Annotated in this window: 50 protein-coding genes and 6 tRNA genes (1 of these 56 running past the window's edge); 25 read left to right on the plus strand and 31 right to left on the minus strand. The window is 55.5% G+C overall.

What is annotated here, in order from left to right:
- From APT89_RS20670 to tssB, 8 genes are all read right to left on the minus strand, one after another.
- Positions 1-1,882: type VI secretion system Vgr family protein (locus APT89_RS20670; protein ID WP_060573452.1), on the minus strand; the 1,882-nt coding region annotated here is incomplete at its 3' end.
- Complete coding sequence (tssH, locus tag APT89_RS20675) at positions 1,879-4,533, minus strand: type VI secretion system ATPase TssH (RefSeq protein ID WP_060573453.1); 2,655 nt, start codon at positions 4,531-4,533, stop codon at positions 1,879-1,881. The genes tssH and APT89_RS20670, both read right to left, overlap by 4 nt.
- A gap of 159 nt (positions 4,534-4,692) precedes the next feature.
- Positions 4,693-5,184 carry a type VI secretion system effector Hcp gene (gene hcp, locus APT89_RS20680; protein WP_028019678.1) on the minus strand — a complete coding sequence of 164 codons (492 nt, stop codon included), beginning with the start codon at positions 5,182-5,184 and terminating at the stop codon, positions 4,693-4,695.
- Between the two features lie 5 nt (positions 5,185-5,189).
- Positions 5,190-6,896, minus strand: a complete 1,707-nt coding sequence (locus tag APT89_RS20685) for an OmpA family protein (protein ID WP_060573455.1) — start codon at positions 6,894-6,896, stop codon at positions 5,190-5,192.
- Positions 6,893-7,582: a type VI secretion system protein TssL, short form gene (gene tssL / locus APT89_RS20690; RefSeq protein WP_041908837.1), complete on the minus strand. Its 690-nt coding sequence runs from the start codon at positions 7,580-7,582 to the stop codon at positions 6,893-6,895. The genes APT89_RS20685 and tssL overlap by 4 nt, the downstream gene beginning before the upstream one ends.
- On the minus strand, positions 7,579-8,919 hold the full coding sequence (tssK, locus tag APT89_RS20695; RefSeq protein WP_060573457.1) for a type VI secretion system baseplate subunit TssK: 1,341 nt from the start codon (positions 8,917-8,919) through the stop codon (positions 7,579-7,581). The genes tssL and tssK overlap by 4 nt, the downstream gene beginning before the upstream one ends.
- A 17-nt stretch (positions 8,920-8,936) precedes the next feature.
- On the minus strand, positions 8,937-10,481 hold the full coding sequence (gene tssC, locus APT89_RS20700) for a type VI secretion system contractile sheath large subunit (protein WP_045631036.1): 1,545 nt from the start codon (positions 10,479-10,481) through the stop codon (positions 8,937-8,939).
- Positions 10,482-10,513: 32 nt separating this feature from the next.
- Complete coding sequence (gene tssB / locus APT89_RS20705) at positions 10,514-11,011, minus strand: type VI secretion system contractile sheath small subunit (RefSeq protein WP_041908834.1); 498 nt, start codon at positions 11,009-11,011, stop codon at positions 10,514-10,516.
- 792 nt (positions 11,012-11,803) lie between these two features.
- On the opposite strand from tssB, the gene lpxP reads away from it, so the two are divergent.
- Together lpxP and ypdK are read left to right on the plus strand one after the other, a co-directional pair.
- Positions 11,804-12,724, plus strand: coding sequence for a kdo(2)-lipid IV(A) palmitoleoyltransferase (gene lpxP, locus APT89_RS20710; RefSeq protein ID WP_028013977.1), 921 nt, complete (start codon positions 11,804-11,806; stop codon positions 12,722-12,724).
- A gap of 358 nt (positions 12,725-13,082) precedes the next feature.
- A complete protein-coding gene (gene ypdK / locus APT89_RS24250) occupies positions 13,083-13,154 on the plus strand; it encodes a membrane protein YpdK (protein ID WP_099458937.1) in 72 nt (23 codons plus the stop codon).
- Between the two features lie 50 nt (positions 13,155-13,204).
- Here ypdK and alaC read toward each other — a convergent pair whose 3' ends face one another.
- On the minus strand, positions 13,205-14,443 hold the full coding sequence (gene alaC / locus APT89_RS20720; protein ID WP_060573459.1) for an alanine transaminase: 1,239 nt from the start codon (positions 14,441-14,443) through the stop codon (positions 13,205-13,207).
- A gap of 386 nt (positions 14,444-14,829) precedes the next feature.
- On the opposite strand from alaC, the gene APT89_RS20725 reads away from it, so the two are divergent.
- Together APT89_RS20725 and APT89_RS20730 are read left to right on the plus strand one after the other, a co-directional pair.
- The gene (locus tag APT89_RS20725; RefSeq protein ID WP_041908832.1) at positions 14,830-16,536 is read left to right on the plus strand and encodes a sensor histidine kinase; all 1,707 of its coding nucleotides are present in this window, start codon (positions 14,830-14,832) and stop codon (positions 16,534-16,536) included.
- A gap of 1 nt (position 16,537) precedes the next feature.
- Positions 16,538-17,269, plus strand: coding sequence for a LytR/AlgR family response regulator transcription factor (locus APT89_RS20730; protein ID WP_028013980.1), 732 nt, complete (start codon positions 16,538-16,540; stop codon positions 17,267-17,269).
- A gap of 38 nt (positions 17,270-17,307) precedes the next feature.
- Here the strand turns inward: APT89_RS20730 and glk are convergent, their stop codons facing one another.
- Positions 17,308-18,273: a glucokinase gene (gene glk / locus APT89_RS20735; RefSeq protein WP_028013981.1), complete on the minus strand. Its 966-nt coding sequence runs from the start codon at positions 18,271-18,273 to the stop codon at positions 17,308-17,310.
- 205 nt (positions 18,274-18,478) lie between these two features.
- Between glk and APT89_RS20740 the strand changes: the two genes are divergently transcribed.
- Positions 18,479-19,714 carry an ion channel protein gene (locus APT89_RS20740; protein ID WP_041908826.1) on the plus strand — a complete coding sequence of 412 codons (1,236 nt, stop codon included), beginning with the start codon at positions 18,479-18,481 and terminating at the stop codon, positions 19,712-19,714.
- Here the strand turns inward: APT89_RS20740 and ipdC are convergent, their stop codons facing one another.
- Positions 19,715-21,373: an indolepyruvate decarboxylase gene (gene ipdC, locus APT89_RS20745; protein WP_041908824.1), complete on the minus strand. Its 1,659-nt coding sequence runs from the start codon at positions 21,371-21,373 to the stop codon at positions 19,715-19,717.
- 185 nt (positions 21,374-21,558) lie between these two features.
- Here ipdC and mgrA point away from each other — a divergent pair, with 185 nt between their 5' ends.
- Both mgrA and APT89_RS20755 read left to right on the plus strand, forming a co-directional pair.
- Positions 21,559-22,557, plus strand: a complete 999-nt coding sequence (gene mgrA, locus APT89_RS20750) for an L-glyceraldehyde 3-phosphate reductase (protein ID WP_041908822.1) — start codon at positions 21,559-21,561, stop codon at positions 22,555-22,557.
- A 127-nt stretch (positions 22,558-22,684) separates the two neighbouring features.
- Positions 22,685-23,023, plus strand: a complete 339-nt coding sequence (locus APT89_RS20755; protein ID WP_041908820.1) for a DUF2502 domain-containing protein — start codon at positions 22,685-22,687, stop codon at positions 23,021-23,023.
- Positions 23,024-23,054: 31 nt separating this feature from the next.
- Here the strand turns inward: APT89_RS20755 and APT89_RS20760 are convergent, their stop codons facing one another.
- On the minus strand, positions 23,055-24,293 hold the full coding sequence (locus APT89_RS20760; protein ID WP_045631032.1) for an Nramp family divalent metal transporter: 1,239 nt from the start codon (positions 24,291-24,293) through the stop codon (positions 23,055-23,057).
- Between the two features lie 346 nt (positions 24,294-24,639).
- Here APT89_RS20760 and APT89_RS20765 point away from each other — a divergent pair, with 346 nt between their 5' ends.
- Positions 24,640-25,827: a NupC/NupG family nucleoside CNT transporter gene (locus APT89_RS20765; protein ID WP_008501591.1), complete on the plus strand. Its 1,188-nt coding sequence runs from the start codon at positions 24,640-24,642 to the stop codon at positions 25,825-25,827.
- A 42-nt stretch (positions 25,828-25,869) separates the two neighbouring features.
- Here the strand turns inward: APT89_RS20765 and APT89_RS20770 are convergent, their stop codons facing one another.
- The 3 genes from APT89_RS20770 to APT89_RS20780 form a co-directional block, all read right to left on the minus strand.
- The gene (locus APT89_RS20770; protein ID WP_060573461.1) at positions 25,870-28,059 is read right to left on the minus strand and encodes a sensor domain-containing phosphodiesterase; all 2,190 of its coding nucleotides are present in this window, start codon (positions 28,057-28,059) and stop codon (positions 25,870-25,872) included.
- 215 nt (positions 28,060-28,274) lie between these two features.
- Positions 28,275-28,350, minus strand: a tRNA-Ala gene (locus APT89_RS20775).
- A gap of 41 nt (positions 28,351-28,391) precedes the next feature.
- Positions 28,392-28,467, minus strand: a tRNA-Ala gene (locus APT89_RS20780).
- A gap of 217 nt (positions 28,468-28,684) precedes the next feature.
- Between APT89_RS20780 and APT89_RS20785 the strand changes: the two genes are divergently transcribed.
- Entirely contained in the window at positions 28,685-29,047 is a 363-nt protein-coding gene (locus tag APT89_RS20785) for a YfeC-like transcriptional regulator (RefSeq protein ID WP_047364140.1), read from the plus strand.
- A 1-nt stretch (position 29,048) separates the two neighbouring features.
- Complete coding sequence (locus APT89_RS20790; RefSeq protein ID WP_032644902.1) at positions 29,049-29,432, plus strand: YfeC-like transcriptional regulator; 384 nt, start codon at positions 29,049-29,051, stop codon at positions 29,430-29,432.
- Between the two features lie 52 nt (positions 29,433-29,484).
- On the opposite strand, the gene gltX is transcribed toward APT89_RS20790, so the two are convergent.
- Positions 29,485-30,900 carry a glutamate--tRNA ligase gene (gene gltX / locus APT89_RS20795; RefSeq protein ID WP_045631029.1) on the minus strand — a complete coding sequence of 472 codons (1,416 nt, stop codon included), beginning with the start codon at positions 30,898-30,900 and terminating at the stop codon, positions 29,485-29,487.
- A 258-nt stretch (positions 30,901-31,158) separates the two neighbouring features.
- Here gltX and APT89_RS20800 point away from each other — a divergent pair.
- The 5 genes from APT89_RS20800 to APT89_RS20820 all read left to right on the plus strand — a co-directional run bounded on the left by APT89_RS20800 (position 31,159) and on the right by APT89_RS20820 (position 32,000).
- A tRNA-Val gene (locus tag APT89_RS20800) sits at positions 31,159-31,234 on the plus strand.
- A gap of 41 nt (positions 31,235-31,275) precedes the next feature.
- A tRNA-Val gene (locus tag APT89_RS20805) sits at positions 31,276-31,351 on the plus strand.
- Between the two features lie 29 nt (positions 31,352-31,380).
- A tRNA-Val gene (locus tag APT89_RS20810) sits at positions 31,381-31,456 on the plus strand.
- Between the two features lie 4 nt (positions 31,457-31,460).
- Positions 31,461-31,536, plus strand: a tRNA-Lys gene (locus tag APT89_RS20815).
- A gap of 125 nt (positions 31,537-31,661) precedes the next feature.
- Entirely contained in the window at positions 31,662-32,000 is a 339-nt protein-coding gene (locus APT89_RS20820; protein WP_041908812.1) for a FlxA-like family protein, read from the plus strand.
- Here the strand turns inward: APT89_RS20820 and APT89_RS20825 are convergent.
- Positions 31,997-32,932: a LysR family transcriptional regulator gene (locus APT89_RS20825; protein WP_041908810.1), complete on the minus strand. Its 936-nt coding sequence runs from the start codon at positions 32,930-32,932 to the stop codon at positions 31,997-31,999. The genes APT89_RS20820 and APT89_RS20825 overlap by 4 nt on opposite strands.
- 89 nt (positions 32,933-33,021) lie before the next feature.
- On the opposite strand from APT89_RS20825, the gene APT89_RS20830 reads away from it, so the two are divergent.
- Positions 33,022-34,017 carry a bile acid:sodium symporter family protein gene (locus APT89_RS20830; protein ID WP_060573463.1) on the plus strand — a complete coding sequence of 332 codons (996 nt, stop codon included), beginning with the start codon at positions 33,022-33,024 and terminating at the stop codon, positions 34,015-34,017.
- On the opposite strand, the gene APT89_RS20835 is transcribed toward APT89_RS20830, so the two are convergent.
- The 3 genes from APT89_RS20835 to zipA all read right to left on the minus strand — a co-directional run bounded on the left by APT89_RS20835 (position 34,014) and on the right by zipA (position 37,289).
- A complete protein-coding gene (locus tag APT89_RS20835) occupies positions 34,014-34,229 on the minus strand; it encodes a DUF3820 family protein (RefSeq protein ID WP_003861328.1) in 216 nt (71 codons plus the stop codon). The two genes, APT89_RS20830 and APT89_RS20835, sit on opposite strands and share 4 nt — an antisense overlap.
- 1 nt (position 34,230) lies before the next feature.
- The gene (ligA, locus tag APT89_RS20840; protein ID WP_060573464.1) at positions 34,231-36,246 is read right to left on the minus strand and encodes an NAD-dependent DNA ligase LigA; all 2,016 of its coding nucleotides are present in this window, start codon (positions 36,244-36,246) and stop codon (positions 34,231-34,233) included.
- A gap of 68 nt (positions 36,247-36,314) precedes the next feature.
- Positions 36,315-37,289 carry a cell division protein ZipA gene (gene zipA / locus APT89_RS20845; RefSeq protein WP_060573465.1) on the minus strand — a complete coding sequence of 325 codons (975 nt, stop codon included), beginning with the start codon at positions 37,287-37,289 and terminating at the stop codon, positions 36,315-36,317.
- A gap of 230 nt (positions 37,290-37,519) precedes the next feature.
- Between zipA and cysZ the strand changes: the two genes are divergently transcribed.
- The 5 genes from cysZ to crr all read left to right on the plus strand — a co-directional run bounded on the left by cysZ (position 37,520) and on the right by crr (position 42,313).
- Positions 37,520-38,281, plus strand: a complete 762-nt coding sequence (gene cysZ / locus APT89_RS20850) for a sulfate transporter CysZ (protein ID WP_028013995.1) — start codon at positions 37,520-37,522, stop codon at positions 38,279-38,281.
- A gap of 163 nt (positions 38,282-38,444) precedes the next feature.
- Positions 38,445-39,416 carry a cysteine synthase A gene (cysK, locus tag APT89_RS20855; RefSeq protein ID WP_028013996.1) on the plus strand — a complete coding sequence of 324 codons (972 nt, stop codon included), beginning with the start codon at positions 38,445-38,447 and terminating at the stop codon, positions 39,414-39,416.
- A gap of 317 nt (positions 39,417-39,733) precedes the next feature.
- Positions 39,734-39,991, plus strand: coding sequence for a phosphocarrier protein Hpr (gene ptsH / locus APT89_RS20860; RefSeq protein WP_000487600.1), 258 nt, complete (start codon positions 39,734-39,736; stop codon positions 39,989-39,991).
- Positions 39,992-40,035: 44 nt separating this feature from the next.
- Positions 40,036-41,763, plus strand: a complete 1,728-nt coding sequence (gene ptsI, locus APT89_RS20865; protein ID WP_008501604.1) for a phosphoenolpyruvate-protein phosphotransferase PtsI — start codon at positions 40,036-40,038, stop codon at positions 41,761-41,763.
- A 40-nt stretch (positions 41,764-41,803) separates the two neighbouring features.
- Positions 41,804-42,313, plus strand: a complete 510-nt coding sequence (gene crr, locus APT89_RS20870; protein WP_003861316.1) for a PTS glucose transporter subunit IIA — start codon at positions 41,804-41,806, stop codon at positions 42,311-42,313.
- A gap of 44 nt (positions 42,314-42,357) precedes the next feature.
- Here crr and pdxK read toward each other — a convergent pair whose 3' ends face one another.
- From pdxK to APT89_RS20920, 10 genes are all read right to left on the minus strand, one after another.
- Positions 42,358-43,194 carry a pyridoxine/pyridoxal/pyridoxamine kinase gene (gene pdxK, locus APT89_RS20875; protein WP_060573466.1) on the minus strand — a complete coding sequence of 279 codons (837 nt, stop codon included), beginning with the start codon at positions 43,192-43,194 and terminating at the stop codon, positions 42,358-42,360.
- Positions 43,195-43,199: 5 nt separating this feature from the next.
- On the minus strand, positions 43,200-44,111 hold the full coding sequence (cysM, locus tag APT89_RS20880; RefSeq protein WP_028013998.1) for a cysteine synthase CysM: 912 nt from the start codon (positions 44,109-44,111) through the stop codon (positions 43,200-43,202).
- Positions 44,112-44,178: 67 nt separating this feature from the next.
- Positions 44,179-45,273 (minus strand): sulfate/thiosulfate ABC transporter ATP-binding protein CysA, encoded by a 1,095-nt coding sequence (cysA, locus tag APT89_RS20885; RefSeq protein WP_008501607.1) that lies wholly within the window; start codon positions 45,271-45,273, stop codon positions 44,179-44,181.
- Positions 45,263-46,138 (minus strand): sulfate/thiosulfate ABC transporter permease CysW, encoded by an 876-nt coding sequence (gene cysW / locus APT89_RS20890; protein ID WP_045261151.1) that lies wholly within the window; start codon positions 46,136-46,138, stop codon positions 45,263-45,265. The genes cysA and cysW overlap by 11 nt, the downstream gene beginning before the upstream one ends.
- Positions 46,138-46,971 (minus strand): sulfate/thiosulfate ABC transporter permease CysT, encoded by an 834-nt coding sequence (cysT, locus tag APT89_RS20895; RefSeq protein WP_004123378.1) that lies wholly within the window; start codon positions 46,969-46,971, stop codon positions 46,138-46,140. The genes cysW and cysT overlap by 1 nt, the downstream gene beginning before the upstream one ends.
- A complete protein-coding gene (locus APT89_RS20900) occupies positions 46,971-47,984 on the minus strand; it encodes a sulfate ABC transporter substrate-binding protein (protein WP_041908798.1) in 1,014 nt (337 codons plus the stop codon). Before APT89_RS20900 ends, cysT begins: the two co-directional genes overlap by 1 nt.
- A gap of 175 nt (positions 47,985-48,159) precedes the next feature.
- A complete protein-coding gene (locus APT89_RS20905; protein ID WP_047368060.1) occupies positions 48,160-49,059 on the minus strand; it encodes a Dyp-type peroxidase in 900 nt (299 codons plus the stop codon).
- A 92-nt stretch (positions 49,060-49,151) separates the two neighbouring features.
- The gene (locus tag APT89_RS20910) at positions 49,152-49,727 is read right to left on the minus strand and encodes an RpoE-regulated lipoprotein (RefSeq protein ID WP_060573467.1); all 576 of its coding nucleotides are present in this window, start codon (positions 49,725-49,727) and stop codon (positions 49,152-49,154) included.
- 63 nt (positions 49,728-49,790) lie between these two features.
- Positions 49,791-50,240, minus strand: a complete 450-nt coding sequence (locus tag APT89_RS20915) for a DUF2919 domain-containing protein (RefSeq protein WP_060573469.1) — start codon at positions 50,238-50,240, stop codon at positions 49,791-49,793.
- Positions 50,227-50,652 (minus strand): GNAT family acetyltransferase, encoded by a 426-nt coding sequence (locus tag APT89_RS20920; RefSeq protein WP_003861292.1) that lies wholly within the window; start codon positions 50,650-50,652, stop codon positions 50,227-50,229. Before APT89_RS20920 ends, APT89_RS20915 begins: the two co-directional genes overlap by 14 nt.
- Before the next feature lie 212 nt (positions 50,653-50,864).
- Here APT89_RS20920 and amiA point away from each other — a divergent pair, with 212 nt between their 5' ends.
- Positions 50,865-51,740, plus strand: coding sequence for an N-acetylmuramoyl-L-alanine amidase AmiA (gene amiA / locus APT89_RS20925; protein WP_060573471.1), 876 nt, complete (start codon positions 50,865-50,867; stop codon positions 51,738-51,740).
- Positions 51,740-52,639, plus strand: coding sequence for an oxygen-dependent coproporphyrinogen oxidase (hemF, locus tag APT89_RS20930; RefSeq protein WP_060573473.1), 900 nt, complete (start codon positions 51,740-51,742; stop codon positions 52,637-52,639). Before amiA ends, hemF begins: the two co-directional genes overlap by 1 nt.
- A 64-nt stretch (positions 52,640-52,703) precedes the next feature.
- On the opposite strand, the gene maeB is transcribed toward hemF, so the two are convergent.
- A complete protein-coding gene (gene maeB / locus APT89_RS20935; protein WP_028014008.1) occupies positions 52,704-54,983 on the minus strand; it encodes an NADP-dependent oxaloacetate-decarboxylating malate dehydrogenase in 2,280 nt (759 codons plus the stop codon).
- Between the two features lie 246 nt (positions 54,984-55,229).
- Here maeB and tal point away from each other — a divergent pair, with 246 nt between their 5' ends.
- A complete protein-coding gene (tal, locus tag APT89_RS20940) occupies positions 55,230-56,180 on the plus strand; it encodes a transaldolase (RefSeq protein ID WP_028014009.1) in 951 nt (316 codons plus the stop codon).
- Positions 56,181-56,199: 19 nt separating this feature from the next.
- Positions 56,200-57,671, plus strand: partial view of a transketolase gene (tkt, locus tag APT89_RS20945; RefSeq protein WP_060573475.1) — the 5' portion only. It continues 517 nt past the right edge of the window; 1,472 of the gene's 1,989 nt are visible here — the first part of the coding sequence; the start codon lies at positions 56,200-56,202; its stop codon lies off the right edge, out of view.

Below are 57,671 nucleotides of genomic sequence, written 5' to 3' on the forward strand. Positions count from 1 at the left end.
GTGCCGAGACCAGCAGCGCCGCTTTCTTTAAATCCGTCAGCGCCTCTGACAGCAGCGCCTTCTGCGTCTGCACATCTGCCAGTTCAGCCCTCGCCGCTTCTGCCGCGCTGCGTAACGCTTCAGCCAGCGACCGCGCCTGCTCCAGCTGGCTCATCGCTGCCTGCATCTCCAGCACCTGACCCTGCGCTTTCATCTGGCCATCAGCGCTGATAAATATCCCTTTCTGCGCCCGTATCGCACCCCAGCTGTCCGTCCTGAGCTCAAACCCCTCACCGCGCTGCTGTTTTTCGCTGTCGACCAGGTGACCCAGATTCAGCTGGCTCTTGCCACCGTACTCCGTGCTGACCTTGATATGCTCTTTTCCGCGCTCGTCATCAAGGCGGATTTTGTTGTTCGCCGGGGTGCGCAGGACGTTGCGTTTGTAATTCTGGATAGTGACGTGGTCGCCGTGCGCCGAGTCATGCAGCACGCCGGCAATGTACGGCCGGTCCGGGTTACCGTCCTCAAAGCCAATCGCCACCTCGGTGCCCGCCAGCAGCGGCAGGTGCAGGCCGTAAGTGTCCCCGGCATACGGGCGTGACTGGCGCACCCACAGGCTTTCGAATCCCGTCTCCCAGCTGTCACGATCAAACAGCATGTTGACGCGGTAGCGTCCGTCCTTATCGATATGGCCGTAGGCATCATTTTCAGTGGTACTGGTGACGCGGGCCGGCAGCGTACCGGCCATCACCGGACGTTCTCCCGGCTCGGGGCGGAAGCTGAAATCCGGGCTGTCCGGAATACCGTCAAAACGAAGGCTGAAGTCTTCATCCCGCCGCGCGTGGGTCTGCATCGCCGTGATGACCACGCCCTGCGCAAATACCTCCGCCACTTCATACCCGCCGGTGACTTTGAGCAGCATCCCCGGAGAGAGCGCCGGACTGCTGGTGATGGCCCGGGTCCGCGTCTGGCCGTTCAGGTAGCGCTCGTGCCGGATGCGGGCATAAAACGCCCCGGACTCGGGTGCCGGATTACGCTCATACGCGCTACCCGGCGTCAGATAATTGTCGGCATAGTGATACGCTTCTCCGTACGTGGTCGCGTCCCCCCGGGTGACGTCAACCAGCGTATTCATATCCTCTGTGGCCTGACGGTAGTTGTAGTCCCGGGTGCTGACCTGCTTCTGCACCACGTTGTGATGGCTCTCCATCCCCCACACCGAATCCACGCCATGCGAGTGCTGGCCTGACGGCGGCACCGACGGCAGGGTCAGGCCTTTCTCGTACCCCTGCTGGCTGTCGTAAAACTCCACCACGTCGATGTTCAGGCGCGTGTCGGTGGTGAAGCGGAACCAGATACCGACCTCACCCAGCAGGCGGGTGATGAAGTGCAGGTCATTCTCGCCGTACTGCATCACCTGCTCACGGCGCGGATACTCTTTAGTGAGCGAGAACAGAAAATCCTGGCCGCGCATACCGTGACGTTCGCGCAAGATTTTTTCCACGATTTGCGGGACCGACATGTCCTGGTAAATGGCGTTCTGGTGCGAGCGGTCAAGCAGCGCCAGTCGCGGCCGGAGCGTCAGGGCATAACGGGTTTCGTCTTTTGATGTGCCGAGGCGTTCAAAGCCGGTCACCACCCCCTGAAGGGTGCGCACGGCCTGCTGCACTCTGATGCCGTAACCCTGGTCTACCGGGGCCTGCAGCGTCAGGGAAGCCCCTTTCATCAGCATCATCTCTTTGCTGATGGCGTGGTTACCGCTGGTGAATTCAATACGGTAGCGGAACGGTGTGCTCAGGGCTTCATCGCCTTCAAACGCCAGCACGTCGAGCGCGGACTCACAGCCTTTCACCGCCAGCAGGTGGTGGTTATGGCTGAACCTTAACGGAGGATTATTACTCATGCGTCCACTCCCTCCTGAACGTCAAATTCCAGACCAATGCCCTCTTCTTCGCTCCAGCTCAGGTGTAACGACCGTGGTTTTTGTCTGTCGGCCATACGGGTCAGCAACTGCTGGCTCAGCACCGGCAGAATTTGTTGATTCAGCAGGCTGTCGATATTGCGCGCCCCGGTATCCGGCAGCAGGCAGGCGGCGGTCAGGGCGTCATACAGGCTCTCATTAATCTGCGTGGTCAGGCCATAGTGGCGATGCAAGCGCTTGCTAACCTGTAACAGCTTCATTTCCACGATGGTACGCGTGGCCGCTTCCGCCAGCGGACGGTAAATCACGGTCTGGAAGCGGGCCAGCAACGCGGGCTGGAAGTGGTCACGCAGGATCGGACGCAGCAGTTCGTGCAGATCGCCTTCGGTGGATTCAGGTTGTTCGTCCAGCAGCTGCACCAGGTGGTCGCTGCCGAGGTTGGAGGTCATCAGAATAACGGTGTTGCGGAAGTCGATTTCACGACCTTCACCGTCGCGCATAAAGCCACGGTCGAACACCTGGTAGAACAGGTTCATCACGTCGCGGTGCGCTTTTTCGACTTCATCGAGCAGCACCACGCTGTACGGTCGCTTACGCACGGCTTCGGTGAGAATGCCGCCCTGACCGTAGCCAACGTAGCCCGGAGGGGATCCCTTCAGCTGGGAAACAGTATGAGGCTCCTGGTACTCGGACAAGTTGATGGTAATCAGTGATTTTTCACCGCCGTACATCACGTCCGCCAGAGCCAGGGCGGTTTCGGTTTTCCCCACCCCACTCGGGCCCACCAGCAGAAATACGCCCTGCGGGCCATTCTCGGAGGTGAGACCCGTTTTTGCCGCACGCAGACGCTGGGCGATGGCCGCGAGCGCCACATCCTGCCCGACCACACGTTTGCCAATTTCATCTTCCAGGGTAAGCAGTTCGATCTGCTCATCTTTCATCAGCGATGACAGCGGAACGCCTGTCCAGTCAGCAATCACATTGGCAACGGTGCGCACATCCACATCTAGCGAGAGCAGCGGGTTGCTGTGCTGCATGCCGTGCAGTTCCTGCTGCAGCGCGTGCGTCTCGCTCTGACGGGAGATGTCCTGGCGGCTTTCCAGCAGTTGTTCGGTGAGTTTCAGTTCCTGCCCGTATTGAGTTTCAAGCTCGTCGAGAGCAACGATAAGATCGTTCTCTTCCTGCTCAATGACGGTCAGGCGTTCACCATGGCTCTGATTGCCGACAGCAATATCTTCCAGCAGTGCCTGCTTCTCCATTTCAAGAGAGGTGATCTGCGAGCGAATGCAGGTCAGCTGCTCCGGCACGGTGTCGAGGCTCATGCGGACGCGCGCTGCGGCGGTGTCGAGCAGGTCAACTGCCTTGTCCGGCAGCTGGCGGCCCGTCAGATAGCGACGAGAAAGCGTAACTGCCGCGCGCACCGCATCGTCGGTAATGTGCACGTTATGGTGCTCGGCGTAGCGGGATTTCAGACCACGGAGCATCAGACAGGCGGTGTCGTCATCCGGCTCGTCCACTTTGACCATCTGGAAGCGGCGCTCCAGTGCGGCATCGCGTTCAAAGTACTGCTTGTACTCACTCCAGGTGGTGGCCGCAATGGTACGCAGTTCACCACGCGCCAGCGCTGGTTTTAGCAGGTTCGCTGCATCGGCGCCGCCCGCATGGTTGCCCGCGCCGATGATGGTATGCGCTTCATCAATAAACAGCAGGACCGGGGACGGTGATTGCTGCACCGCGTCGATGACGTTTTTCAGCCGCTGTTCGAACTCCCCTTTCACGCCAGCACCGGCCTGCAGCAGGCCCAGGTCGAGGGTACGCAGAGTGACCGTTTTCAGGGATTCAGGCACATTACCCTCGGCAATACGCAATGCCAGACCTTCAACCAGTGCGGTTTTCCCCACGCCCGGCTCGCCGACCAGAATCGGGTTGTTTTTGCGGCGACGAGAAAGGATGTCCACCATCTGCCGGATTTCTGTGTCACGGCCAAACACAGGATCGATCTTCCCTTCCTTCGCTTTGGCGGTGACATCGAGGGTGAATTTGTCCAGCGCGTTCTGCAGCGCAGGACTCAGTTCCCCCTCTTCCATTTCCTCACCAGCCGGACGCCCGACAAACTCCACCTCACCACCGTGGCTCTGTGCCAGCTCAGCTTCGCGCTGCATTTCCGGACGTTCATCCGATTGCGCATCCAGCAACGGTCTCAGGCGCTCCAGCTGGCTCTGGCCAAGCGTTAACAACGGCCAGAGGCCGTCACAACGAGCCAGTTTTGGTTTTTCCACCAGCGCCATCAGCAGATGGACGCTGCGAATGTGCTCTTCACCATTGAGTGAGGCCAGTAGCCAGGCTTGCTGCATCAGAGTCTGGATGTCTTCTGAGAGCTGGGGCCGATGGCGCACGGAGCGAGGTTGTTTATCCAGCCAGCCGAGCAGATCCTGCCAGATGCCATCCATATCCCACTCGTAGCGGCGTGCCAGCACAGTGAGATCCCCCTCGCCTTGCTCCAGCAGCTTCAGCAGCCAGTGCTCCGGCAGAATTTCGGCATGGGCACGGGTCTGGCAGAGCGATGCCGCCCCTTCCATCGCGCGGGCGCAGTAAGGGTTCAGACGACGTAACAGGATGGCTGGATTTTCCATGAGATTCTCTCTTTGTCGGTTCCTGGACACGCTACCGCCCCTCGCTGTTCACCAAAGCGCATAAGGTCAGGCAGGCAGGTTGTGTTTTCTTTGCTGAGCGCCCGCGTCTCAGGCGCTCAGCAAAAAACTGCGGGTAGGAAAAACCTGCCCGCATCAGGATTACGCGGTGGCGCGTTCGTTCCAGGAATCGGAATGAATGATGTTGCCGTCTTTGTAGGTCCAGGTGATTTTTTCGTAACGCAGCTCGATCTGCTCAAGGTGGTTATGCTTCTCGAAAGAAGGATCCTTGATGTCGTGCATCACCGGGTTCACTTTCACCACTTTGACGTTCTCAAGTTTGGTGTTGAAGTACTCCACTTCCTGGCCCGCATCGTTGATTTTGTACCACTTGAACTCAGCGGATTTCAGGGTCTGACCCGTGGTCACCGCCTTGTACAGGTACGGGCTGGAGGAGTCGATTTCCTTAGTGAACAGGAACGGGGTGTGGATACGGGTCCCGGTCAGCTTGCCGGTGTTGTTATCGGTCGGGATGTACAGGTTGTGCTGCTGTGCCACCACTTCGATGCTGCCTTCACGATCCTGAACGTCCACAGACCCTTTAATGTCCGCGCCGCCGTCGTCCTTCAGCCAAAGATAAACAGGAATTGCCATGTTAATTACTCCGTTTTATTTTCTGAGACGCCATCATCCTGCGATGACGCCGGGTGTTTGCCGGGTATCTGACAGGCATTGGCCTGCGGTACCAGACTGATTTCGACACGACGGTTGAGCGCCCGCCCTTCCGGAGTGTCGTTGGTTGCGGCAGGACGGCTTTCGCCATAGCCCTGTACCGCAAAACAGCTTTCCGGCACGTCGCCGGTGTCACGCATCCAGTTGCGTACCGCTTCGGCACGTTTCAGGGACAGCGTCTGGTTCAATTGTGGATTGCCGGTGTTATCGGTATGCCCTGACACAACAATCAGCCAGCCCGGTTTTGCTTTGATACCGACCAGGGAATTGACCAGCAGCTTCGTCGAACCGGGTTTAAGGTCGTATCTGCCGGTATCGAACAGCGACATGCTGTCGAGGCGCACAATTTTCGGTACTGGTTTGGGCTGCGGCTGAGGTTTGGGGGGCGGAGGAACATACGAACGGATGGCCTCCAGCACCGGCATCCGGAGTCGCTCCCCCTGATAAAGCCCCAGGCCTAATCGGGCCGGTACGCCGTTACGCGCCTGGTCATCCAGCAATGCCGCATCCTTTTGCAGGACGGCAACGGCGTCGGCTTTCGGACCGTAGTCATCCATAGAAATGCGATCGTAACGGATAATATCGAAGCTCACGCGATGCAATAGCTGGCGATTATTCCAGCCACTACAAAGCAGCGCGGTAATAGCAGCCAGGGTGAAAATGCCAAGGACGCAGCGCCAGGTCCGGGCACGGGGAGTGAGTCCTCCCCCTTCCGGTAGCTGTGGCAGGATGAAATCAGGAAGTGGGGAGATCACCGTACTGTCCGTTCCCACCGGGTGCCAGCCAGACACCTGCTGCATGGCGGTATGACGCGACAACCACGCCGTCCAGGCCGATGACGCAAGGCTTCCGGCAAGAATCGGCCCCATTCCCCACAGCATTGCTGCAGGTGCAATGGCCGGAACATCAGGATTATCATCGATGAATACCGCCTGGACATGCTGATTGAACCAACTCATCAGGCTATTCATCAACACCTGCTGCTGCATCACAGGCGCACCGCCGGTGGTGACCCATGCGGCAATTGAACAAGGCGCATTCGACTCACGCCAGACAGTCCACCCTTCACCCGGAATAGCGGCCTGCCAGAGCATGTCATCCGTCATCGCACTGCCTATCTGACCATTCAGAATTAATGGCACAGAATGTCCCGTTTCTTTACGCAACTGACTAATTTGCCAGCGCAAAGCCAACAGACGACTTGTCAGGGCTTCGCTGTCGACGTGTTTCTGCGGACAGACACTGACCATCACCGACAGCTGACGCCCCCAGTCCGGGCGCTGCAACAGTACCTGACGGGCAACCTGCTCCAAATCCTGATGATCCTCAACGCGGATCCAGCATCCCTGCGTGACGGTCAGTACCGGTGACTGTTGCGGCCAGGTCAGAGGCATATCACCACAAACCAGCACCACAGGTTGACGGTAAGTGGTTTCAGGAAGGTCATCCAGACGCAGGCTGGCGTCATGCTCCGCACGAGGTCTGGCGATATACCAGAACGCGACGATAACCCCGATCATCGCCAGCAGAACGAGCACTGAAGCCAGCCGGGATAACGGCAAAAAAGCCAGGCATACCACAGCACTCAGCAGGGCGGCCCACAGCGCAAGCCCGCGCTGTTGTACAGGACTCATTTTATGACTCCCGGCAACAGGGTCAGCAGCATCTGATCGAGCCATTGATCCAGTCCCCACCAGAGCGCGGCAAGAACAATCACGCTCAGGCCGATACGAGCGGGCCATGACGCCAGCCAGCCTCCCGTCCCCCGTCCGGTGCGACTCTCTGCCAGAACAGGGTGAGTCTGCGGATAGCTGAACGGCGTAACACGTTCATTGAGGGCGCTGACCAGCTTCTGACGCTCAGGATCGCTTAGCGAGCGGTAACTACCCAGAAAACCGAGCATCATTACCCGCTGAAAGCAGGTCAGTACGGCATTGTCTGGTGCAGGTTCACGCAGCACATCGCGCATCCTGTCACACAAGGTGTCACCGGCATCCATCGTGCCGAGGAAGTGTCCCTGCAAAGGAATGTCATACCACTGCACACAGGCATCATCCTCTACACCGCGGCCTTTTACCGCTTCATCAAGCAATGCACATTGTGCAGTGAGGATATGCCTACAGCTGGCTTCATCGAGCTCACTCGCTTTTAGTTCACGCTGAACGCGCTCTACATCAGCGATACAGCGTTCCCATAAGACCCGACCTTCACCTTCCTGAAACAGCGGGCCATGGCGAAGGCTGATGACCTGAAGCCAGGTATCCTGCAGCAGTGCGTCAATATCAACAGGCACGGCAATGCCGCGTTTACGCTCACTCATGTTCTCAGTACCGCAAAGAGTTCAAGTTCAGGCTCACCAAGCATGCCCGGGACGTAAAACATGCATGTCCCGCTCTGGAGCATTTCGGCCGCCAAAGGATGCGAGAGGTCGAGACTGAAATACTGATTTTCCAGGCGCAGCGGAATGGCGGCTGGCACATGACGCAGCGGCATCAGCGGTACACCCACGCGGGATGAGTTGACGATCCCACGCACATGGTCAGGACTGCCCACCTTACACTGGCGCGGGAACTGTTCCTGCAACTGCGCCACCGGTATCGGCGACCGTACAGAAAGATAGTAATCCGCTCCTTCGCGCAGACGCGGGTCATGCAGGCGAGCCTGCCAGAAGTGCAGTCGTGGGTCATAGTCGAGCGTCAGAGCCACCACGCGGGACGGCAAACTGGCTTCAAGCAGATCGCTAAGTAAATCAAACAACGGCGGAAATACCGCGTTAAGTTGCTCATGATGCCAGACCGGAATGGCGTTCACCTGGTGCTCCAGAGAAAATGTCAGCAAGCTCCCCGCCAGGCGAGAAAGCTCCGGATACAGACGTTCCGGCGGGCTTTGCAGATTACGCTGGAACTGACCCAGTACGGGCTCAGCGCTATTCAGCGCGTTGAGCAGCCAGAACAGAGAGACATCAGCCACGGCAAAGTCAGCCATACGCTCATTGCTTTCGCGCCGCATTGCCATCAGACGACAGAGTCGAGCCCGTAGCTGGGTCATGAGCTGTTCCAGTTGGGTTACCAACCAGGGGCTGCCCTGAATGGTCAACAGAGGGGGGAGAAACGTCTCATCTAATTGCCATAACCCCTGCGAATCTTGCTGCAGGCGGGCGACCGGACAAGTCAGATAATCACTGTTGTTCTGATGGTCAAAACGCAGCGTCAGTTCCGGTTGCATCACCGCAATCTGACGGGTGTCTTCCCCAAATGCATTGCGCACATCCCGCCAGCGCTGGCGATAACGCACCGGGCGCTCGGCCACTTCATCGGGTTTAAGGCAGTTACCGCCATTCGCCCGCAGTAGCGGAAGCGCCAGCATCACCGTCACCTCCTGCGATTCACTTTCAAGCGACAACACAGGCGGCAGAGAATCTGCATTGTCTGTATCAATCAGCGTTCCGTCCTGAAAACGGACATGCAGATGACGGGCCTGGAGACATCCAAGCTTGAGAGATTCCGGTTCGAAAGTGGCGTCAATGACCCCCCAGGGTGAGATGAGTCCCAGCCGGGCAATACATTCGGCAGACCAGGCCGCATACGCGACCTGTTGCTGAAAATGCTGGGGAGAGACCATAATGCCCCTACCCCATAACGGTTGTTCCGTTTTCATCGGCTTCCTGCCTGTTTTTACGCTTTCGCTTTCGGCATCTGTGAAACAAGCGACAAATTGACGTCCATCCCTTCCACCTGGAAGTGCGGGATAGCGTACAATTTCACGCGGAAGAAGCCCGGGTTGTCCTCAATATCTTCCACCACCACTTTCGCGTCACGCAGTGGGTGAGACGCCTGAAGTTCATCGCCCGGATCGGTCATTTCGGTCACCAGACTGCGGACCCAGGTGTTCAGCTCCAGCTCCAGAAGTCGGCGATCCTTAGTGGTGCCAATGTTTTCGCGCTGAATCAGCTTCAGGTAGTGGGCGATACGCGACAGCAGGAAGATGTACGGAAGACGCGCATTGATGCGGCTGTTCGCCGTTGCATCTGCGGTGTCATAGAGCGCCGGTTTCTGCGTGGAGTTAGCCGAGAAGAAGCAGGCGTAGTCGCGGTTTTTGTAATAGGACAAAGGAATGAAGCCCAGATTCGCAAATTCGAATTCACGGGTTTCAGGAATCATCACTTCGCTCGGGATTTTTACCTGATTGCCGGTACCGAGATCGTACAGATGGATAGGCAGGTCCTGAACCGCACCACCAGCCTGTGGCCCACGGATCTGTACACACCAGCCATTATTGATAAAGCTGCGCACCATGTTGGACGCAAAAGCAAACGATGCGTTGGTCCACAGGTATTTGTCGTGATCCGGACCTTTGACTTCTTCGACATAATTGAAGCTACGAACCGGAACGGTATCCGGGCCATACGGCAAACGTCCCAGTACGCGGGGCATCACCAGACCGATGTAGCGCGCGTCGTCCGTATTGCGGAACGATTTCCACTTGATGTACTCGGCGCGGTCAAAATAGTTACCAATATCTTTAATCGCCGCAACGTCTTCCATTGACTCCTTGAGGAAGAATTTCGGGCCTGCCGAGCCGATAAATGGCATATGTGCCGCAGCAGAGACTTTAGAGATATTGCGCAACAGAGCGACATCCTGCGCTGAAGCATCGAACTCGTAAGCGGAAATCAGCGCCGCAATCGGCTCGCCGCCCGGGGTATCATATTCGTCGATGTAGGTGTGTTTATACAGACCACTCTGGATCACCTCCGGACAGTCTTCAAAGTCCTGGCGCAGGTCTTCTTTAGACATACTCAGAAGCTCAATTTTCACGTTCTGGCGAAAATCGGTTTTATCCACCAGCGACTTCACCCCACGCCACAGGCTCTCAACCGCCTGAAATTCATCATGGTGCATTACCGCGTCCAGCTGGCGGCTGATCTGAAAATCAAGCTCAGCGATATGGTGATCAATCAGGCTTTTATCCAGTTTTTCGACTTTCGAGCCTGCTTTGGTCAGACACTCCAGAAAGACCTGCATACCTGCAGTCAGACGTTCATCGGCGGTGGCATCCGACATCGCCTGCGCATCTTGCCAGATATCCAGCGCGCTCAGCTCAGAGACCGGGCTCAGATTGATTTTCTCAAACAGGGAAGCGTAAACCCCACCCGCTGCTGGGCGCTCCAGCACCACGCTTTCACCGCCAGTAATATTATTTTGTACAGACATGAGCATTCCTTGATTAATCCGTTAAAACAGCCTGATGGTTACGATTTTTTTGACGCCAGTGCGGATAATTCATTTCGCAACTCAGCGCTAAGCGACTGGTCAAGAACGATTTTTTCTAGCTCTTTTCGGAAAGTCTGGTTGTCCAAAAGGTTGGCTTTCAAATCACGGAGCAAGTTGCGCATCGCCAGCATCGCCTTCAGTTGCGGTATCTGAGCAGCCACCTGCTCTGGCGTGAAATCTTTCATGCTCTGGAAAGTCAGCTGAATGTTGTCCTCACCGCCATCATCAGCCAGCGTATTTTTAACGGTCAGATTAACTTTTGGGGAATATTCGGAAAGAACGCTATCAAAATTGTTCTTCGTGATATTAACCTTTTCGCGCTCAAATATTGGCGCTGTGTCCTGCCCATTACTAAAATCACCCGCAACAAGCAATTTCAATGGTAATTCCATTTTCTTGCTTGCTCCGCCAGTATGCAGGTCAAGCTTTAGGTTAATACGTGCCTTAGGCACTTCATTCTGAAAACTGTCAGCCATCTCATCATCCCTCTTTGGTTTTGCTATGCCAACTTCACGGTATCGCGTTGATGCGCAATCATAGAATAATGATCGACACAAAATCAAATACGCAGATCATTAACCCGCAATGAGAAATTTCTTAAGAATTTTCTGCTAAACTATTATTGTGTAATGCCCTGCCAAGGCAGAAAAAGAAACTACTCTTTTCGCGCAAACCAAATATTTATATCGTTAAAAGGATCGCAACCAGTGAGATACTAATAAAAACAACTTATTTTGATTTGCATCACGACACTTTGTCAAAAAAGCATGAATTAACTGAAAGAAGCTATTGAGGAACGCAAAAAAAGAAGAAACGAAAAATTATGAAAAGTGAATATTTTATTGATAGCATGAATAATATATAAGATTTTTCCTTATGAAAATTCTTATTTATTATATGTAGTAAAAAATTCATTTTCGGATACTTAACGAGTCGTCAATCATTAATACCGTGCTTGTTCGTGAATTGACTTTATCCTTGCACAGAGGCTTCTGCTCGCCGCCCAAGAAGGAGGGATGCTCTCAATGCGGCTGTTTATAAAATCTGTAAAATCAAACACCTCCTGGATCGTCGCTTTTTTAATCAAAAACGAGTAATAGCACATATCGTATAACGGTGTTACATTATACCGCCCACCCAACGTCAGCTATGGCCAGGTAACGCCGTAAAGATCGGTAAAGCCTGCAACCATGACCTTGTACTACGGTCTAATAGGCACGTGGTATCGCACTAAGCGTTACTTTCACCGGCTCTACATAGGTTTCTCTATTTTGTCTCAATCCAAATTTCAACGCGCGTTTTTACACCCGCGTTACTGGTTTACATGGTTTGGTCTTGGCGTTCTCTGGCTGCTGGTACAACTCCCCTACCCTGTGCTGCGTATGCTGGGGTCGAAACTGGGCAGCGCATCCCGCTATTTCCTGAAGCGTCGCGAATCTATCGCGCGTAAAAACATCGAGCTTTGCTTTCCTCAGTACAATGCTGAAGAGCGCGAAAAACTGATCTCTGAAAACTTTAAATCCATCGGCATGGCGCTGCTTGAAACCGGCATGGCCTGGTTCTGGCCGGATGAACGCGTCCGTAAATGGTTTGATGTAGAAGGACTGGACAACCTTAAACGCGCTCAGCTGCAAAAACGCGGCGTGATGGTTGTTGGCGTGCACTTTATGTCGCTGGAGCTTGGCGGGCGCGTGATGGGCCTTTGTCAGCCAATGATGGCAACCTACAGACCGCACAACAGTGCACTGATGGAGTGGGTTCAGACGCGAGGCCGCATGCGCTCCAATAAAGCGATGATCAGCCGTAACAACCTGCGCGGTATGGTTGGCGCCCTGAAGAAAGGTGAGGCCGTCTGGTTCGCTCCTGACCAGGATTACGGACGCAAAGGCAGCAGCTTTGCCCCCTTCTTTGCCGTGAAGGATGTAGCGACGACCAACGGGACTTTCGTCATTTCGCGTTTGTCAGGTGCCTCCATGCTGACCGTGACGATGGTGAGAAAAGCGGATAAGTCAGGCTACCGTCTGCACATCTCTCCGGAAATGGCTAACTATCCGGAAAACGAGTGTGAAGCGGCTGCGTTTATCAATAAGGTCATCGAAACTGAAATCATGCGCGCACCGGAGCAATATCTCTGGATGCATCGTCGTTTCAAAACGCGTCCTCTTGGCGAAGCCTCCCTCTATATTTAAGCCCTGCATGAAGGTTAGTTTCGCTAAGAAACTAGCCTTTTCAATCACCTGTCATCTCACTGCAAAACCGTCTTTGATGGCGTCGCCCAAAGTGAATTTATTGCGCTGTGAAATCAAACTGTCGCCGTTCCACGACACTCGTAAGTGGCGGAAATTATTTAAAAAAATCCCTCTTGTCACCCCTCATTTTTAAGCGTACATTAGCGCCGTCTGGCACCAGGAAAGCACAGAATTCTGAGCGGGAGTCATCGGCGTAACGGGAAAATTCTCATTTCTGTTTAGCCGGGATTTCAGTTCTCTATAATCAGTTGGACTCTGTTTTTAAATGCGTACCACAAGATACGCGGAGCGATGAAACGTGAAATATTTCTTTATGGGCATTTCGGTGATCGTTTTAGTCTGGGCCGGAACCTTTGCCCTGATGATCTAGTGAGAACATGCAGTCAAAAAAACAGGAGCCATTTGGCTCCTGTTTTTTTGTCATGAGGACACGGGGTTTTCAGCAACGCTCTTTGCTGAGAGCATGCCATCGGCCCGGAACATACTCTTGATGCCCCTCACCGCCTGACGAATACGGTCGCTGTTTTCGATTAAAGCAAAGCGCACGTGGGTGTCGCCATAATCACCAAAGCCGATACCCGGGGACACACACACCTTCGCGTCCTGCAGCAGCTTTTTAGCAAACTCCAGCGAACCCATCGCTGCGTACGGTTCCGGAATTTTCGCCCAGACATACATGGACGCTTTCGGCATCTCCACCATCCAGCCAGCCTCATGTAACCCTTTTACGAGTACGTCGCGGCGACGTTTATACTGAGCAGCAATGTCGTGAACGCACTGCTGATCGCCCTCCAGAGCGGCAATAGCGGCAACCTGCAGCGGCGTGAAGGTACCGTAATCGTGGTAACTCTTGATACGCGCCAGTGCACTTACCAGCGTTTTGTTACCCACCATAAAGCCAATACGCCAGCCCGCCATGTTGTAGCTTTTCGACAGGGTAAAGAACTCCACCGCCACGTCACGCGCGCCCGGAACCTGCATTATCGACGGGGCTTTCCAGCCGTCATAGACGATATCGGCGTAGGCTAAATCATGAACCACCAGCACGTCATAACGCTTGGCCAGAGCGACAACTTTCTCGAAGAAATCAAGCTCCACGCACTGGGCCGTTGGGTTCGACGGGAAACCGAGGATCATCATCTTGGGTTTCGGGTAGCTTTCGCGAATGGCACGTTCCAGTTCGTTAAAGAAATCGACACCATCCACCAGCGGAACAGAGCGCACCTGCGCCCCGGCAATCACCGCGCCGTAGATATGGATTGGGTAACTTGGATTGGGTACCAGCACCGTATCACCGTGATCCAGCGTGGCCAGCATCAGATGTGCAAGCCCTTCTTTCGAGCCGATGGTGACAATCGCCTCACTTTCAGGATCGATATCAACCTGATAACGATCCTGATACCAGCGCGAGATCGCGCGACGTAACCTGGGAATACCGCGCGAGGTTGAGTAGCCGTGCGTATCCGGGCGCTGGGCAACCGTGCAGAGCTTTTCAACGATATGCGGTGGCGTTGGGCCGTCAGGGTTACCCATGCTGAAATCGATAATATCTTCGCCGCGCCGACGCGCAGCCATCTTCAGTTCAGCAGTGATATTGAAAACATAAGGGGGGAGACGATCGATACGCGTAAAACGGCGTTCAGGACTGAATTCAGCCATAGATTCCTCAGATTAACGTTAGCGCCCGGACCGTCCGAGCGACGCTGCCACCGATGTGGCGTGCTTAGAAAATAACCTGAAAAAAATCACCCTGTCGAGAGGGAAATGAAAAAAAAGCGCCCGCGTGAAAACCGGAACACTGCAATACATGAAAGTGAAAGCAGGGTTCTGATATTGGCTTTCCGTTAGCCGTTATTTAACAGAATGATATCAAAACAGTTACCTGGTGATTTGGCGCTGAGAAAAAATCGGGTAGCATCAATCCTCACCTGACAATCCCCTTTGTAAAATATGGTTTTTCCTCATTTGATAAACCCGACGGATAGCTGGTCAATACGTCCCAGGTTTTTTATCATGGTTCTTTCCCGTTTGCCCAGGTCTGCTCCGTGCACGAGATATTCACTATGCTGCTGGCGGTTTTTGACCGTGCGGCATTAATGCTGATTTGCCTGTTCTTCCTGATTCGCATTCGCCTGTTTCGCGAGCTTTTGCATAAATCCGCACACTCGCCGAAAGAACTGCTGGCCGTTACCGCCATCTTTTCTCTGTTCGCACTGTTTAGCACCTGGTCCGGGGTGCCGGTAGAGGGTTCGCTGGTTAACGTGCGCATTATCGCCGTCATGTCCGGCGGAATTTTGTTTGGCCCGTGGGTGGGTGTCATCACCGGCGTGATTGCCGGGACCCATCGCTATCTGATTGATATCGGTGGCGTAACGGCAGTGCCATGCTTTATCACCAGCATTATCGCCGGGGTGCTTTCCGGCTGGATCGGCCGCAAGATCCCCAAAAAACAGCGCTGGCGCGCCGGGATTGCTGCGGGCATGGTGTGCGAAACGCTGACCATGATCCTGGTCGTCGTCTGGGCCCCCACCACCGCGCTGGGGCTGGATATCGTCTCGAAAATCGGTATTCCTATGATCCTGGGCAGCGTCTGCATCGGTTTTATCGTGCTGCTGGTACAGAGCGTTGAAGGGGAAAAAGAGGCCAGCGCCGCCCGTCAGGCCAAGCTGGCGCTGGATATTGCCAACAAAACGCTGCCGCTCTTTCGCCACGTTAACGCGGAGTCGCTGCGCCAGGTCTGCGAGATTATCCGCCACGACATTCACGCTGACGCCGTCGCCATCACCAATATCGACCACGTGCTGGCCTACGTAGGCGTTGGAGAACACAACTATCGCGACAGTGATGACACCATTAGTCCGACCACCAGACAGGCGATTAACTACGGAAAAATCATCATTAAAAACAATGATGAAGCTCACCGAACGCCGGAAATTCACTCGATGCTGGTGATCCCGCTATGGGAAAAAGGCGTTGTAACGGGCACGCTGAAAATTTATTACTGCCACGCGCATCAGATCACCTCCACGCTGCAGGAGATGGCCATTGGCCTGTCGCAGATTATCTCTACTCAGCTTGAGGTCTCCCGGGCAGAACAGCTGCGTGAGATGGCAAATAAGGCAGAGCTGCGCGCGCTGCAGAGCAAAATTAATCCCCATTTCCTGTTTAACGCGCTCAACGCTATCTCCTCTTCCATTCGTTTGAATCCGGACACCGCGCGCCAGCTGATTTTTAACCTGTCGCGCTATCTGCGCTACAACATCGAACTGAAAGATGACGAGCAGATAGACATTAAAAAAGAGCTTTATCAGATCAAAGACTATATCGCGATTGAACAGGCGCGCTTTGGCGACAAGCTCACGGTGATTTACGATATTGATGAAGAGGTCAACTGCGTGATCCCGAGCCTGCTGATCCAGCCGCTGGTTGAAAACGCGATTGTTCACGGTATTCAGCCCTGTAAAGGCAAAGGTGTGGTCACCATCAGCATCACCGAAAGCGGCAACCGGGTGCGAATTGCGGTACGCGATACCGGCCACGGGATTGACCCAAAAGTCATTGAGCGCGTGGAGTCTAACGAGATGCCCGGGAATAAAATCGGGCTGCTGAACGTGCACCACAGAGTCAAGCTTCTCTACGGCGACGGGCTGCATATTCATCGTCTTGAACCAGGCACTGAAATCGCTTTTTACGTCCCGAATGAGCGTTCCCCTGTTCATGCGGCGACATCTTTATTACCTCAGGGTGAGTAATATGAAAGTCATCATCGTTGAAGATGAATTCCTGGCTCAACAGGAACTAACCTGGCTTATCAAAACCCACAGCCAGATGGAGATTGTGGGTACGTTTGATGATGGTCTGGACGTACTGAAGTTTCTGCAGCATAACCGGGTTGACGCGATTTTTCTGGATATCAATATTCCCTCGCTGGACGGCGTGCTGCTGGCGCAAAATATCAATCAGTTTGCCCATAAGCCGTTTATTGTGTTCGTTACCGCATGGAAAGAGCATGCCGTAGAAGCCTTCGAGCTGGAGGCATTTGACTATATTCTGAAGCCTTACCAGGAGTCGCGAATTGTCAGCATGCTGCAAAAGCTGGAGGCCGCATGGCAGCAACAGAGCGCTCCGGCTACCGCCAGCCCGACGATACGGGAAAACGACACCATTAATCTGGTCAAAGATGAGCGCATCATCGTGACCCCGGTCAACGATATCTACTACGCCGAAGCGCACGAAAAGATGACGTTTGTCTATACGCGGCGGGAATCGTATGTCATGGCGATGAACATTACTGAATTCTGCAGCAAGCTTCCGGCAGCCCACTTTTTCCGCTGCCACCGTTCGTTTTGCGTCAATTTAAATAAGATCCGCGAGATCGAACCGTGGTTTAACAACACCTATATTTTGCGCCTGAAGGATTTGGATTTTCAGGTACCGGTGAGCCGCAGCAAAGTGAAAGAGTTCCGCCAACTGATGCACCTGTAATGAAAGAGCCCTCTCCCGCGGGAGAGGGTAATGAGGCATCAGAGGATTTGGCCGAGAACCTGACGCAGATGGGCACCCGAACCCAGCAGGCCTGGGTTATCATGCACGATGAGATAAACGGGAATGTCCTGTACGTAGCTTCTGAAACGCCCTTTATCTTCAAACCCGCCGCGGAAACCGGAGGCTTTAAAGAAGTCGAGGAAGCGCGGCACGATCCCGCCCGCGATATAGACCCCGCCAAAGGTGCCCAGCGTCAGCGCCAGGTTGCCGCCGAACCGTCCCATAATGACGCAGAACAGCGAAAGAGCGCGACGGCAGTCGATGCAGCTGTCCGCCAGCGCGCGTTCAGTGACGTCTTTCGGCTGCAGGTTTTCCGGCAGACGACCGTCCGATTTCACAATCGCACGATACAGGTTCACCAGCCCCGGCCCTGACAGGACGCGCTCGGCGGAAACGTGGCCGATCTCCGCGCGCAACTCTTCAAGGATAATGCCCTCTTCTTCGCTGTTTGGCGCAAAGTCCACATGGCCGCCTTCACCCGGCAGGCTCACCCAGCGCTGAGCAACGTGGACCAGATGTGACACGCCCAGGCCGGTACCGGCCCCGTAAACCGCAATCGGCTTGCCTTCGACCGGTTCAGCGCCGCCAAACTGAATCAGGTGCTCCGGCTTCAGCATCGGGATCGCCATGGACACCGCGGTGAAGTCATTGATGATTTCCAGATGCGCAAAACCGAGATTCTTTTTCATCTCTGCGATGGAGAATGCCCAGGTATGGTTGGTCATTGCGACCCAGTCGCCGGTTATCGGGCAGGCAATGGCGATGCAGCCGTCTTCGACGCTCACCTGATGCTCTTCCAGATAGACGCGAACAACGGCCTCAAGGCTTGGGTAATCCAGCCCTGAGTAGGTCTTCGCCCGGGAAATTTCACCGCTACTTACATCGCATAATGCGAGACGCGCGTTCGTGCCGCCCACATCACCTACCAAAGCATACTTTGTCATTCTTCTACTGCTCCGCTAAAGTCAGAATAAATCTTTGGGACACTGTAAATTCAAGGCGTGATAACAACAACGACCGGAAGGTGAATGCCCATGGATTATCGATCTTCGTCACAGAATAACTTTACCGTTTCAGCACCTTTTGCACTATTGCCATAAGGCTTAATGTGCAAAGTAACGTCATTGCATTTTGTACAAGGAAATCATCATGCTCCACCCGCGAGCCAGAACCATGCTGTTGCTGGCAATTCCGGCGCTGATCATTGGCGTGGCCTCAAGCCTGGTCCTTATCGTCGTGATGAAAATCGCGTCGGTGCTGCAAACTCTCTTATGGACAGCTCTTCCGGCAAAACTGGGGGTCACCGCGGATTCTTCGGCGTGGATCATCCTGATGCTGACGTTAACCGGTATTGCGGTGGGTCTGGCGATCCGTTTCAGTCCCGGCCACGCCGGACCGGACCCGGCGCTGGAACCTCTGATTGGCGCTCCGGTTCCCCCCTCTGCACTGCCGGGGCTGATCGTCGCGTTGATCGTGGGCCTGGCGGGCGGCGTCAGCCTGGGTCCCGAGCATCCGATTATGGCGGTGAATATTGGCCTGGCGGTGTTCCTCGGCGCACGCATTCTGCCTCGCGTCGGCGCGCTGGACTGGACCATCCTCGCCTCCGCAGGCACCATCGGGGCGCTTTTTGGCACGCCTGTCGCTGCTGCCCTGATCTTTTCTCAGACGTTGGCCAGTGATAACGACGTCCCACTCTGGGATAAGCTGTTCGCTCCACTGATGGCCGCGGCTGCCGGCGCGCTGACGACAAGCCTGTTTTTCCATCCCCATTTTTCCCTCTCTCTGCCGCACTACGGAGAGATGCGGATTGCAGATATATTCAGCGGCGCCATCGTCGTCGCGATCGCCATCGCGCTGGGCATGGTGGCGGTATGGTGTCTTCCGCGCCTGCACCGGCTGGTGCATAAACTCAAACATCCGGTATTGATTCTGGGAACAGGGGGGCTAATCCTCGGTGTTTTAGGGGCAATTGGCGGAACGGTGACCCTGTTCAAAGGTCTGGACGAAATGCAGCAGCTGGCCTTCAGCCAGGTGTTTAGCGTGTCCGATTACCTGTTGTTTGCCGTCATCAAGCTGGCGGCGCTTGTCGTTGCTGCAGCGTGCGGTTTCCGCGGCGGGCGTATCTTCCCGGCGGTGTTTGTCGGCGTGGCGCTGGGGCTGATGCTGCACGAGCATGTCGACGCGGTTCCGGCGGCGATTACCGTATCCTGCTCTATTCTGGGACTGGTACTGGTGGTGACGCGCGATGCATGGCTGAGCCTGTTTATGGCGGCGGTGGTGGTGCCGGATTCGACGCTGTTCCCGCTGCTCTGCATCGTGATGTTGCCCGCCTGGCTCCTGCTGGCGGGCAAACCGATGATGATGGCCTGGCGAAACGACAAATAATCAGGCGCTATTGCGCGCTTCCAGCGCTTTGGTAATCGCTCCCAGCAGCGGCGGGATATCCGCTTTTGGCAGCATCACCTCAATTAGCGAGAGCCGCTCGTGGTGCGCCACTTTTTCCAGCACGTCCGCCAGCTGCTCCGCTTCACTGACTTGCCAGCACTGGGCCTGAGGATCGAGGCTCAGGGCCTGCGGGATTTGCGTCCAGTTCCATAGCGCAATGTCATTGTAACGCTGTTCCGGCCCGTGAATTGCCCTTTCAACCGTGTATCCTTCGTTGTTGAGCACCAGAATGATGGGATGTTGTTTATCACGCAACATTGACCCGAGCTCCTGAATGGTCAGCTGTGCCGCGCCATCCCCCGTCAGCACAATCACCCGCCGGTTCGGGCATGCCGTTTGCGCACCGAACGCCGCGGCCAGGGTGTAGCCGATCGAGCCCCACAGCGGCTGGACGATAAAATTCACGTCGGCAGGCAAACGCAGATCAATCGCGCCGAAGGCCGAGGTGCCCTGATCGGCCAGGATGATGTCTCCCGGGCGAATAAACGTTTGCAGCGTTTGCCAGAAATTCTCCTGCGTAAGCGAGCCGTCCGGCTGAGGGAAATTCATCGCGCTGTACGATGCCGGAACAGGCTTATCGTGAATATGCTGTTTGCACAGCTCCAGCAGCGCTTCAATGGCCTGGGCCATCGGGATGCCGGTAAACCAGATATCGCCGACGCGGGCGGCATGAGGCTGGACTTCTATCGTCTGTGCAGGCGTTAACTGATGGGTAAACCCGGCCGTCAGAGTATCGGTAAAACGCGTGCCGATGCACAGCACCGTATCCGCCCCCTCTATCGCCTCTTTTACCGGACCGGCACTGGCCGAACCGCTGTAGGTACCGTAAAAACCGGCGTTACGTTCGTCGAAAATGCCTTTGCCCATCAGCATCGTGGCATGCGCCATCGGCACATCCTTCACCCACTTCTGCAGCGCGTGCTTCAGCCCATGGCGCAGGACAAGAAAATCCGCTAACAGCGCGGTACGTTTACTCGCTGCCAGTTGACGCTCCGCAGCATCCCGGAACGCTTTCAGGCAGGCGCTATCGGCATGGGCATGCCGGAGCGTGAGAGCGTTTACAGGCGGCGTGGCGGCTTTTTTTGCCACATCGGCAGGTAACATCAAATAGCCGGGGCGACGTTCCCGGAGCATCGTCGTCAGTACCCGGTCGATTTCATAACAGGCGTTTTGTTCGGTCAGGATCGCCTGTGCAACGGTGATCGGCTCGCTCATATGGTAAAAATGGCGGAACTCACCATCGCCCAGTGTATGGTGCAGCAGTTCCCCCCTTTGCTGAGACGCCATCCCCGGCGCGCCAACAATATGCAGCACCGGAACATGCTCGGCATAGCTGCCCGCAATGCCGTTCATGGCACTTAATTCACCGACGCCAAACGTCGTCAGCAGCGCGGCGAAGCCCTTACAGCGGGCATATCCGTCAGCGGCATAAGAGGCGTTTAACTCGTTGGCACAGCCCACCCAGCAGATATCCGGGCTGTCTATTACGTGGTCGAGAAACTGCAGGTTATAGTCGCCCGGCACGCCAAACAGATGATCGGCTCCACAATCTGTAAGACGGTCCAGCAGGTAATCGGCGACGCAGTACGGGGTACGCATAAACAGGTATCCTTCTGATGTTGACCTCACTTTGAGTATTAAATAAGCGTGATGGCTGTCCAGAATTGGCGATAAGAAGGCTATGGAAAGAATGCTTTACAAAAAATGCTGAGCTATGCTGCTTTTTTTCACGTTAATGTAAACGTATACACTGATTTTTCTCTTCAGCACGAGAGGTCATACGAATGGGTTATCTGCCGGACAAAAATCGTTATCAGACAATGGAGTATCGCCGCTGTGGGCGAAGCGGAATCAGGTTGCCCGCGGTCTCGCTGGGGCTGTGGCATAATTTTGGTGACGCTACGCTTATCGAAAATAGCCGTCAACTTTTACAGCGCGCGTTCGATCTGGGTATTACACATTTCGACCTTGCCAATAACTATGGTCCCCCGCCGGGGTCTGCCGAGCGTAATTTCGGCCGTATTTTGCAGGAGGATTTCCTGCCCTGGCGCGACGAGCTGATCGTCTCCACGAAAGCGGGATATACCATGTGGGACGGCCCTTACGGCGACTGGGGATCGCGTAAATATCTGCTGGCAAGCCTCGATCAAAGCCTGAAGCGCATGGGGCTGGAATATGTCGATATCTTCTATCATCACCGTCCTGACCCGGAAACGCCGCTGCAGGAAACCATGAAAGCGCTTGACCATCTGGTGCGCCAGGGCAAAGCCCTGTATGTCGGGTTATCCAACTATCCTGCCGAGCTGGCGCGAAAAGCGATTGATATCCTGAATGACCTGGGCACGCCCTGCCTGATCCACCAGCCGAAATACTCAATGTTCGAACGTGCGCCGGAAGAGGGTTTGCTGGATGTTCTGCAGGAAAAAGGGGTCGGCTGTATTCCCTTCTCGCCGCTGGCAGGGGGACAGTTGACCAACCGGTATCTTAACGGTATTCCCGCCGATTCCCGTGCGGCAAGCGGCAGTCAATTCCTTAACCCGGAACAGATCACCGAAGAGAAGCTTGAGAAGGTGCGCCAGCTAAACGCCCTGGCAGAAAGCCGCGGCCAGAAACTCTCGCAGATGGCGCTTGCCTGGGTGTTACGCCATGAGGAGGTCACGTCGGTACTGATCGGTGCCAGCAAAACGGCTCAGATTGATGATGCCGTGGGTATGCTGGAAAACCGCCAGTTTACCGCAGAAGAACTTTCTCTAATCGACCAGATCCTGAGCAGTTCAAAATAAAACCACTTTTAGCAAAAAGTGCTCTCCCTCGGGAATTCGGAGTTGAGGCGATGAAACGAGCCTTTACCAACTCGTAATATTGCGTTAACAGGCCCCACGAAGGCCCCGATCGTGAAGGAGAAAGAGTATGTTCAGGTCACTGATTCTTGCAGCGGTATTACTGGCTTCGGCCCCGCTCGTCGCCACTGCTGGCGAAATCACCCTGTTGCCATCAGTAAAATTACAAATTGGCGATCGTGACGACTACGGCAGATACTGGGACGGTGGCTACTGGCGCGACCGTGATTACTGGCATCGTCACTATGAGTGGCGCGGCGATCGCTGGTGGAAACATGACAACGGCAGACACCGCGGCTGGTATAAAGACAACGCCTATGAGCGCGGTTACCGTGAAGGCTGGCGGGATCGTGACGACCGTCGCGGCTGGGGTCGCGGCAAAGGTCATGGTCACGGCCATCATCATTAATCCAAAAGGAGCCCCTGCGGCTCCTTTTTTGTTAAAGACCCAGCGCGGTTCCCACCAACAACCACAAGTTCAGCGCCACGACGACCACCACGATGGCCCACCCGGCCCGTTTCACCAGCGTCGTATTAACCAGTTCGCCCATCAGAGTTTTATTGCTGGTGAAAATCAGCAGCGGCACCAGCGCCAGCGCAATACCAAAGCTCAGCAACACCTGGCTCATCACCAGAATTCGCGTTGGATCGAGCCCCATCATAATCACGATAAACGACGGAAGCATGGTGATAAAACGACGCACCCACAATGGAATATGGAAGCGAACAAATCCCTGCATCACCACCTGTCCTGCCAGCGTCCCCACCACCGTGGAGGAGAGACCGGCGGCAACCAGGCTCAGACCAAATATCGTGGCAGCAGCATGGCTCAGTAACGGCTCGAGCGTGAGGTAAGCCTGGTCGAGATCGGCGACACCAGTATGACCGTTAAAGTGGAAAGCGGCGGCTGCGGTGGCCATCATCGCCAGATTCACAAAACCCGCGATGGTCATGGCGATTGCCACATCCCATTTGGTTGCCGAGTAGCGTTCTTTACGCGTCCCGCCGTGCAGATGCTGGGTCAACGAGGAGTGCAAATAAATGACATGCGGCATAATGGTCGCCCCAAGGACCCCGGCGGCCAGGAAAACCGCTTCCGAGGTTGGCAGGCTTGGGATCACCATGCCTTTCGCGAGCTGCGCCAGATTCGGCTGTGAGAAAATCAGCTCGACGATGTACGCCGCAGCAACAAACAGCAGCAGGCCACCAATGACCTTCTCCAGCGGTTTTTGACCCCGACGTTGCAGCATCAGGATCAGGAATGTGGCAATCCCGGTCAGCACCGCTCCCTGTAACAGCGACACGCCCAGAATCAGCTTAAAGCCAATCGCTGCCCCGATAAATTCAGCGAGATCGGTTGCCATGGCGATAATTTCCGCCTGAACCCAGTAGAGCCACACCGCCGGACGGGGATAATGGTCGCGAATTTGCTCCGCCAGGTTTTTACCCGTGGCAATCCCCAGTTTTGCAGAGAGCATCTGAATCAGCATCGCCATCAGGTTTGCCCAGACGACCACCCACAGCAGCTTATAGCCGAAACTGGCCCCGGCCTGAATATTGGTCGCAAAATTACCCGGATCGATATAGCCGATGGCAGCAATAAAAGCAGGTCCCATTAATGCGAACCGCAACTTGCGCGCGGCTCTACCACTGCTACCCTCTACGCGACTGTTTGTCATTATCTGCCTCTGGAAATATAGCCTTTGCTATGTTTAATGCTATCAAAATGAGAATGATTATCAAGATCATTTAGAGAGTTTAAAATGATTTCTCTGATAGCTAAGAACAATAGATGGGCAGGTGGTGCGACATCACAGAATGTGAAAATGCGCGGTCATTTGTGAAGCGTAGCACACAAACTTAACTTTTCACTCATTTACCTAACATAACAAAAATGTATTGTGGATCACTAATTTTGAGACTCGTCACAGGATGTAACTATAGTGTGTCCCTGATCTCGTTTTCTTTTCGCTTGTTACATAGAATGTGCACGAAAATTAAACCTGCCTCATATTTGGAGCAAATATGGACCGCGTCCTTCATTTTGTCCTGGCACTTGTTGTCGTTACTGCACTCGCATTGCTGGTCAGCACAGACCGCAAAAAAATTCGTATTCGTTATGTTGTCCAGCTGCTGGTCATTGAAGTTTTACTTGCGTGGTTCTTCCTGAACTCCAATGTAGGCCTCGGCTTCGTGAAAGGCTTCTCCGAAATGTTCGAAAAACTGCTCGGATTCGCCAACGAAGGGACAAACTTTGTCTTCGGTAAAATGAACGACGAAGGTCTGGCATTCTTCTTCCTGAAGGTACTGTGCCCAATCGTCTTCATCTCCGCGCTGATCGGTATTCTGCAGCACATCCGCGTTCTGCCGTTCGTTATTCGTGGCATTGGTTTCCTGTTATCCAAAGTAAACGGCATGGGCAAGCTGGAATCTTTCAACGCCGTAAGTTCCCTGATCCTCGGTCAGTCTGAGAACTTCATCGCGTATAAAGATATCCTCGGCAAAATGTCCCGTAACCGCATGTACACCATGGCGGCAACCGCGATGTCTACCGTTTCCATGTCTATCGTGGGCGCGTACATGACCATGCTGGAGCCTAAATATGTGGTTGCAGCGCTGGTTCTGAATATGTTCAGCACCTTTATCGTTCTGTCGCTGATCAACCCGTATCGCGTTGACGCCAGCGAAGAGAACATCCAGATGTCTAACCTGCACGAAGGTCAGAGCTTCTTCGAAATGCTGGGTGAGTACATCCTGGCCGGTTTCAAAGTGGCGATTATCGTTGCCGCGATGCTGATCGGCTTTATCGCCTTGATCTCCGCACTTAACGCCCTGTTCGCCGCTGTGCTGGGCATCTCCTTCCAGGGCATCCTGGGCTACATCTTCTACCCTGTCGCATGGGTGATGGGTGTTCCGGCTCACGAAGCGCTGCAGGTGGGCAGTATCATGGCGACCAAGCTGGTTTCTAACGAATTCGTTGCGATGATGGATCTGCAGAAAATCGCCAGCACGCTTTCTCCACGTGCGGAAGGCATTCTGTCCGTATTCCTAGTCTCCTTCGCGAACTTCTCGTCCATCGGTATTATCGCCGGTGCGATTAAAGGCCTGAACGAAGAACAGGGTAACGTGGTTTCTCGCTTTGGCCTGAAACTGGTTTACGGCTCCACCCTGGTGAGCGTCCTGTCTGCTTCTATCGCTGCGCTGGTTCTGTAACATTTACCGTAAAAAAAACCGGGAGTCTTACTCCCGGTTTTTTTATGCCCGCAATTCTTCCAGCGGTTTGGGTTTGCCTATCAGGTAGCCCTGGAGATAGTCCACGCCGAAGCGTAACAGCATCTCCCGCTGCGCTGGCGTCTCAACATATTCGGCCACCACGCACAGTGATTTCGTCTTCGCCAGATTACATATCGACTGGACGATCATTGCGTCCATATCATCAGTACAAATATCTTTCACGAAGCAGCCGTCAATTTTAATGATGTCTGCCTGCAGGCGTCTCAGACGCTCGTAGTTGGCGTAGCCGGTACCAAAATCATCGATGGCAATCCTGAAACCGTAATCCCGCAGCTGCTGAATGTTGTGGATGCTGCAGCCGGAATTGGAGAAGGCCTGCTCTTCGGTGATCTCAATCACGACAGCCTGAGGCGCAACGCCGTACCGTTCAAAGAGCGCACAAATCTCAGTCGCCACCTCATTTTGCATCAGCGTAAGCGGCATCAGATTGACAGAGAAACGGGCGCCAGCCTGCGTCGCTGGGTGATCGCGCAGCCACAGCAGTAGTTTTTCCATGACGCACATATCAAACCGGTGGCTGAGGTTGAACTGGGCAATCAGGGGAATAAAGCGGTCAGGGGTGATGATCTCGCCCTCGCTCTCCATACGCGCCAGAATTTCGTAGTACCCGCTACCGTCCGCCTTCTGGATCGGCTGCGCATACAAATGGAACTGCCCCGCCTCCAGGGCGTGCTTAATCCGCGCCAGCATCAGGACACGCTCCGTTGTTTGTCCTGATGCAGCTTCCAGGCTATTCGTCAGCGCAAGAACGTTGTGCGCTCCGCAGGATTGCTCGGCCAGCCAGCTCAGTTGCCCCAGCGTGTGGTGCAGTTTCTCACCGTTTTCGACCATTCCCCAGGACGCGCCAAATTCGATATCCAGCCCGGTATTGTTCCAGAAAATCTTACGGCTGTTCAGCCTATCAACCATATGCTGGAGGCGCTCGGCCGTTCCCTGCCCAAGCAATACCAGCACCAGCTCGCTTCCCGGCAGCTGGAAAAGCGTCTCATCTTTTTGCAACAGCGGCTGGAGAGAGGACGTGATCATTCGTTTGCAGTGCACCCGCATGAGAATGCCGTAATGGCGGCTCAAAAACTCCAGATTATCCATTCTCAGGCAACACACTTTGGCATCCGGGTGGTCGAGGAGAAAATCTTCCAGCGCACGAATGTTGGGTAATCCTGTCAGCGGATCGGTGAGCGCTCTGTCCTGCCAGCCCTGCTTCAACCATTCGCTTCGCTGATAGATACGCGACATATAAAGCAGGCAGATAGCAAATGAGATCAGTACCGACAGGATAAAGGAGAGCGAATGGCCCGACTCCACTCCGTTTAGAAAGTTGTAGTTGTAGGTCAACAGCAGAAGCGCAGAGGTGGCCCACAGCAGAGAGATAAGCGCGTAGCTCAGACGGCTAATCGCTAACGTAAAGAGAATGAAAATTATCGGCATCAAATAGCCCGCAATAACAGGCGACTCAAAAGGCGCACATAAAATTGCGATGATGGCGATTAACAGCATCAGCCAGACGAATATATATAATGATTTCTTGTGTAAAAACACGGGCTTCACACTTCGCCGCCAGAACTTGATGGCATAACGAGGATTAATGATCATTCTTAACGGATAATAGAACATCATGGTAAAAATCATCGCCGCGCATATCAGGCTTTGAATATCAACAACGTTATAAATTACCGTTCCTTCGCCGAAGAAAGTTGAGATTGTGACCGGAAAATCAAAGAAATAGCCAGCGAGATACATCGACATTTTAATGCCTATCGGCACCATAAAGCCGAGCCAAAATATGCGTAACCCAAGGTGCCTGTTGGGCATACAGTAGCGCCATCGCCGGCCCAGCAGAAGGCGCAGAACACCGCAGGCAGCGAATACGGAGAAAGTCTGACAGAACAGTAATACTGAATATTGTAGTGGTGCTAAATTAACTTTAAATATATTAGCAACCATAAAACTTATCAGAATAGGCAGAATACCGCGGCGCCCCAATAACAGCATAATCGCCAGCATAACGCTTAACGGGAGCCACGCTAAATAAACGTCGTGTTCATTAACAATTGCACGCGGGGAGAGATAACGGGAAACGGGAACCGCAATCAGACAGATCGCCAGAGCAATTATAAATATCTTTACATTATTATACGATTTTCTATTCATTAAGCTGTGGGAGATTATTATCCATTCATATCATTGACCGCATGGATAATAGGTTTATTAATTACGCGAATCAAGTTGAAGTCTATTTATAGACTGATTTATTGATTTCGGTTGAGGTGGGATATGGAAAAAAACCATTTTGGCAACAAAATACGTTGAGGGGTGTTACAAAAACATAAAAAAAACCCTCGTCTTTTGACGAGGGTTTAAAATTTTGGTGGAGCTAAGCGGGATCGAACCGCTGACCTCTTGCATGCCATGCAAGCGCTCTCCCAGCTGAGCTATAGCCCCACATGTGACTTTACTAACCACACTCTGTTGGGTTCAGAGTTTGGTGGAGCTAAGCGGGATCGAACCGCTGACCTCCTGCATGCCATGCAGGCGCTCTCCCAGCTGAGCTATAGCCCCATCGTAAAGCTGTCATGTTGACGGGCGGCATAATATGAATTCCGCCGCGGAGTGTCAACGGCAAAATCAATAGCCGCGGTTCAATCGCCGAAAAATCATGCAAATGAATCACTTTGCGAGCCTGCTCGCAGTCATGAGTTAAGCCTGTCACGTTTTCACGTAAAACGGTGCTATAAAATGAGCCGTTAATTAACCCCACGAATATTCAGGAAATTGCATGATCAAGGAACGAATGACGCCGGAAGAGTTAGCCCTGCTCACTGGCTATAGCCGACAGACCATCAATAAATGGGTACGCAAAGAGGGTTGGATAACGTCGCCCAAGCCCGGTGTCCAGGGGGGAAAAGCGCGCCTGGTGCATGTGAACGAAAAGGTGCGTGACTTTATCCGCAGCGCACGCCGGGCAACGGAAACATCCGCTGTGCCTGACGGCATCAGCACTGACGGTTCACTTCATACCCTACTCCTGACGCTGGCCAATGAAATGACGCCGGAAGAGCAGAAGCAGATGACATCGCTACTATTGCGGGAAGGGATTACCGGTTTGTTGCAACGTTTAGGGATTCGCGACCAGAATTAATATGAAAAGACTACGTAGCAAAATGACCACGGAAGAGCTGGCGGAGAATTTGGGTGTTGCCAGACAAACGGTAAATCGCTGGATACGGCAGCAGGGGTGGAAAACCGAAGGACTCAATGGCGTAAAAGGCGGTCGGGCGCGGCTCATTCACGTTGATGCACGCGTGAAGGAGCATATTATGAGCCTCCCGGCTATCCGTAACCGCCAGGCGGTTTATCATCTGGCTGAGGTGGCCTCATCCTACAATGAACAGCCTTCACGTCTGCGTCCGGGCATTATCGAAACGCTGGAGAGTATGACTGAGCTTGAACAGCAGCGTCTGGATACCTTACTGAAGCGCGAAGGAATACGCGGTTTTCTTGCTCGTCTGGGTATTGCCGAATAAAAGGCAAAAAAAACGGCAGGATACCCTGCCGTTTTTCTTATAGATGGCTTAATTACTGCTGATTTTCACGTTCTGCAATAAAATCCAGCGCCTTGTTGATGCGCGCCACGCTGCGTGACTTGCCGATGGCATGGACAGTCACGTCCAGCGCCGGAGACTGACCAGCGCCGGTCACCGCAACGCGCAGCGGCATACCGACTTTGCCCATGCCCACTTCCAGTTCGTCTGCAGTCGCCTGAATGGCGTGATGCACATTCTCAGCGGTCCACTCGGTGAGCGCAGCCAGCTTGTCGCGCACCACTTCCAGCGGCTGACGCGCAACCGGGCGGAGGTGTTTCTTCGCGGCGTCGGCGTCGAACTCATCAAACTCTTCATAGAAGTAGCGGCAGCTTTCGGCAATTTCTTTCAGCGTTTTGCAGCGCTCGCCGAGCAGTTTTACCAGGTCCGCCAGCTCAGGGCCAGTGCGGGTATCAATGTTTGCCTGCTCAATGTGCCACTGCAGGTAAGTCGCCACATATTCCGGCGGCATGGTATTTATGTAGTGATGGTTGAGCCACAGCAGCTTGTCGGTGTTGAATGCGCTGGCAGATTTGCTCACAGAGCTCAGAGAGAACAGTTCGATCATCTCTTCGCGACTGAAGATCTCCTGGTCGCCGTGAGCCCAGCCCAGACGCACCAGATAGTTCAGCAGCGCTTCCGGCAGATAGCCGTCGTCGCGATACTGCATGACGCTGACCGCACCGTGACGTTTAGACAGCTTTTTACCGTCGTCGCCGTTGATCATGGAGACGTGCGCATAGACCGGAACAGGTGCATTCAGCGCTTTCAGGATGTTGATCTGGCGTGGGGTATTGTTGATATGGTCTTCACCACGGATAACGTGGGTAATTTCCATATCCCAGTCATCAACCACGACGCAGAAGTTATAGGTTGGGGAACCGTCGGTACGGCGTATGATCAGATCGTCCAGCTCCTGGTTGCTGAATTCGATCGGGCCACGGATCTGGTCGTCGAAAATCACCGAGCCATCCTGCGGGTTAGCAAAACGCACCACGCATGGCTCATCAGCGGCATGCTCGCTGTGATCGTGGCGGCATCGGCCGTCATAGCGCGGTTTTTCACCGTTCGCCATCTGCTCTTCACGCAGCGCATCCAGACGCTCTTTGGAGCAGTAGCACTTATACGCCGTGCCCGCGACCAGCATCTCATCAATAACAGCGTTATAGCGGTCAAAACGTTTGGTCTGGAAATACGGGCCTTCGTCCCACTGCAGGTTCAGCCAGTTCATACCATCCATAATGGCTTCAATTGCTTCCGGCGTGGAGCGCTCAAGATCGGTATCTTCTATACGCAGCACGAACTCACCTTGGTTGTGGCGTGCAAAAAGCCAGGAATAGAGAGCAGTACGAGCACCACCGACGTGCAGATAGCCTGTCGGGCTCGGCGCGAAGCGAGTTTTGATTTTCATGAAATGGCCTTACGTTATAAAGATGCCGGCAATCGGCAAATCCCGGGGAAAAAACGATGGGCAATATTCTATCACTGTGGGGGGATTCCTCAATGTCGATCCCTTTATCGTGGCGGAGTTTGCTGTTTTTGTTTAGAAATCATGCGCCACCGCCCGTTTTGCGATCGTTTTGTTTAATTTTACGACGAACGAATAAAAACTTTAGAAAATGCGTTGACTCATTTTCAACTCTCCCTATAATGCGACTCCACACAGCGGGGGTGATTAGCTCAGTTGGTAGAGCATCTCCTTTACACGGAGGGGGTCGGCGGTTCGAGCCCGTCATCACCCACCATCTACTTCGGTAGACTCGCAGTGTAGATAAGAATTGAGATTGGGCGATTAGCTCAGTTGGTAGAGCATCTCCTTTACACGGAGGGGGTCGGCGGTTCGAGCCCGTCATCGCCCACCATTCTCACCTTATCACAGCAGTTCCGAAATGGGCGATTAGCTCAGTTGGTAGAGCATCTCCTTTACACGGAGGGGGTCGGCGGTTCGAGCCCGTCATCGCCCACCATTTCGGGTCGTTAGCTCAGTTGGTAGAGCAGTTGACTTTTAATCAATTGGTCGCAGGTTCGAATCCTGCACGACCCACCAATGTAAAAAAGCGCCCTAAAGGCGCTTTTTTGCTATCTGCGATATAAAAATGTGAACCTGCCGCATTTTCCTCAAGCTAATCCCGTCGGTGCCGATACCTCTGTTTTATAACGCGAGGAAAAAGTATGACGACCATTCAGGCTTCAACCCAACAGATTCAAACCAGCGGCGCGAGTGGCACTTCGAGCAGTAACGATATTTCTGCGCAAATCACCCGCATTCTCGACAAGATCAAAAAGCTGACCCAGCAGTTAAAAGAGCTGGCAAACAGCCCCGGCAGTGCAGATGAGAAGAAGAAGCAGCAGGAACTGATTCAGACCCAGATCAAAGTGCTGCAGGCACAGCTCGCCGCACTGCAGCGCCAGCAGGCCGAAGAAGCTCAGAAGAAGCAGGATCAAAAACTGGGTAAAGTAGAAGGCGTGAATAGCCCGTCAGACACTAATCAGATTGATATCTACATCTAATCGTCTGATGCGTTAAACAGTGGATCGCGTATGCGGGCCTCGGTTAATCGTTGTGCCTGGATACGCACCACTTCCCAGATGGCCTGCGCCGCACCCGAGAGCGAACGATTTTTTCGCCGCACCAGCATCAGCTTTCGTTCGACAACGGGCGTCAGCCGCTTCACCGCCAGCTGGCTTCCCTGCGGCAGGGGAAGCGCCAGAGCGGGCAACACGCTGATGCCAATTCCGGCTTCCACCATCGGAAACAGCGTGGCCGGATGACCAATCTCCTGCACGATCGTTGCCTTAACGCCCTGATTCACCAGCGCGGAATCAATCAGCGGGCGGCTGCCTGAGGCATAATCCTGTAAAACCAGGTTCGCCCCCTGCAGGGACTGCCAGCTGACCTCGAGCAACGCTGCCAGCGGGTCGTCGTCACGGCAGAGCAGCAAAAAAGGCTCAGAAAGAACGCTTTCGCATTCCAGATCGCTCACCTGGCCAGGATCGATCACAATACCAAAATCCACATCCCCCTGGCGGATGCTCTCCAGCACCCACTGCTGCGGTCTGTCATGCAGGACAAAATCAATATCAGGATAGCGATGGTTTCCCTCGGCAATACATTGCGGGATAAGGTGCGCGGATATCGTCTGGCTGGCCGCAACCCGCACGGTGCCCGACAGCTGCTGCCCCAGCCTCCCCACGTCTCTGAGCGTGCTGTTCAGCTCATCAAGCAGCCGCTCAAGACGCAGGGCCAGCTGCTGCCCCGCTTCGGTCAGGACCACTTCGCGCGTGGTGCGATCAAGCAACCTAACGCCGGTCTGGTTTTCCAGCTCCTTCACGCTGTGGCTGACCGCCGACTGGCTCAGGCCGATCATTTCACCTGCCCGGCTAAAGCTGCGGGCATGGGCGACGGTAACGAAAATGCGAAGCTGGCGTAGGGAATAATTCATCTTTTTAATTCATGAATGGATGCAATAAATCAATTTTATTTCTCAAATGGAAAAAAGCACAATAGCGACATCTGTTTTCAGGAGTCATTATGAAACTATTTCGTATTCTTGATCCGTTTACGCTCACCCTGGTGGCTACCGTTTTACTGGCCTCGTTCTTCCCTGCTCGCGGCGGTTTCGTCCCTTTTTTTGAGGGACTGACGACAGCCGCCATCGCGCTGCTGTTCTTTATGCACGGCGCAAAGCTCTCCCGCGAAGCGATTATCGCTGGCGGTAGCCACTGGCGACTGCACCTCTGGGTGATGTGCAGCACGTTTATTCTGTTCCCGATCCTCGGGGTGCTGTTTGCCTGGTGGGCACCGGTTAACGTCGATCCGGCGCTCTACACCGGTTTCCTGTATCTCTGTATTCTCCCGGCCACCGTGCAGTCTGCCATTGCCTTTACCTCTCTTGCCGGAGGGAACGTTGCAGCCGCGGTCTGCTCCGCTTCGGCATCCAGCCTGTTAGGGATTTTCGTCTCCCCGCTGCTGGTGGGCCTGCTGATGAACATGCACGGCGCGGAAGGTAACCTTGAGCAGGTCGGCAAAATCTGCCTGCAGCTGCTGCTGCCGTTTGTCCTGGGCCATCTCTCGCGTCCGTGGACCGGGGCGTTCGTGGCGAAGCATAAGAAATGGATCTCCAAAACCGACCAGTCGTCGATTCTGCTGGTGGTCTATTCCGCCTTCAGCGAAGCGGTCGTAAACGGGATCTGGCATAAAGTGGGCGCAGGCTCGCTGCTGTTTATCGTGGTGGTCAGCCTCGTTCTGCTGGCAATTGTCATTGCGGTGAACGTTTTTGTGGCGCGCAAGTGCGGCTTCAGCAAAGCCGATGAGATCACCATCGTCTTCTGCGGCTCCAAAAAGAGCCTGGCGAACGGCATCCCGATGGCGAACATTCTGTTCCCCACCTCGGTGATCGGGATGATGGTGCTGCCGCTGATGATTTTCCATCAGATCCAGCTGATGGTCTGCGCGGTGCTGGCGCGTCACTACAAGCGCCAGACGGAAAAGCTGGCGCAGGAAGAGACCCGCGCCGCGAAGGCTTAAGGACGCTTCAGGGGCTGCACCAGCTGGGTCAGCCCCTCGGTTTTGATCAGTAACGTGATAGCCATCAGCTCGCCCAGGCGCCCGGCGGGGAATTCGTCCTTGCGGGCGAACCACAGCAGGTACTCCTCCGGCAAATCGATCAGCCTGCGGCCCTTATATTTACCGAACGGCATTTCCGTATTGGCGATCTCAACGAGCTGCTCTTTCTCCACGTTACTCTCCTAACAGGCGCATCATTTCCGCTTCGTCGATAACCTCAATGCCGAGCTCCTGGGCTTTCGCCAGCTTCGAACCCGCAGCTTCGCCGGCAATCACCAGGTCGGTTTTCTTCGACACGCTGCCCGCCACTTTGGCCCCCAGCGCCACCAGACGCGCTTTTGCATCGTCGCGTGAAAGCTGGCTAAGGCTACCGGTTAGCACCACGATTTTACCGGCAAATGGACTATCAATTTCTTCGGCGTTGACCACCACCGGCGCGGGCCATTTAATGCCCTCTTCCAGCAGCTTGCCGATGACCTCGCGGTTGCTCTCTTCGGCAAAGAAGTTAAAGACGTGCGTGGCGACGACGATGCCGACGTCCGGCACTTTCTGCAGCTCGTCGATGCTTGCCTTTTCCAGCGCCTCCAGCGTACCAAAGTACGCGGCTAAACCTGCCGCCGTCGCTTCGCCGACTTCACGAATGCCCAGCGCGTACAGGAAGCGGGCGAAGGTCGTCTCTTTCGCTGCTTCCAGCGCGTTAACCACGTTCTGGGCTGACTTCGGCCCCATGCGATCCAGACCGGTCAGTTTGCCCGCCGTGAGCCTGAACAGATCCGCTGGCGTATGGACATACTCTTTCTCAACCAGCTGATCGATAATCTTGTCGCCCATGCCGTCAACGTCCATTGCGCGACGGGAAACAAAGTGCTTAAGCGACTCTTTACGCTGTGCGCCGCAGATCAGGCCGCCCGTACAGCGGGCCACCGCTTCGCCTTCCACACGCTCTACGTCAGAGCCGCATACCGGGCAGTGGGTCGGGAAAACGACCTCGCGCGTATCATCAGGACGTTCTGACTCAACAACGTTCACCACCTGCGGGATAACATCGCCCGCGCGGCGAATCACCACTTTGTCACCGATGCGCAGGCCGAGGCGTTCGATTTCATCGGCGTTGTGCAGCGTAGCGTTACTCACCAGCACGCCTGCGACCTGCACCGGCTCCAGTCGAGCGACCGGAGTAATAGCGCCCGTACGGCCCACCTGAAACTCCACGTCGCGAACGAAGGTCATCTGCTCCTGGGCAGGGAATTTAAACGCCACCGCCCAGCGCGGTGCACGCGCCACAAAGCCCAGCTGCTCCTGCAGCGCCAGCGAATTGACCTTGATGACAACGCCATCGATATCAAAGCCGAGCGTCGGACGGTCCTCTTCCACTTTGTGGTAGAACGCCAGCACCGCTTCCGGCGAGTCGCAGAGCTGAACGCGGTTGCTCACCGGCAGGCCCCAGGCTTTAAACTGCAGCAGACGCCCGAGGTGCGTATCCGGTAACTCACCACCTTCCAGAATACCGACGCCGTAGCAGAAGAAAGTAAGCGGTCGCTTCGCGGTGATGCGCGGGTCAAGCTGGCGCAGAGAGCCTGCCGCCGCGTTACGCGGGTTAGCAAACACTTTCCCGCCGGTGCGACGCGCCTCTTCGTTAATTTTCTCGAATCCCGCCTGCGGCAGGAACACCTCGCCGCGCACTTCCAGACGCGCGGGAATGTTGTCTCCCTGCAGCTTCAGCGGGATCGCGCGGATGGTTCGCACGTTGGTGGTGATGTCTTCACCCGTCGTACCGTCGCCACGCGTGGCGGCGCGCACCAGCACGCCGTTTTCATAGAGAAGGCTGACCGCCAGGCCGTCGAGCTTCAGCTCGCAGCACCAGGTGAGGGAATCGCTGCTTTTCAGACGGTCCTGCACGCGCTTGTTAAACGCGAGGAAGCTCTCTTCATCAAAGACGTTGTCCAGCGACAGCATCGGCACTTCGTGACGCACCTGGCTGAAAGCCCCCAGCGGCTCGGCGCCGACGCGCTGGGTCGGAGAATCTGGCGTAATCAGTTCCGGGTGCTGCGCCTCCAGCTCGCGCAGCTCGCGCATCAGCCGGTCATACTCCGCATCCGGCACTTCCGGTGCGTCCATAACATGATAGAGATATTCATGATGGCGAAGCGTGGTTCGCAGTTCAGTGAGTTGTTGTTCGATTGAGTCCATATCGCACCATCAATGAGAAAAACCCCCGACAGGCGGGGGTTGAGGAGGAGTTGAAGTAAACGCGACAATTACGCGTTGGCTTCCTTCACTTCGCGGATGCGGTCCTGATACTCGCGCAGCTTCTGCGGGGTCATCATTCGACGCTGATCGTCGAGCACCACACCACCCACTTCATCAGCGATGTGCTGAGCGGACTGCAGCATCAGCTTGAAGTTTTGCAGTTCGTCGCCGTAGGACGGCACCTGCATAAAGATAGTGACACCCGGCGTCACGAAATCACCGGTCATTTCCGGGTCAAAGGTGCCTGGGTTGACCATATTGGCCAGGCTAAACAGCGCCGGACCACTACCGTCAGGGCTCAGGTGGCGATGGAAAATATTCATATCGCCAAACTTGAAGCCTGCCTGTTGAATACTGTTGAGCAACACGTCACCGTTGAGATGGCTGCCGTGATGCGCGGCCACGTTCATGATGATCACCGCTTCTTTACGCTGCGGCTTTTCAACAACCGGTTCAGGCTCGGCGACCGGCTCTGGCTCAACGTGCGGAGCCGGAGCGGGCTGCGGTGCAGGCTGTACATGAACAGGCTGCTGCGGCTGCTGCGCAGGTTGCTGTTGCACGGGCTGCTGCACAGGTTGCTGTTGAACCGGCTGTGGCGCAGCGGGCTGCTGTTGGACAGGCGGTTGCGGCGGCTGACGTACAGGTTCTTCCACTGTCTGCGGCGCTGGCTGGCGCGGCTGAGCAGAGGCATACGGCGGTTGATACTGGTGCTGCGGAGCGCGGGGGGCTTCATGCTCCCCATGAGCCGCGCCGGGCGCAGTATTGACCCGATGAACACGAACTTCACCCACGCCGTCATCGTCGCTTCCATCGATGTCATCTTCACTGTCATCGTCGTCACGACTGGACTTCATGCGCTTCAGTGGGCGATCGCGAAACATCGAGGAACGCTCTTTACGGCTGGTCCAGAAACCATGTACCAGTAAAGCGATTATGGCGATCGCGCCAACAATGATTAATATCAGACGCAAATCCTGCATCATTATATTCTCTGTTGTTCTAACACCTTGCCACCACGGCAAACATTTACTCACTAAGAGTATTTGCCGTTTACGTCAAGTGCAAGTGTGTGCAGAGCATTCGCAGCATAAAGATGAAGTAAATCGTGCTTTTTGCTGGTTTTTCGAACATTTCCGAACTGGTCATTGGTCCGCAAGTGGATAATATAGGCGGGCAATTCCACTGGTTGTGAAAAAAGGAGTACAGCCTGGTTATGGTTTCAACATCGTCTTCTCCCCCGCGCAGCGGCGTCTGGTATTTTTCTCAGGGCTGGAAGCTGGTCTCACTGCCAGGTATCCGTCGCTTCGTCATTCTGCCGCTGCTGATCAACATTATTCTGATGGGCGGCGCGTTCTGGTGGCTGTTCACAAAGCTCGAAAGCTGGATCCCGTCGCTGATGAGCTACGTGCCGGACTGGCTGCAGTGGCTTAACTACCTGCTCTGGCCGGTGGCGGTCATCTCCGTGCTGCTGGTATTCGGCTATTTATTCTCAACGATCGCGAACTGGATAGCCGCGCCGTTTAACGGCCTGCTGGCGGAACAGCTGGAGGCGCGGCTTACCGGCGCGACGCCACCGGACACGGGCGTGCTGGGGATCGTGAAAGATATCCCGCGCATTATGAAGCGCGAGTGGCAAAAGTTTGCCTGGTACCTCCCCCGCGCGGTTGTACTCCTTGCCCTCTACTTTGTCCCCGGCATTGGCCAGACGGTTGCGCCGGTGCTGTGGTTTCTATTCAGCGCCTGGATGCTGGCCATCCAGTACTGCGACTATCCGTTCGATAACCACAAGGTGCCGTTCAAAGCGATGCGCACCGCGCTGCGCACCCGGAAGGTCGCCAATATGCAGTTCGGCGCGCTGACCAGCCTGTTCACCATGATTCCCTTCCTTAACTTGTTCATCATGCCGGTTGCGGTTTGCGGCGCGACGGCGATGTGGGTGGACTGTTATCGTGCTAAGCACGCGTTATGGAAATAATGCAAAAATGTGTAAAGCAGGGGTGGCTTATGCCGCCCCTTATTCCATACTGATCCCCATTATTTCCTTGCAGTATATAGATATGCGAATTCCTTACTTCCCCCTACCTGCTTAGCAGGTATGCTGGGTCGGTATCCCAATTTCATACAGTTAAGGACAGGCCATGAGTAAGATTTATGAAGACAACTCGCTGACTATCGGTCATACGCCCCTGGTTCGACTGAACCGTATCGGTAATGGACGCATTCTGGCGAAGGTCGAATCACGCAACCCGAGCTTCAGCGTAAAATGCCGCATCGGTGCAAACATGATTTGGGATGCTGAAAAACGCGGCGTGCTGAAGCCAGGCGTTGAGCTGGTGGAACCGACCAGCGGTAACACCGGTATCGCTCTGGCCTATGTTGCTGCCGCACGCGGCTACAAGCTGACCCTGACCATGCCGGAAACCATGAGCATCGAACGTCGCAAACTGCTCAAAGCGCTGGGAGCGAACCTGGTCCTGACCGAAGGCGCGAAGGGCATGAAAGGTGCCATTCAGAAAGCGGAAGAGATCGTGGCCAGCGATCCGGCGAAATATCTTCTGCTGCAGCAGTTCAGCAACCCGGCTAACCCTGAAATTCACGAGAAGACTACCGGCCCGGAAATCTGGGAAGATACTGACGGCCAGGTTGACGTATTTATCTCCGGCGTCGGCACCGGCGGCACGCTGACCGGCGTGTCTCGCTATATTAAAGGCACAAAAGGTAAAAAAGAGCTGATTACCGTTGCCGTTGAACCTACCGACTCCCCGGTTATCGCTCAGGCGCTGGCGGGCGAAGAGCTCAAGCCTGGCCCGCATAAAATTCAGGGCATCGGCGCGGGCTTCATTCCGGGTAACCTGGATCTGAAGCTGATCGATAAAGTCGTTGCCATCACGAACGAAGAAGCCATCTCTACCGCGCGTCGTCTGATGGATGAAGAAGGCATTCTGGCAGGTATCTCTTCCGGTGCGGCCGTTGCGGCAGCGCTCAAACTTCAGGAAGATGAAGCCTTTACCAATAAGAATATTGTGGTTATCCTTCCTTCCTCGGGTGAGCGTTACTTGAGCACCGCACTGTTTGCCGATCTGTTCACGGAAAAAGAGCTGCAACAGTAGTGCCAGTATGTTAATAACGCGTAAAAAAGCACCTTTTCGGGTGCTTTTTTGTGACCTGCTTCAGACTTTTGCCCCTCCTGGCATTGCTTCACCCCGATGTGTCTGGTATTTAAACCAGCAATTATTTTGAAGCGTGAAATTAATCAGTGAACGAAATACCCTTGCTGAATCGATTTTATGATTTGGTTCAAGTCTTCCTTTCGCTGCATAATGTTTAATGACGATTGAAACGTCAGCGCTAACAATACAGGCTAAAGTTAAGCCGCCAGGCTAGACTTTAGTTCCACAACACTAAACCTATAAGTTGGGGAAATACAATGTTCCAGCAAGAAGTTACCATTACCGCTCCGAACGGTCTGCACACCCGCCCTGCTGCTCAGTTTGTTAAAGAAGCGAAAGGCTTCACTTCTGAAATCACTGTAACTTCCAACGGCAAAAGCGCTAGCGCAAAAAGCCTGTTCAAACTGCAGACTCTGGGCCTGACTCAGGGCACCGTTGTTACCATCTCTGCTGAAGGTGAAGACGAGCAGAAAGCAGTTGAGCATCTGGTTAAACTGATGGCTGAGCTCGAGTAAGTTTCCGGGTTCTTTTAAATATCAGTCACAAGTAAGGTAGGGTTATGATTTCAGGCATTTTAGCATCCCCGGGTATCGCTTTCGGCAAAGCACTGCTGCTGAAAGAAGACGAGATCGTCATCGACCGGAAAAAAATTTCTGCCGACAAGGTTGATCAGGAAGTTGAACGTTTTCTGAGCGGTCGTGCCAAGGCATCTGCGCAACTGGAAGCGATCAAAACTAAAGCTGGCGAAACTTTCGGTGAAGAAAAAGAAGCCATCTTCGAAGGGCATATCATGCTGCTCGAAGATGAGGAGCTGGAGCAGGAAATCATAGCCCTGATTAAAGATAAAGGCATGACGGCCGACGCGGCTGCGCATGAAGTTATCGAAGGTCAGGCAACTGCCCTGGAAGAGCTGGATGATGAATACCTGAAAGAGCGTGCGGCTGACGTACGTGACATCGGTAAGCGCCTGCTGCGCAACATCCTGGGCCTGGCCATTATCGACCTGAGCGCGATTCAGGATGAAGTGATCCTGGTTGCCGCTGACCTCACCCCGTCTGAAACCGCACAGCTGAACCTGAAAAAGGTCCTTGGTTTCATCACCGACGCGGGTGGCCGTACCTCCCACACCTCAATCATGGCGCGTTCTCTGGAACTGCCTGCCATCGTGGGCACCGGTAGCGTCACCTCTCAGGTGAAAAACGGCGACTATCTGATTCTGGATGCCGTAAACAATCTGGTTTACGTCAACCCAACTAACGAAGAGATCGAAAAACTGCGCGCGGTTCAGGAGCAGGTTGCGACTGAAAAAGCGGAACTCGCTAAGCTGAAAGACCTGCCAGCCATCACCCTGGACGGCCATCAGGTAGAAGTGTGCGCAAACATCGGTACCGTACGCGACGTTGATGGCGCTGAGCGCAACGGTGCGGAAGGTGTTGGTCTCTATCGTACAGAATTCCTGTTCATGGACCGCGACGCGCTGCCTACGGAAGAAGAGCAGTTTGCTGCGTATAAAGCCGTCGCAGAAGCGTGTGGCTCGCAGGCGGTTATCGTCCGTACCATGGACATCGGTGGCGACAAAGAGCTGCCGTACATGAACTTCCCGAAAGAAGAGAACCCGTTCCTGGGCTGGCGTGCCGTGCGTATCGCGATGGATCGTAAAGAGATCCTGCGTGACCAGGTTCGCGCTATCCTGCGTGCCTCCGCTTTCGGTAAGCTGCGCATCATGTTCCCGATGATCATCTCTGTTGAAGAAGTGCGTGCACTGAAGAAAGAGATCGAAATCTACAAACAGGAACTGCGCGACGAAGGTAAAGCATTTGACGAGTCAATTGAGATCGGCGTGATGGTGGAAACACCAGCGGCGGCGACCATTGCGCGTCATTTAGCCAAAGAAGTTGATTTCTTTAGTATCGGTACCAATGATTTAACGCAGTACACCCTGGCAGTTGACCGTGGTAATGATATGATTTCACATCTCTACCAGCCAATGTCACCGTCCGTACTGAACTTGATCAAGCAAGTTATTGATGCTTCTCATGCAGAAGGTAAATGGACTGGCATGTGTGGTGAGCTTGCAGGCGACGAACGTGCTACACTTCTGTTGCTGGGTATGGGTCTGGACGAATTCTCTATGAGCGCCATTTCCATCCCGCGCATTAAGAAGATTATCCGTAACACGAACTTCGAAGATGCGAAGGTGTTAGCAGAGCAGGCTCTTGCTCAACCGACAACGGACGAGTTAATGACGCTGGTTAACAAGTTCATTGAAGAAAAAACAATCTGCTAATCCACGAGATGCGGCCCAAATTACTGCTTAGGAGAAGATCATGGGTTTGTTCGATAAACTGAAATCTCTGGTTTCTGATGATAAGAAAGACTCCGGAACTATTGAGATTGTTGCTCCGCTCTCCGGCGAGATCGTCAACATCGAAGACGTGCCGGATGTAGTGTTTGCTGAGAAAATCGTTGGTGATGGCATTGCTATCAAACCAACTGGCAACAAAATGGTTGCTCCAGTTGACGGCACCATCGGTAAAATTTTTGAAACCAACCATGCGTTCTCTATCGAATCTGATAGCGGTATCGAACTGTTCGTTCACTTCGGTATCGACACCGTTGAACTGAAAGGCGAAGGCTTCAAGCGTATCGCGGAAGAAGGCCAGCGTGTTAAAGTTGGCGACCCGGTGATTGAATTCGATCTGCCACTGCTGGAAGAAAAAGCCAAGTCTACCCTGACGCCGGTTGTTATCTCCAACATGGACGAAATCAAAGAACTGATCAAACTGTCTGGCAGCGTCACCGTGGGCGAAACCCCGGTTATCCGCATCAAGAAGTAATTCTTGCCGCACAGAAAAATGGCGCCTTCGGGCGCCATTTTTGTTTATGCAGGGAGGATAAGCTCGTCGTAGCCTTTCGACTGGGTATAAAGCATCACGTCAGTCACCCGATCGCCGGCCATGCGAATGGCATCAGCAACGGTTTTCCCCTCAACAATTCCGCTCACCAGTTCTGAACAGAACAGATCCCCCGTCCCTTTCAGATCGGTTTCTACGCGCGGATGCGCGCTGACGGTCACGCCCTCACGCGTCACCAGCACCACGTGGATGTTTTGCGGGTCATCGGCGACCGGCGCGCTGGTGATCGCCACCCATTTCAGAGCGTCAGAAAGCAACCCCTGCGCGGCGGCAATAGCGCTTTCCGGCGTTCGGCACGACTTACCGCTCAATACTTCCAGCTCATAAACGTTTGGCGTAATCCCCTGCGCCAGCGGCAGCAGGTGTTCCCGGTAGGCTTCCGGGATATCCGGCTTCACGTACATTCCGCTGTCGATATCGCCGATAACCGGGTCGACCAGCACCAGCAGGTCAGGATGCTGCGCTTTGACCGCTTTCAGCCACTGCGCCAGCAGCGCGATCTGGCTGGCGCTGCCCATATAGCCGGTAGTGACCGCTTTAAGCTCGCGCAGGATCTCGCGCTCTTCCAGCGCCTTCAGGTAGCCGCTGAACCACTCGGCGGGGATCACCCCGCCGTAGAAGGTATCGTAGTGCGGCGTGTTGCTAAACAGCACCGTCGGCACGGCGGTGACGTTCAGCCTGTGGGTACGAATATTCGGCACCGCAATGCTGTTACCCACGCTGCCGTAAACCACCTGCGACTGCACCGCGACGATGTCGGTTTGCTGCGCCCGGGTGTTATCCCGGAATAGAATCATCTCCATGACGCTTAAATCCCCGCCCCCTGCGAATAACTCTCTTCACCAAAGACGCCGGTAGACAAATAGCGATCGCCGCGATCGCAGATAATCGCCACCACGACCGCACCGGGATTTGCCTGCGCCACGCGCAACGCCCCCGCTACCGCGCCCCCCGAGCTGACCCCGCAGAAGATGCCTTCACGCACGGCCAGTTCACGCATGGTATTCTCCGCCTCGCGCTGATGAATATCCAGCACCCGATCCACCAGCTGCGCATTAAAGATGCCTGGCATATACTCCGCAGGCCAGCGGCGAATGCCCGGAATACTGCTCCCCTCTTCTGGCTGCAGACCAACAATGGTGACCGGTTTCTCCTGCTCGCGCAAAAAACGGGACACGCCGGTAATGGTGCCGGTAGTGCCCATGCTAGAGACAAAATGGGTGATGCGCCCGCCGGTTTGCTGCCAGATTTCCGGCCCGGTGGTGGTGTAGTGCGCGTACGGGTTGTCCGGGTTATTGAACTGATCGAGCAGTTTACCTTCGCCGCGCTCGGCCATCGCTAACGCTAAGTCTCGCGCCCCTTCCATCCCCTGCTCTTTGGTTACCAGAATCAGCTCGGCCCCGTAGGCACGCATCGCGGCGCGGCGCTCCTGGCTCATGTTGTCCGGCATCAGCAGCTTCATGCGGTAGCCTTTCAGCGCCGCAATCATTGCGAGCGCGATACCGGTGTTGCCGCTGGTGGCTTCAATCAGCACATCACCTGGCTTAATTTCACCGCGTTTCTCGGCCTGGACAATCATCGACAGCGCCGCACGGTCTTTCACCGACCCTGCCGGGTTGTTGCCTTCGAGTTTGACCCAGATTTCGCTGCCGTTGGCACATCCCATGCGCTGAAGCTTGACCAGAGGGGTGTTGCCGATGGTGTGTTCGAGTGTATTCACGATTTTTACTCAATAAAAAGCCCGGTAAGCATCACGCCACCGGGCGAAAAACATACTCAATAACCTATCAGGCTGACTCCGCCAGAGCAATATCCTCGCGCGTCTCAATGCGCTCCTTACCGTGATAGATGCGCGCATGCTGCAGCCCGACAAACAGGCGCTCACCCCGGTGCGGCGGGACGTCGTCGCGCATGACCACGGTCAGCGGCTCGGTATACCAGCCCAGCGGCTGTACCACCAATTGGGTGTAGTGTCCTTTAGGGCTAGCTTCCAGCACCTGCACCGGCAGCGGGGAATCCAGGCTGGTGCGGCGGCTGACGTCCACTTCCCACGGGCGCAGGAACAGATCGACCGGCCCCTGATGCGCGGAGGTGTAGCCCAGCGGCCAGCGGTGCGCGCCGACGTGGAACTGACCGCCGCGAATGGTGCCCTGCAGTCGGTTCACCTCGCCCATAAACTCCAGCACGAAGCGGGTCGCCGGCTCGCGCCAGAGCTGTTCCGGCTCGTCAACCTGCTCGATGTTGCCCTGGCTCATGACCACCACGCGGTCCGCGACTTCCATCGCCTCTTCCTGATCGTGGGTCACGAAGACGCTGGTGAATTTCAGCTCTTCATGCAGCTGGCGCAGCCAGCGACGCAGCTCTTTGCGCACCTGCGCATCCAGCGCGCCGAAGGGTTCATCCAGCAGCAGTATTTGCGGCTCAACGGCCAGCGCGCGCGCCAGCGCCACGCGCTGCTTCTGCCCGCCGGAAAGCTGCGCCGGGAAACGGTCCGCCAGATGCGCCAGCTGCACCATCTCCAGCAGTTTGGTTACTTTCGCCTTAATGGTTGCTGCATCCGGGCGTTCACGACGCGGCAGCACCGTCAGGCCAAAGGCGATATTGTCGAAAACGGTCATGTGGCGGAACAGCGCGTAATGCTGGAAGACAAAACCCACTTTACGATCGCGGGCGTGCAGGCGGCTCACGTCGGTGCCGTGGAAGCGGATGTGCCCGCTGGTCTGATGCTCAAGCCCGGCGATAATCCGCAGCAGCGTCGTTTTGCCCGAGCCAGACGGCCCCAGCAGCGCGACCATTTGTCCGGAAGGGATATCCAGTGAGATATCATTCAGCACCTGGGTGCGTCCAAAAGACTTCTTAATATTGGCAATCTCAATGCTCATGATTTCCCTCCTGATGCTGACGTTTTTCCTGATTCTCTAAACGCCACTGCACCACACTCTTCAAAAACAGGGTCAAAATCGCCATCAGCGTCAGCAACGCTGCGGCAGTAAAGGAACCGACGGTGTTGTAGTCCTGTTCCAGTAATTCAATCTGCAGCGGCAGCGACAGCGTTTCACCGCGAATCGAGCCGGATACCACCGACACCGCACCAAACTCACCAATCGCACGGGCGTTGGTCAGCACCACGCCGTAAAGCAGCGCCCAGCGGATGTTCGGCAGCGTCACGCGGCGGAACATCTGCCAGCCGGATGCGCCAAGCAGAACGGCCGCTTCGTCTTCATTGCTGCCCTGGCTTAACATCACCGGCACCAGCTCACGCACCACGAACGGGCAGGTCACGAAGATGGTCACCAGCACCATGCCCGGCCAGGCGAACATGATCTGCAGGTTATGTTCATCCAGCCAGCCGCCCAGCGGGCCGTTGGAGCCGTAAAAGAGCAGGTAAACCAGACCGGCAACAACAGGCGACACGGCAAACGGAATATCCAGCAGGGTCAGTAGCAGCTGACGTCCCGGGAAGTTAAAGCGCGTCACCAGCCAGGCCAGCAGCGTACCGAAGACCAGGTTCACCGGCACGGTGATCAGGGCAATCAGCACCGTCAGCCAGATGGCGTGCAGCATGTCCGGGTTCGCCAGGTTCTCCAGCGCGGGCATCAGCCCCTTGCTGAACGCCTGGACGAAGATATAAACCGTCGGCACGACGAGAATGAGGGCGGACACCAGCACGCCCACGCCAATCAGAAACCATTTACCCCAGTTGATGCGGGGCGCATCGTATCGCTTCAATTGCGTAACTTCCGCCATCAGTGACCTACCACACGTCGACCAAAGCGACTTTGCAGAGTGTTAATCGAATACAGCAGCAGCAGCGAGGCCGCCAGAATCACCGAGGCAATCGCGCTCGCCGCCGGATAATCAAACTCCTGCAGGCGGATGAAAATCATCAGCGAGGTGACTTCCGTTTTCCAGGCGATGTTCCCGGCGATAAAAATCACCGCGCCGAACTCACCCAGACTGCGGGTAAACGACAGCGCGACGCCCGCCATCAGCGCCGGAGAGAGCTCCGGCAGAACCACTTTACGGAAGCTCTGCCAGCGCGTGGCGCCCAGCGTTTCCGCCGCTTCTTCGTATTCCGGACCCAGCTCTTCCAGTACCGGCTGCACGGTACGCACCACAAACGGGATGCTGGTAAAGGCCATCGCCACCGCGATCCCGAGCCAGGTATAGGTCACCTTGATGTCAAATTTCGCCAGCCACTCGCCGTACAGCCCGTTCACGGAGAAGAGCGACGCGAGGGTTAAGCCCGCAACCGCCGTCGGCAGCGCAAACGGCAGATCCATCAGGGCATCAAGCAGCGTACGGCCCGGGAAGCGATAGCGGGTTAAGATCCACGCCATCAGCAGGCCAAACACGCCGTTAAAAATGGAGGCAACAAACGCCGACAGCAGCGTCACCTTATAGGCCGCCACCACCTGCGGGTTGGTGACCACGTCCCAGTACTGCGCCCAGCTCATCTGAGCAAGCTGCATCACCAGCGCGCTGAGCGGCAACAGCAGGATCAGGCAGACGAACAGCAGGCTGGTCCCGAGGCTTAAGGTAAAGCCCGGCAGCACGCGTTTTGTCGAGACTGCAAACATTACTTACGCCCCGCCGCCAGCAGTTTGTCTAACTCACCGCCGCTGGCAAAGTGCGTTTTCATCACCTCAGGCCATGAGCCGAAATGATCTTCCACGCGGAACAGCGCGGTCTGCGGGAATTTATCTTTCAGCTTGTTCATCACGTCCGGATTGTTCACGCGGTAGTAGTAGTCGGTAATGATGGTCTGCGCCTGCGGGCTGTACAGGTAATTGAGATAGGCTTTTGCCGCTTTCTCGGTGCCGTTCGCCTGCACGTTTTTATCCACCCACGCCACCGGGAACTCGGCCAGGATGTTGGTTTTCGGAATAACCACCTCGAAGCCCTGCGCTTCGTACTGCTTGCGAATGTTGTTCACTTCGGATTCGAAGCTGATCAGCACGTCGCCCAGACCACGCTCGGCGAAGGTCGTGGTCGCGCCGCGGCCGCCGGTATCAAACACTTCGACGTTTTTCAGGAACTGGGTCATGAACTGCTCGGTCTTCGCTTTATCCTTACCGTCAGCCTTGTCCGCCGCGCCCCACGCGGCTAAATAGGTGTAGCGCGCGTTACCTGAAGTTTTTGGGTTCGGGAAAATCAGCTTCACGTCGGAACGCACCAGGTCGCTCCAGTCGTGGATGTTCTTCGGGTTGCCCTTACGCACCAGGAAGCCCATGGTGGAGTAGAACGGCGAGCTATTGTTCGGCAAGCGGCTCTGCCAGTCAGCCGGGATCAGCTTGCCCTTGTCGTGCAGGATCTGCACGTCAGTCACCTGGTTGTAGGTCACGACGTCTGCTTTCAGCCCCTGCAAAATCGCCAGCGCCTGCTTGGATGAACCGGCGTGGGACTGCTTGATGGTCAGCTTATCGCCATTGTTTTCTTTCGCCCACTGCTGCTCGAACGGTGGGTTAAGGGCGGCAAACAGCTCGCGGGAGACATCATACGAGCTGTTCAGCAGCTCGGTCGCCTGCGCCTGGGCCACCAGCAGTAAACCTGCCAGCGCCAGAGTTCCTTTTTTCAGTACAGTAACGGCCATTGCGCACCCTTATAAATGTGATGACTATCTTATAGTCATAATATTTATAACGGGGATGAAAGGAGTAACGGTTTTATATACCGTTTGGTGATTTACAAGCAGAAAAGGGAATAAGGGTGCGGGGAAAATTGCCGGGTGGCGCTAACGCTTACCCGGCCTACGTATGGGGAGCGTTTTACAGCGCCAGCAGGCGCTCAACGGACGGCGCAAAATAGTAGCCGCCGGTTACCGGGCGGGTGAAGCGCAGCATGGCGTCGCGCTTGCCGTCAGTGTCACCGAACATGCTCAGCAGCTGTTGCTCAATATTGTGCAGCCGCGCGCAGTAGGCGCAGAAGTAGAGGCCGTGCGTGCCGCTTGCCGTGCCGTACGGCAGGCTCTGACGAACAATTTTGAGCCCCTTACCGTCTTCCTTAAGGTCAACGCGGGACAGGTGCGAGGTCACCGGGCGCGCATCGCCGTCGATCTCTTCGTTGGCTTCTTTGGTGCGGCCAATCATCATCTCCTGGTCGTGCACGCTCATGCGGTTAAGCTGCTTGAGGTTGTGCTCCCAGCGCTGGACGAACACGTAGCTGCCGCCCGCGTCCACGCCGTCTTTGATGACCGCCACGTCGCGACGAACCTCTTCACCCGCCGGGTTTTCGGTGCCGTCAACGAAGCCGCTCAGATCGCGCTCTTCCACCCAGCGGAAGCCGTGAACCTCTTCCTGCACGTCGATGCTGTCGCCAAACGCTTCAACCGCCGCCTGAGCAACGGAGAAGTTCACGTCGTGGCGCAGAGAGAGGATGTGGATCAGCACGTCGTATTGGGTGGCTGGCGCCAGGCCTTTGCCGTAAGGGATAAAGTCCTTCAGCTCTTCCGCGCCTTCGCCGCCGCTCAGCTGACGCCAGACGTTATTGCCGAAAGCGACAACGGCACCCAGATGGGCGTCCGGGAATTTGGCCTGGAAGGTGGCCAGTTTATCAACGAAAACTTTGCTGGCCGCGCGCAGGGCATCCACGTCCCCTTTAACATTGGCTTCAATCCAAATCGCCGCGCGGCAATGTTCTGGCAAAATGCCACTCTGAACCTGAGACATCGCTCCTCCTGAAATAAAGATGCCACGTCAGCGTGGCATTGATGGCGGCTATTATACCCGGATTTCAGCGAGGCGGTTTGTTCAGGCGCAAATTACTGCTTCCAGAGTATTTTGCTCACTTTCCAGCTCTTCAGCGTGTCGTCAGAGGGCATCAATCCTTCCGGACCGCTCCAGGTTCCGGTGAAGACATAGCTGATGTGCTGGCTGCCTTCCGCCTTACATTCCACCGCCACGCCATCGTCTGAAGGGGCGCTGCTGCAGTTGCCAAAGGCCTGTTTATAAAGATCGCTAAACGGAGTGCCCACCTTTACGCCGCTGGCGGTCGGAATATCTTCGTCCAGCACGGCAATGCGGTCCACCGTCCCTTTATCACCGTTAATCACCAGCGCCAGCTTGTCGCCCTTCAACGCTTCAAAGTAACGCACAATGTTGCCATTCTCGGTTTTCATCCCGCTACGCAGGCGATAGTCACTGCTCAGGGCATCCTGAATGGCGTCCTGATCGAGCGCGGTCGACGCGGTAATTTTTCCTACGCCCTGCTCGGTCACTTCGGTGGAAGAGCCAAACCAGTTCCACGGATACGCGGCGGACCAGTTAATGGAGGAGAGCGTCGAACAGCCGGTTAACGCCAGCGGGAGAGCGCATAAAAGTAAACGCAGCGATTTCATTGAAACGTCCTTTCTAATTAAATCAACGCTTGTTGGAGTGCGGCATCGACAAAAAGTGCCGCGCTAATCTGACTCTTGCGTAAAACAGGCGCGTAAGCGGGGATTCGTCAGCAGCCACATCAGCGCCACAATATCCGCCACCACCAGCGCGATGCCGATACCGGAAAGCGGTTCACCCAGCCACCAGAGCACGGGTTGCCAGAACAGCAGCGCAATCTGGGCGAGGATCAGCAGCCAGCGAAGCGCACGCCACAGACGCGGGATTACATGCCGTCGACCGCTGCACAAAAAAGCCACCACCGCCGGTACGCCCGGCAGTAAGCCGAGCCAGAAGGCATCGTGGTCGGGATAAAAGAGATTCAGCAGCGTATCGCCCTGCCCGCGCGACGCACCGGCCATCACAAACAGTACCCAGGTACGGGCCTGGAGGAGCAAAACGCACCAGAATAAAAACGGCAGCCTGACGCGGCCCTGCACGTCATAGTCAGCCGGGTGGATCTCAGTACTCTTCATCTTCGATCAGGCGCTTACCCAGCGTCAGCACGTCGGCGTGCTCGTAGCCCAGACGCTCATACATGCCCAGCACCACGTCGTTATCTTCCCGCACCATGATCTGGATTTTCGGGCAGCCGCGGGCGATGAGTTTCTTTTCCAGACGATTGAGCAGCGCGTTGGCGATGCCGCGCGCCCGGTATTCCGGGTGAACGCCCAGATAATAGGCCGAGCCGCGGTGGCCGTCATACCCGCCCATCACCGTCCCGACCACCTCGCCGTTCACTTCCGCGACCAGAAACAGGCTAACGTCGTGATTCACCTTACGTTCGATATCCATTTCCGGATCGTTCCACGGACGCAGCAGATCGCAGCGCTCCCAAAGGGTGATCACCTCTTCGAAATCTTCCTGGCGAAAAACGCGTATCTCCATGGTATAAACCGCCTTTTCGGGTTTAAAAACAGTGATTATGGCGTGAACGGGGCGTTTAGCCAATAACCGGGGAAAATCTCGCCAAAATTTGGCATAATGTCACTTTGTCACGTATTGAAATGAAAAGTAAAACAATTCTCAATAAGGACTGTCGTAACGGGAAACACGATACGATATAACACCAGGACCCCATTTTTCAGTATTCAGGCCGCATGAGCACATTCAAACCATTAAAAGCACTCACATCGCGTCGTCAGGTTCTCAAAGCGGGGCTGGCGGCCTTAACGTTAACGGGCATCGCTAAGCAGGCTCAGGCAAAAGACGAGAGCACGCTCAAAACCAGTAACGGACACAGCAAACCGAAAACCAAAAAGCCGGGCGCAAAGCGTCTGGTGATGCTCGATCCGGGCCACGGCGGTATTGATACCGGCGCCATCGGCAGAAACGGGTCGAAAGAGAAACACGTCGTGCTGGCAATTGCAAAAAATGTGCGCGCAATTTTACGCAGCAACGGCATTGACGCCCACCTGACGCGCACGGGCGACACGTTCATTCCGCTGTACGACCGCGTGGAAATTGCCCACAAGCACGGCGCCGACCTGTTTATGTCGATCCACGCGGATGGCTTCACAAACCCTTCCGCCGCGGGCGCGTCGGTGTTTGCCCTCTCCAACCGCGGCGCCAGTAGCGCTATGGCGAAATACCTTTCCGATCGCGAAAACCGGGCGGATGAAGTAGCCGGGAAGAAAGCCACGGATAAAGATCATCTGTTGCAGCAGGTGCTGTTCGATCTCGTGCAAACGGACACCATCAAAAACAGCCTGACGCTCGGCTCGCATATCCTCAAGCGGATTAAGCCGGTGCACCGTCTGCACAGTAAAAGCACGGAACAGGCGGCGTTTGTGGTGCTGAAGTCACCGTCCATCCCGTCCGTGCTGGTGGAAACGTCCTTTATTACCAATCCGGAAGAAGAGCGCCTGCTCGGCACCACGGCGTTTCGCCAGAAGATCGCCAACGCCATCGCCTCCGGCATTATCAGTTACTTCAACTGGTTCGATAACCAGAAAGCGCACTCCAGGAAACGCTGATGAAACCTAATGCACAGCTGGTCAAAACGTTCCTGCTGCAGCTGCAGGATGAGATATGCCGGAAACTGGCCGCCGCAGACGGCGGTGAATTCCAGGAAGATAGCTGGCAGCGCGAAGCGGGCGGCGGCGGGCGCAGCCGCGTGCTGCGTAACGGCGGCATCTTCGAACAGGCGGGCGTGAATTTTTCCCACGTTCACGGCGACGCCATGCCCGCGTCCGCTACCGCGCACCGCCCTGAGCTGGCGGGCCGCAGCTTCGAAGCGATGGGCGTCTCGCTGGTGATCCACCCGCATAACCCGTTTGTTCCGACCAGCCACTCCAACGTGCGCTTTTTCATCGCGGAGAAGCCAGGAGCCGATCCGGTCTGGTGGTTTGGCGGCGGTTTCGACATGACGCCCTACTACGGCTTCGAAGAGGATGCCGTGCACTGGCACACCACCGCGCGGAACCTTTGCCTGCCGTTTGGCGAAGACGTTTACCCGAAATATAAAAAGTGGTGCGACGACTACTTTTACCTGAAGCACCGCGACGAGCAGCGCGGCATCGGCGGGCTGTTCTTTGACGATCTCAACACGCCGGATTTTGATACGGCATTTAGCTTTATGCGCGCGGTGGGCGAAGGGTTCACCGACGCGTACCTGCCGATTGTCGAACGCCGTAAAAACACCGACTACGGCGTGCGCGAGCGTGAGTTCCAGCTTTATCGTCGCGGGCGGTATGTGGAGTTCAACCTGGTGTGGGATCGCGGGACGCTGTTCGGCCTGCAGACCGGCGGACGCACGGAGTCGATTCTGATGTCTATGCCGCCGCTGGTGCGCTGGGAGTACAGCTACGAACCAAAAGAAGGCAGCCCGGAGGCTGCCTTGAGTGAGTTCCTTAAAGTACGCGACTGGATTTAACTGCCGGATGGTGCTGCGCTTATCCGGCCTACTCAATCCCCAGGTCGGGTAAGCAAACGCGCCCTTACAGCGGCTGCGTCTGCGCCTCAACCACCGCCAGCGCCACCATATTCACGATACGGCGCACGGAGGCAATCGGCGTTAACACGTGCACCGGTTTTGCCACGCCCATCAGCACCGGTCCTACGGTCACCCCTTCAGAGCTGGAGACGCGCAGCAGGTTGTAGCTGATACGCGCCGCTTCCACGTTCGGCATAATCAGGATGTTCGCCGATCCCTTCAGCGGGCTGTCCGGCATACGTTCGTTGCGGATGCTCTCCACCAGCGCGGCATCACCGTGCATTTCCCCGTCAATCATCAGCTCCGGCGCACGCTCGCGCACCAGTTCCAGAGTCTGGCGCATTTTGCACGCCGCCGCGGATTTAGACGAACCAAAGTTTGAGTGCGACAGCAGCGCCACCTTCGGCTCAATACCAAAGCGACGCACGGTCTCGGCGGCCATCACGGTGATCTCCGCCAGTTCGTCCGGGGTTGGATCGTCGTTCACGTAGGTATCGGCAATAAAGGTGTTGCCGCTCGGCAGCAGCAGCGCGTTCATCGCCCCGGCGGTGTGCACGCCGTCGCGATAGCCGAAGATCTCCTGCACCACGCTGAAATGCTCGTGGTAATCGCCGATGGTGCCGCAGATCAGCGCATCCGCCTCGCCGCGATGGACCATGATCGCGCCGATGACCGTAGTATTGCTGATCACCGCCCGCTGCGCCTGTTCCTGGGTGATCCCGCGACGCTTCATGATCGCGTAATATTCGTTCCAGTACTCCTTGAAGCGCGGATCGGATTCGTTGTTAACGATCTCAAAGTCCACGCCCGGCTTGATCTGCAGGCCCAGCTTCTGAATGCGCATCTCGATCACGCTCGGACGACCAATCAGGATCGGCTTCGCCAGCCCTAAGGTGATCAGCTCCTGCGTGGCGTGCAGCACGCGCGCCTCTTCCCCTTCCGCCAGCACCACGCGCTTCGCGTCTGCGCGAGCCTGAGAGAAGATCGGCTTCATAAACAGGTTGGTTTTGTAGACAAACTCGGTGAGCTTATCGACGTACGCGTCGAAATCCTGAATCGGACGCGTCGCCACGCCGGAGTCCATCGCCGCTTTGGCAACGGCTGGCGCAATTTTTACAATCAGGCGTGGATCGAACGGTTTTGGAATGATGTAGTCCGGGCCAAAGCTCAGATCCTGATCCCCGTACGCGGAGGCGACCACTTCGCTCTGCTCAGCGTGCGCCAGCTCAGCGATGGCGTGAACGGCGGCAAGCTTCATCTCTTCGTTGATCGCCGTCGCGCCAACGTCCAGCGCCCCGCGGAAGATGAACGGGAAGCAGAGCACGTTGTTCACCTGGTTCGGGTAGTCCGAACGGCCGGTACAGATAATGGCGTCTTCGCGCACCGCTTTCGCCAGCGGCGGGAGGATTTCCGGTTCCGGGTTCGCCAGCGCCAGGATCATCGGCGCGCGCGCCATTTTCTGCACCATTTCCTGGGTCAGCACTTTCGGGCCTGAACAGCCGAGGAAGATATCCGCGCCGTCAATCACGTCCTCAAGCGTGCGCTTGCCGTCATCTTCCACGGCATACGCCGCTTTGGTTTCCGCCATGTTCGGCTCACGGTCTTTGTAGATCACGCCCTTAGAGTCGCAGACCACGATATTGTGTTTCTGCATGCCCAGCGCCACCAGCAGGTTCATACAGGCGATGGCCGCCGCGCCCGCACCGGAGACCACCATGCGCACGTCGGAGAGATTTTTCTCCACCACGCGCAGGCCGTTGAGAATGGCAGCGGTACTGATAATCGCCGTGCCGTGCTGGTCGTCATGGAACACGGGAATGTTCATACGCTCGCGCAACTTCTGCTCGATATAGAAACATTCCGGCGCTTTGATGTCTTCCAGGTTGATCCCGCCGAAGGTCGGCTCCAGCGCGGCCACCACGTTGATGAACTTATCGGGATCGAGTTCGTCCACTTCGATATCGAACACGTCGATACCGGCAAATTTCTTAAACAGAACGCCCTTCCCTTCCATCACCGGTTTACCGGCCAGGGCACCAATGTTGCCCAGGCCCAGCACCGCCGTACCGTTAGAGATAACGGCGACAAGGTTGCCGCGCGCGGTGTATTTGTAGGCCGCCAGCGGATCTTTTTCGATCTCCAGACACGGCGCAGCCACGCCCGGCGAGTAGGCCAGCGCCAGATCGCGCTGGGTCGCCAGCGGCTTGGTTGGGGAGACCTGAATTTTACCGGGGACAGGGAACTCGTGAAAATCGAGGGCACTCTGTTTTAACTGATCGTCCATCTTGTTATTCCTTTTACGTATCGGTCAGATAGTATCGCCGCTGAGCAGCGCATAAACTTTGAAGGCTGCCAAACTCTCACCATCACACATTAAAAATTGTTATCAATTTATAACAGCCATGTTACCCGTCTCAAAAGCAATGCCTGCCCCGTCTGCTATGCTTTTTTGTTAAGTCCATCATGATTTTCTCAGAAGTGTGAACTAACGCACTCATCTAACTCTTTTATTTCCAAGGAGTAATTATTTATGAACCAGCTAGACGGCATCAAACAGTTCACCACCGTGGTTGCAGACAGCGGCGATATCGAGTCGATTCGCCACTATCAGCCAGAGGACGCGACCACCAACCCTTCGCTGCTTCTGAAAGCGGCGGGGCTTGCCCATTTTAGCCATCTGATTGACGACGCGATTGCCTACGGTAAACAGCGCGGGAAAACGCAGGAGCAGCAGGTTGCTGAAGCCAGCGACAAGCTGGCGGTTAATTTTGGTGCGGAAATTCTGAAAAGCATTCCGGGGCGCGTGTCGACCGAAGTGGATGCCCGCCTCTCATTCGATCAGGAAAAGAGTATTAACAAAGCGCGCCGCCTGGTGGAACTCTACCAGGAACAGGGGATCGATAAGTCACGCATTCTGATCAAGCTCGCGTCCACATGGGAAGGCATCCGCGCGGCAGAGGTTCTGGAAAAAGAGGGGATCCACTGCAACCTGACGCTGCTGTTCTCCTTTGCCCAGGCGCGCGCCTGTGCCGAAGCGGGCGTATTCCTGATCTCGCCGTTTGTCGGGCGCATCTACGACTGGTATCAGGCGAAACAGCCGATGGACCCGTACGTGGTGGAAGAGGATCCGGGAGTGAAGTCGGTGCGTAATATCTACGATTATTACAAGCAACACCGCTACGAAACCATCGTGATGGGCGCCAGCTTCCGCCGCACCGAGCAGATCCTCGCGCTCGCAGGGTGCGACCGTCTGACCATCTCCCCTGACCTGCTGAAAAAGCTGCAGGAGAGCGACGAAACGGTGATCCGCAAGCTGGTGCCGACCTCTACCGTCCTGCCAAAACCGAAAGCCATGACCGAAGCGGAGTTCCGCTGGGAGCATAATCAGGACCCTATGGCCGTGGAAAAACTGGCGGACGGCATCCGCCAGTTCGCCGTCGACCAGCGAAAACTCGAAGATCTTCTCGCCGCCAAACTTTAACCTTGCCACGGAGTGAACTATGTCCCGTAAAGAGCTCGCCAACGCCATTCGCGCCCTCAGCATGGATGCCGTACAAAAAGCCAATTCCGGCCACCCTGGCGCCCCGATGGGGATGGCCGATATTGCCGAAGTGCTGTGGAACGACTTCCTGAAGCACAACCCCACTGACCCAACCTGGTACGACCGCGACCGTTTTATTCTCTCCAACGGCCACGCCTCGATGCTGCTCTACAGCCTGCTGCACCTTTCCGGCTATGACCTGCCGCTTGAGGAGTTAAAAAACTTCCGCCAGCTGCACTCCAAAACGCCGGGCCACCCGGAGATCGGCTATACGCCGGGCGTGGAAACGACCACCGGCCCGCTGGGCCAGGGGCTGGCGAATGCCGTCGGCCTGGCAATTGCCGAGCGTACGCTGGCCGCGCAGTTCAACCAGCCCGACCACGAGATTGTCGATCACTACACCTACGTCTTTATGGGCGACGGCTGCCTGATGGAAGGGATCTCCCACGAGGTCTGCTCGCTGGCGGGCACGCTGGGGCTCGGCAAGCTGATTGGCTTCTATGACCACAACGGCATCTCCATCGACGGGGAAACCGAGGGCTGGTTTACCGACGACACGGCAAAACGCTTTGAGGCCTATCACTGGCACGTGGTGCACGAGATTGACGGCCACGATCCGGAAGCGGTGAAAAAAGCGATTCAGGAAGCGCAGAGCGTGAAGGACAAACCGTCCCTGATTATCTGCCGTACCACCATTGGCTTCGGCTCGCCGAACAAAGCGGGCAAAGAAGAGGCGCACGGCGCGGCGCTGGGCGAAGAGGAAGTGGCGTTAACCCGCCAGAAACTGGGCTGGAAATATCCGCCGTTTGAGATCCCGAAAGAGATCTACAGAGCATGGGATGCGCGCGAAGCGGGTGAAAAAGCGCAGCAGGCCTGGAACGAAAAATTTGCTGCCTACAAAAAAGCGCACCCGGAGCTGGCCGCCGAGTTTTCCCGCCGCATGAGCGGCGGCCTGCCGGAAGACTGGGACGATAAAACCCAGGCGCTGATTGAAAATCTGCAGTCCAACCCGGCGAAAATCGCTACCCGTAAGGCATCGCAAAACACCCTGAACGCGATTGGCCCTCTCCTGCCTGAGCTGCTCGGCGGCTCGGCGGATCTGGCGCCAAGCAACCTGACCATCTGGTCAGGCTCTAAATCCCTGAAGGAAGACATTGCCGGGAACTACATCCACTACGGCGTGCGCGAGTTTGGGATGACCGCGATTGCTAACGGCATCGCCCATCACGGCGGCTTCGTGCCCTACACTGCCACCTTCCTGATGTTCGTCGAGTACGCCCGAAACGCGGCGCGCATGGCGGCGCTGATGAAGGCCCGGCAGATCATGGTCTACACCCATGACTCCATCGGGCTGGGGGAAGATGGTCCGACGCACCAGGCGGTAGAGCAGCTGGCGAGCCTGCGCTTAACGCCAAACTTCAGCACCTGGCG

Source organism: Enterobacter sp. 50588862 (assembly GCF_001462935.1).
Classification (GTDB): Bacteria; Pseudomonadota; Gammaproteobacteria; order Enterobacterales; family Enterobacteriaceae; genus Enterobacter; species Enterobacter bugandensis.

Excerpts from the sequence above, each read along its gene's own strand:
- cysK (WP_028013996.1), top strand. The coding sequence starts at position 38,445 with ATGAGTAAGATTTATGAAGACAACTCGCTGACTATCGGTCATACGCCC.
- APT89_RS20740 (WP_041908826.1), top strand. The coding sequence starts at position 18,479 with ATGCTCCACCCGCGAGCCAGAACCATGCTGTTGCTGGCAATTCCGGCG.
- pdxK (WP_060573466.1), bottom strand. The coding sequence starts at position 43,194 with ATGGAGATGATTCTATTCCGGGATAACACCCGGGCGCAGCAAACCGAC.
- APT89_RS20920 (WP_003861292.1), bottom strand. The coding sequence starts at position 50,652 with ATGGAGATACGCGTTTTTCGCCAGGAAGATTTCGAAGAGGTGATCACC.
- tssL (WP_041908837.1), bottom strand. The coding sequence starts at position 7,582 with ATGAGTGAGCGTAAACGCGGCATTGCCGTGCCTGTTGATATTGACGCA.
- APT89_RS20905 (WP_047368060.1), bottom strand. The coding sequence starts at position 49,059 with ATGTCTCAGGTTCAGAGTGGCATTTTGCCAGAACATTGCCGCGCGGCG.
- hemF (WP_060573473.1), top strand. The coding sequence starts at position 51,740 with ATGAAACCTAATGCACAGCTGGTCAAAACGTTCCTGCTGCAGCTGCAG.
- mgrA (WP_041908822.1), top strand. The coding sequence starts at position 21,559 with ATGGGTTATCTGCCGGACAAAAATCGTTATCAGACAATGGAGTATCGC.
- APT89_RS20755 (WP_041908820.1), top strand. The coding sequence starts at position 22,685 with ATGTTCAGGTCACTGATTCTTGCAGCGGTATTACTGGCTTCGGCCCCG.
- zipA (WP_060573465.1), bottom strand. The coding sequence starts at position 37,289 with ATGATGCAGGATTTGCGTCTGATATTAATCATTGTTGGCGCGATCGCC.
- alaC (WP_060573459.1), bottom strand. The coding sequence starts at position 14,443 with ATGGCTGAATTCAGTCCTGAACGCCGTTTTACGCGTATCGATCGTCTC.
- ptsI (WP_008501604.1), top strand. The coding sequence starts at position 40,036 with ATGATTTCAGGCATTTTAGCATCCCCGGGTATCGCTTTCGGCAAAGCA.
- hcp (WP_028019678.1), bottom strand. The coding sequence starts at position 5,184 with ATGGCAATTCCTGTTTATCTTTGGCTGAAGGACGACGGCGGCGCGGAC.
- APT89_RS20820 (WP_041908812.1), top strand. The coding sequence starts at position 31,662 with ATGACGACCATTCAGGCTTCAACCCAACAGATTCAAACCAGCGGCGCG.
- APT89_RS20830 (WP_060573463.1), top strand. The coding sequence starts at position 33,022 with ATGAAACTATTTCGTATTCTTGATCCGTTTACGCTCACCCTGGTGGCT.
- APT89_RS20915 (WP_060573469.1), bottom strand. The coding sequence starts at position 50,240 with ATGAAGAGTACTGAGATCCACCCGGCTGACTATGACGTGCAGGGCCGC.
- amiA (WP_060573471.1), top strand. The coding sequence starts at position 50,865 with ATGAGCACATTCAAACCATTAAAAGCACTCACATCGCGTCGTCAGGTT.
- APT89_RS20760 (WP_045631032.1), bottom strand. The coding sequence starts at position 24,293 with ATGACAAACAGTCGCGTAGAGGGTAGCAGTGGTAGAGCCGCGCGCAAG.
- tssH (WP_060573453.1), bottom strand. The coding sequence starts at position 4,533 with ATGGAAAATCCAGCCATCCTGTTACGTCGTCTGAACCCTTACTGCGCC.
- APT89_RS20910 (WP_060573467.1), bottom strand. The coding sequence starts at position 49,727 with ATGAAATCGCTGCGTTTACTTTTATGCGCTCTCCCGCTGGCGTTAACC.
- APT89_RS20770 (WP_060573461.1), bottom strand. The coding sequence starts at position 28,059 with ATGAATAGAAAATCGTATAATAATGTAAAGATATTTATAATTGCTCTG.
- APT89_RS20685 (WP_060573455.1), bottom strand. The coding sequence starts at position 6,896 with ATGAGTCCTGTACAACAGCGCGGGCTTGCGCTGTGGGCCGCCCTGCTG.
- cysW (WP_045261151.1), bottom strand. The coding sequence starts at position 46,138 with ATGGCGGAAGTTACGCAATTGAAGCGATACGATGCGCCCCGCATCAAC.
- crr (WP_003861316.1), top strand. The coding sequence starts at position 41,804 with ATGGGTTTGTTCGATAAACTGAAATCTCTGGTTTCTGATGATAAGAAA.
- gltX (WP_045631029.1), bottom strand. The coding sequence starts at position 30,900 with ATGAAAATCAAAACTCGCTTCGCGCCGAGCCCGACAGGCTATCTGCAC.
- maeB (WP_028014008.1), bottom strand. The coding sequence starts at position 54,983 with ATGGACGATCAGTTAAAACAGAGTGCCCTCGATTTTCACGAGTTCCCT.
- cysZ (WP_028013995.1), top strand. The coding sequence starts at position 37,520 with ATGGTTTCAACATCGTCTTCTCCCCCGCGCAGCGGCGTCTGGTATTTT.
- ipdC (WP_041908824.1), bottom strand. The coding sequence starts at position 21,373 with ATGCGTACCCCGTACTGCGTCGCCGATTACCTGCTGGACCGTCTTACA.
- tssB (WP_041908834.1), bottom strand. The coding sequence starts at position 11,011 with ATGGCTGACAGTTTTCAGAATGAAGTGCCTAAGGCACGTATTAACCTA.
- APT89_RS20825 (WP_041908810.1), bottom strand. The coding sequence starts at position 32,932 with ATGAATTATTCCCTACGCCAGCTTCGCATTTTCGTTACCGTCGCCCAT.
- APT89_RS20790 (WP_032644902.1), top strand. The coding sequence starts at position 29,049 with ATGAAAAGACTACGTAGCAAAATGACCACGGAAGAGCTGGCGGAGAAT.
- tssC (WP_045631036.1), bottom strand. The coding sequence starts at position 10,481 with ATGCTCATGTCTGTACAAAATAATATTACTGGCGGTGAAAGCGTGGTG.
- APT89_RS20765 (WP_008501591.1), top strand. The coding sequence starts at position 24,640 with ATGGACCGCGTCCTTCATTTTGTCCTGGCACTTGTTGTCGTTACTGCA.
- ligA (WP_060573464.1), bottom strand. The coding sequence starts at position 36,246 with ATGGACTCAATCGAACAACAACTCACTGAACTGCGAACCACGCTTCGC.
- ptsH (WP_000487600.1), top strand. The coding sequence starts at position 39,734 with ATGTTCCAGCAAGAAGTTACCATTACCGCTCCGAACGGTCTGCACACC.
- tal (WP_028014009.1), top strand. The coding sequence starts at position 55,230 with ATGAACCAGCTAGACGGCATCAAACAGTTCACCACCGTGGTTGCAGAC.
- cysT (WP_004123378.1), bottom strand. The coding sequence starts at position 46,971 with ATGTTTGCAGTCTCGACAAAACGCGTGCTGCCGGGCTTTACCTTAAGC.
- APT89_RS20730 (WP_028013980.1), top strand. The coding sequence starts at position 16,538 with ATGAAAGTCATCATCGTTGAAGATGAATTCCTGGCTCAACAGGAACTA.
- APT89_RS20900 (WP_041908798.1), bottom strand. The coding sequence starts at position 47,984 with ATGGCCGTTACTGTACTGAAAAAAGGAACTCTGGCGCTGGCAGGTTTA.
- cysA (WP_008501607.1), bottom strand. The coding sequence starts at position 45,273 with ATGAGCATTGAGATTGCCAATATTAAGAAGTCTTTTGGACGCACCCAG.
- APT89_RS20785 (WP_047364140.1), top strand. The coding sequence starts at position 28,685 with ATGATCAAGGAACGAATGACGCCGGAAGAGTTAGCCCTGCTCACTGGC.
- glk (WP_028013981.1), bottom strand. The coding sequence starts at position 18,273 with ATGACAAAGTATGCTTTGGTAGGTGATGTGGGCGGCACGAACGCGCGT.
- tssK (WP_060573457.1), bottom strand. The coding sequence starts at position 8,919 with ATGAAAACGGAACAACCGTTATGGGGTAGGGGCATTATGGTCTCTCCC.